52 protein-coding genes and 1 tRNA gene (1 of these 53 only partly in view) are annotated in these 56,526 nt (G+C 72.9%); 24 read left to right on the top strand and 29 right to left on the bottom strand.

Translation table 11 applies throughout. The features are described from left to right. The 6 genes from ACFQ8T_RS03310 to ACFQ8T_RS03285 form a co-directional block, all read left to right on the top strand. Positions 1-159 carry the 3' end of a serine/threonine-protein kinase gene (locus ACFQ8T_RS03310; protein ID WP_430545141.1) on the top strand. 1,584 nt of this gene lie to the left of the window's left edge, so the window shows 159 of its 1,743 coding nt (coding positions 1,585-1,743); the start codon falls outside the window, past its left edge; it ends in the stop codon at positions 157-159. Positions 160-338: 179 nt separating this feature from the next. Then, positions 339-1,697, top strand: coding sequence for an efflux RND transporter periplasmic adaptor subunit (locus tag ACFQ8T_RS03305; protein ID WP_430545140.1), 1,359 nt, complete (start codon positions 339-341; stop codon positions 1,695-1,697). Continuing rightward, positions 1,694-2,440 carry an ABC transporter ATP-binding protein gene (locus tag ACFQ8T_RS03300; RefSeq protein WP_430545139.1) on the top strand — a complete coding sequence of 249 codons (747 nt, stop codon included), beginning with the start codon at positions 1,694-1,696 and terminating at the stop codon, positions 2,438-2,440. The genes ACFQ8T_RS03305 and ACFQ8T_RS03300 overlap by 4 nt, the downstream gene beginning before the upstream one ends. Further along, positions 2,437-3,654 (top strand): ABC transporter permease, encoded by a 1,218-nt coding sequence (locus ACFQ8T_RS03295; RefSeq protein WP_430545138.1) that lies wholly within the window; start codon positions 2,437-2,439, stop codon positions 3,652-3,654. The genes ACFQ8T_RS03300 and ACFQ8T_RS03295 overlap by 4 nt, the downstream gene beginning before the upstream one ends. A 50-nt stretch (positions 3,655-3,704) precedes the next feature. Further along, entirely contained in the window at positions 3,705-4,727 is a 1,023-nt protein-coding gene (locus tag ACFQ8T_RS03290; RefSeq protein ID WP_430545137.1) for a hypothetical protein, read from the top strand. Next, on the top strand, positions 4,720-6,888 hold the full coding sequence (locus ACFQ8T_RS03285; RefSeq protein WP_430545136.1) for an HlyD family efflux transporter periplasmic adaptor subunit: 2,169 nt from the start codon (positions 4,720-4,722) through the stop codon (positions 6,886-6,888). The genes ACFQ8T_RS03290 and ACFQ8T_RS03285 overlap by 8 nt, the downstream gene beginning before the upstream one ends. Here the strand turns inward: ACFQ8T_RS03285 and ACFQ8T_RS03280 are convergent. Further along, entirely contained in the window at positions 6,871-8,502 is a 1,632-nt protein-coding gene (locus ACFQ8T_RS03280; RefSeq protein ID WP_430545135.1) for a sensor histidine kinase, read from the bottom strand. The genes ACFQ8T_RS03285 and ACFQ8T_RS03280 overlap by 18 nt on opposite strands. Beyond that, positions 8,495-9,283, bottom strand: coding sequence for a response regulator transcription factor (locus ACFQ8T_RS03275; protein WP_430545134.1), 789 nt, complete (start codon positions 9,281-9,283; stop codon positions 8,495-8,497). The genes ACFQ8T_RS03280 and ACFQ8T_RS03275 overlap by 8 nt, the downstream gene beginning before the upstream one ends. A gap of 196 nt (positions 9,284-9,479) precedes the next feature. On the opposite strand from ACFQ8T_RS03275, the gene ACFQ8T_RS03270 reads away from it, so the two are divergent. The 4 genes from ACFQ8T_RS03270 (at position 9,480) to ACFQ8T_RS03255 (ending at position 13,555) form a co-directional block, all read left to right on the top strand. Beyond that, entirely contained in the window at positions 9,480-10,436 is a 957-nt protein-coding gene (locus ACFQ8T_RS03270) for a polyphosphate polymerase domain-containing protein (RefSeq protein ID WP_430545133.1), read from the top strand. Further along, the gene (locus ACFQ8T_RS03265; RefSeq protein ID WP_430545132.1) at positions 10,433-11,104 is read left to right on the top strand and encodes a DUF4956 domain-containing protein; all 672 of its coding nucleotides are present in this window, start codon (positions 10,433-10,435) and stop codon (positions 11,102-11,104) included. The genes ACFQ8T_RS03270 and ACFQ8T_RS03265 overlap by 4 nt, the downstream gene beginning before the upstream one ends. Before the next feature lie 22 nt (positions 11,105-11,126). After that, positions 11,127-12,770 (top strand): CotH kinase family protein, encoded by a 1,644-nt coding sequence (locus ACFQ8T_RS03260; RefSeq protein WP_430545131.1) that lies wholly within the window; start codon positions 11,127-11,129, stop codon positions 12,768-12,770. A 143-nt stretch (positions 12,771-12,913) separates the two neighbouring features. After that, positions 12,914-13,555, top strand: a complete 642-nt coding sequence (locus tag ACFQ8T_RS03255; protein ID WP_430545130.1) for a PAS and ANTAR domain-containing protein — start codon at positions 12,914-12,916, stop codon at positions 13,553-13,555. Between the two features lie 43 nt (positions 13,556-13,598). Here the strand turns inward: ACFQ8T_RS03255 and ACFQ8T_RS03250 are convergent, their stop codons facing one another. The 10 genes from ACFQ8T_RS03250 to ACFQ8T_RS03205 all read right to left on the bottom strand — a co-directional run bounded on the left by ACFQ8T_RS03250 (position 13,599) and on the right by ACFQ8T_RS03205 (position 20,238). Next, a complete protein-coding gene (locus ACFQ8T_RS03250) occupies positions 13,599-14,402 on the bottom strand; it encodes a GvpL/GvpF family gas vesicle protein (protein ID WP_430545129.1) in 804 nt (267 codons plus the stop codon). Further along, positions 14,399-14,728 (bottom strand): gas vesicle protein GvpK, encoded by a 330-nt coding sequence (gvpK, locus tag ACFQ8T_RS03245; RefSeq protein WP_430545128.1) that lies wholly within the window; start codon positions 14,726-14,728, stop codon positions 14,399-14,401. Before gvpK ends, ACFQ8T_RS03250 begins: the two co-directional genes overlap by 4 nt. Next, complete coding sequence (locus tag ACFQ8T_RS03240; RefSeq protein WP_430545127.1) at positions 14,725-15,651, bottom strand: gas vesicle protein; 927 nt, start codon at positions 15,649-15,651, stop codon at positions 14,725-14,727. Before ACFQ8T_RS03240 ends, gvpK begins: the two co-directional genes overlap by 4 nt. Then, positions 15,648-16,064, bottom strand: a complete 417-nt coding sequence (locus ACFQ8T_RS03235; RefSeq protein WP_430545126.1) for a gas vesicle protein — start codon at positions 16,062-16,064, stop codon at positions 15,648-15,650. Before ACFQ8T_RS03235 ends, ACFQ8T_RS03240 begins: the two co-directional genes overlap by 4 nt. Before the next feature lie 115 nt (positions 16,065-16,179). Then, on the bottom strand, positions 16,180-16,815 hold the full coding sequence (gene gvpO / locus ACFQ8T_RS03230; protein WP_430545125.1) for a gas vesicle protein GvpO: 636 nt from the start codon (positions 16,813-16,815) through the stop codon (positions 16,180-16,182). After that, on the bottom strand, positions 16,812-17,063 hold the full coding sequence (locus ACFQ8T_RS03225; RefSeq protein WP_430545124.1) for a gas vesicle protein GvpG: 252 nt from the start codon (positions 17,061-17,063) through the stop codon (positions 16,812-16,814). The genes gvpO and ACFQ8T_RS03225 overlap by 4 nt, the downstream gene beginning before the upstream one ends. 3 nt (positions 17,064-17,066) lie before the next feature. Beyond that, complete coding sequence (locus tag ACFQ8T_RS03220) at positions 17,067-17,831, bottom strand: GvpL/GvpF family gas vesicle protein (RefSeq protein ID WP_430545123.1); 765 nt, start codon at positions 17,829-17,831, stop codon at positions 17,067-17,069. Next, positions 17,828-18,238 carry a gas vesicle protein GvpJ gene (gene gvpJ, locus ACFQ8T_RS03215; RefSeq protein ID WP_430545122.1) on the bottom strand — a complete coding sequence of 137 codons (411 nt, stop codon included), beginning with the start codon at positions 18,236-18,238 and terminating at the stop codon, positions 17,828-17,830. The genes ACFQ8T_RS03220 and gvpJ overlap by 4 nt, the downstream gene beginning before the upstream one ends. A 39-nt stretch (positions 18,239-18,277) precedes the next feature. Continuing rightward, the gene (locus ACFQ8T_RS03210; RefSeq protein WP_430545121.1) at positions 18,278-19,288 is read right to left on the bottom strand and encodes an SRPBCC family protein; all 1,011 of its coding nucleotides are present in this window, start codon (positions 19,286-19,288) and stop codon (positions 18,278-18,280) included. 23 nt (positions 19,289-19,311) lie between these two features. Further along, a complete protein-coding gene (locus ACFQ8T_RS03205) occupies positions 19,312-20,238 on the bottom strand; it encodes a hypothetical protein (RefSeq protein WP_430545120.1) in 927 nt (308 codons plus the stop codon). A gap of 393 nt (positions 20,239-20,631) precedes the next feature. On the opposite strand from ACFQ8T_RS03205, the gene ACFQ8T_RS03200 reads away from it, so the two are divergent. Then, positions 20,632-21,312: a PAS and ANTAR domain-containing protein gene (locus ACFQ8T_RS03200; RefSeq protein WP_430545119.1), complete on the top strand. Its 681-nt coding sequence runs from the start codon at positions 20,632-20,634 to the stop codon at positions 21,310-21,312. Between the two features lie 35 nt (positions 21,313-21,347). Here ACFQ8T_RS03200 and ACFQ8T_RS03195 read toward each other — a convergent pair whose 3' ends face one another. The 3 genes from ACFQ8T_RS03195 to ACFQ8T_RS03185 all read right to left on the bottom strand — a co-directional run bounded on the left by ACFQ8T_RS03195 (position 21,348) and on the right by ACFQ8T_RS03185 (position 24,868). After that, a complete protein-coding gene (locus ACFQ8T_RS03195; protein ID WP_430545118.1) occupies positions 21,348-23,132 on the bottom strand; it encodes a thiamine pyrophosphate-requiring protein in 1,785 nt (594 codons plus the stop codon). Continuing rightward, on the bottom strand, positions 23,129-23,383 hold the full coding sequence (locus tag ACFQ8T_RS03190) for an acyl carrier protein (RefSeq protein WP_430545117.1): 255 nt from the start codon (positions 23,381-23,383) through the stop codon (positions 23,129-23,131). Before ACFQ8T_RS03190 ends, ACFQ8T_RS03195 begins: the two co-directional genes overlap by 4 nt. Positions 23,384-23,518: 135 nt before the next feature. Beyond that, the gene (locus ACFQ8T_RS03185) at positions 23,519-24,868 is read right to left on the bottom strand and encodes an APC family permease (protein WP_430545116.1); all 1,350 of its coding nucleotides are present in this window, start codon (positions 24,866-24,868) and stop codon (positions 23,519-23,521) included. A 220-nt stretch (positions 24,869-25,088) separates the two neighbouring features. Between ACFQ8T_RS03185 and ACFQ8T_RS03180 the strand changes: the two genes are divergently transcribed. Genes ACFQ8T_RS03180 through ACFQ8T_RS03170 form a run of 3 tightly spaced genes read left to right on the top strand, consistent with a single transcriptional unit; the run spans position 25,089 to position 28,275 of the window. Next, positions 25,089-26,171: an acyl-CoA dehydrogenase gene (locus ACFQ8T_RS03180; protein WP_430545115.1), complete on the top strand. Its 1,083-nt coding sequence runs from the start codon at positions 25,089-25,091 to the stop codon at positions 26,169-26,171. Further along, on the top strand, positions 26,165-27,538 hold the full coding sequence (locus tag ACFQ8T_RS03175; RefSeq protein WP_430545114.1) for a PIG-L family deacetylase: 1,374 nt from the start codon (positions 26,165-26,167) through the stop codon (positions 27,536-27,538). The genes ACFQ8T_RS03180 and ACFQ8T_RS03175 overlap by 7 nt, the downstream gene beginning before the upstream one ends. Beyond that, complete coding sequence (locus ACFQ8T_RS03170; protein WP_430545113.1) at positions 27,535-28,275, top strand: glycosyltransferase; 741 nt, start codon at positions 27,535-27,537, stop codon at positions 28,273-28,275. The genes ACFQ8T_RS03175 and ACFQ8T_RS03170 overlap by 4 nt, the downstream gene beginning before the upstream one ends. 248 nt (positions 28,276-28,523) lie before the next feature. Here the strand turns inward: ACFQ8T_RS03170 and ACFQ8T_RS03165 are convergent, their stop codons facing one another. From ACFQ8T_RS03165 to ACFQ8T_RS03150, 4 genes are all read right to left on the bottom strand, one after another. Next, the gene (locus ACFQ8T_RS03165; RefSeq protein ID WP_430545112.1) at positions 28,524-29,246 is read right to left on the bottom strand and encodes a PAS and ANTAR domain-containing protein; all 723 of its coding nucleotides are present in this window, start codon (positions 29,244-29,246) and stop codon (positions 28,524-28,526) included. Positions 29,247-30,239: 993 nt separating this feature from the next. Further along, a complete protein-coding gene (locus ACFQ8T_RS03160) occupies positions 30,240-31,196 on the bottom strand; it encodes an HIRAN domain-containing protein (protein ID WP_430545111.1) in 957 nt (318 codons plus the stop codon). Positions 31,197-31,407: 211 nt separating this feature from the next. Continuing rightward, complete coding sequence (mobF, locus tag ACFQ8T_RS03155; protein WP_430545110.1) at positions 31,408-34,968, bottom strand: MobF family relaxase; 3,561 nt, start codon at positions 34,966-34,968, stop codon at positions 31,408-31,410. A 253-nt stretch (positions 34,969-35,221) separates the two neighbouring features. Further along, positions 35,222-36,448: an FAD-dependent monooxygenase gene (locus tag ACFQ8T_RS03150; protein WP_430545109.1), complete on the bottom strand. Its 1,227-nt coding sequence runs from the start codon at positions 36,446-36,448 to the stop codon at positions 35,222-35,224. Positions 36,449-36,549: 101 nt separating this feature from the next. Between ACFQ8T_RS03150 and ACFQ8T_RS03145 the strand changes: the two genes are divergently transcribed. Continuing rightward, positions 36,550-37,200 carry a TetR/AcrR family transcriptional regulator gene (locus tag ACFQ8T_RS03145; protein WP_430545108.1) on the top strand — a complete coding sequence of 217 codons (651 nt, stop codon included), beginning with the start codon at positions 36,550-36,552 and terminating at the stop codon, positions 37,198-37,200. Positions 37,201-37,299: 99 nt separating this feature from the next. On the opposite strand, the gene ACFQ8T_RS03140 is transcribed toward ACFQ8T_RS03145, so the two are convergent. Next, positions 37,300-37,878, bottom strand: a complete 579-nt coding sequence (locus ACFQ8T_RS03140; RefSeq protein WP_430545107.1) for a TetR/AcrR family transcriptional regulator — start codon at positions 37,876-37,878, stop codon at positions 37,300-37,302. After that, positions 37,875-39,110, bottom strand: coding sequence for an MFS transporter (locus tag ACFQ8T_RS03135; protein WP_430545106.1), 1,236 nt, complete (start codon positions 39,108-39,110; stop codon positions 37,875-37,877). The genes ACFQ8T_RS03140 and ACFQ8T_RS03135 overlap by 4 nt, the downstream gene beginning before the upstream one ends. Positions 39,111-39,276: 166 nt before the next feature. On the opposite strand from ACFQ8T_RS03135, the gene ACFQ8T_RS03130 reads away from it, so the two are divergent. After that, positions 39,277-40,263, top strand: a complete 987-nt coding sequence (locus tag ACFQ8T_RS03130) for a phosphotransferase family protein (RefSeq protein WP_430545105.1) — start codon at positions 39,277-39,279, stop codon at positions 40,261-40,263. A gap of 4 nt (positions 40,264-40,267) precedes the next feature. Next, positions 40,268-41,701, top strand: a complete 1,434-nt coding sequence (locus ACFQ8T_RS03125; RefSeq protein ID WP_430545104.1) for an MATE family efflux transporter — start codon at positions 40,268-40,270, stop codon at positions 41,699-41,701. Here ACFQ8T_RS03125 and merB read toward each other — a convergent pair. After that, positions 41,673-42,353 (bottom strand): organomercurial lyase, encoded by a 681-nt coding sequence (gene merB / locus ACFQ8T_RS03120; protein WP_430545103.1) that lies wholly within the window; start codon positions 42,351-42,353, stop codon positions 41,673-41,675. The genes ACFQ8T_RS03125 and merB overlap by 29 nt on opposite strands. A 31-nt stretch (positions 42,354-42,384) precedes the next feature. After that, entirely contained in the window at positions 42,385-42,888 is a 504-nt protein-coding gene (locus tag ACFQ8T_RS03115) for a DUF2000 family protein (protein ID WP_430545102.1), read from the bottom strand. On the opposite strand from ACFQ8T_RS03115, the gene ACFQ8T_RS03110 reads away from it, so the two are divergent. Next, positions 42,887-43,696, top strand: a complete 810-nt coding sequence (locus ACFQ8T_RS03110; protein ID WP_430545101.1) for an AraC family transcriptional regulator — start codon at positions 42,887-42,889, stop codon at positions 43,694-43,696. The genes ACFQ8T_RS03115 and ACFQ8T_RS03110 overlap by 2 nt on opposite strands. Before the next feature lie 644 nt (positions 43,697-44,340). On the opposite strand, the gene ACFQ8T_RS03105 is transcribed toward ACFQ8T_RS03110, so the two are convergent. The 5 genes from ACFQ8T_RS03105 to ACFQ8T_RS03085 form a co-directional block, all read right to left on the bottom strand. After that, entirely contained in the window at positions 44,341-44,568 is a 228-nt protein-coding gene (locus ACFQ8T_RS03105; RefSeq protein ID WP_380323339.1) for a helix-turn-helix domain-containing protein, read from the bottom strand. Positions 44,569-44,686: 118 nt separating this feature from the next. Then, positions 44,687-45,904: a tyrosine-type recombinase/integrase gene (locus ACFQ8T_RS03100; protein ID WP_430545100.1), complete on the bottom strand. Its 1,218-nt coding sequence runs from the start codon at positions 45,902-45,904 to the stop codon at positions 44,687-44,689. Between the two features lie 147 nt (positions 45,905-46,051). Then, positions 46,052-46,128: transfer RNA gene (locus ACFQ8T_RS03095), tRNA-Val, on the bottom strand. Between the two features lie 67 nt (positions 46,129-46,195). After that, positions 46,196-46,672, bottom strand: coding sequence for a peroxiredoxin (locus ACFQ8T_RS03090; protein ID WP_430545099.1), 477 nt, complete (start codon positions 46,670-46,672; stop codon positions 46,196-46,198). A gap of 4 nt (positions 46,673-46,676) precedes the next feature. Then, a complete protein-coding gene (locus ACFQ8T_RS03085; protein WP_430545098.1) occupies positions 46,677-47,087 on the bottom strand; it encodes a DUF3052 domain-containing protein in 411 nt (136 codons plus the stop codon). Between the two features lie 377 nt (positions 47,088-47,464). Between ACFQ8T_RS03085 and aceE the strand changes: the two genes are divergently transcribed. Beyond that, entirely contained in the window at positions 47,465-50,212 is a 2,748-nt protein-coding gene (gene aceE / locus ACFQ8T_RS03080; RefSeq protein ID WP_430545097.1) for a pyruvate dehydrogenase (acetyl-transferring), homodimeric type, read from the top strand. Positions 50,213-50,300: 88 nt separating this feature from the next. Here the strand turns inward: aceE and ACFQ8T_RS03075 are convergent, their stop codons facing one another. Continuing rightward, complete coding sequence (locus tag ACFQ8T_RS03075; RefSeq protein ID WP_430545096.1) at positions 50,301-50,975, bottom strand: hypothetical protein; 675 nt, start codon at positions 50,973-50,975, stop codon at positions 50,301-50,303. Positions 50,976-51,074: 99 nt separating this feature from the next. On the opposite strand from ACFQ8T_RS03075, the gene ACFQ8T_RS03070 reads away from it, so the two are divergent. The 5 genes from ACFQ8T_RS03070 to ACFQ8T_RS03050 all read left to right on the top strand — a co-directional run bounded on the left by ACFQ8T_RS03070 (position 51,075) and on the right by ACFQ8T_RS03050 (position 56,165). After that, the gene (locus tag ACFQ8T_RS03070; protein WP_430545095.1) at positions 51,075-52,304 is read left to right on the top strand and encodes a PucR family transcriptional regulator; all 1,230 of its coding nucleotides are present in this window, start codon (positions 51,075-51,077) and stop codon (positions 52,302-52,304) included. A 98-nt stretch (positions 52,305-52,402) separates the two neighbouring features. After that, positions 52,403-53,383: an ACP S-malonyltransferase gene (locus ACFQ8T_RS03065; RefSeq protein WP_430545094.1), complete on the top strand. Its 981-nt coding sequence runs from the start codon at positions 52,403-52,405 to the stop codon at positions 53,381-53,383. Continuing rightward, positions 53,380-54,405 (top strand): beta-ketoacyl-ACP synthase III, encoded by a 1,026-nt coding sequence (locus tag ACFQ8T_RS03060; protein WP_430545093.1) that lies wholly within the window; start codon positions 53,380-53,382, stop codon positions 54,403-54,405. The genes ACFQ8T_RS03065 and ACFQ8T_RS03060 overlap by 4 nt, the downstream gene beginning before the upstream one ends. 150 nt (positions 54,406-54,555) lie before the next feature. Beyond that, positions 54,556-54,807, top strand: coding sequence for an acyl carrier protein (locus ACFQ8T_RS03055; protein WP_079574895.1), 252 nt, complete (start codon positions 54,556-54,558; stop codon positions 54,805-54,807). 104 nt (positions 54,808-54,911) lie between these two features. After that, the gene (locus ACFQ8T_RS03050) at positions 54,912-56,165 is read left to right on the top strand and encodes a beta-ketoacyl-[acyl-carrier-protein] synthase family protein (protein WP_430545092.1); all 1,254 of its coding nucleotides are present in this window, start codon (positions 54,912-54,914) and stop codon (positions 56,163-56,165) included. The last annotated feature ends 361 nt before the right edge of the window (positions 56,166-56,526 follow it).

Below are 56,526 nucleotides of genomic sequence, written 5' to 3'. Positions count from 1 at the left end.
CCCACGCCGACGGACGAGCCGACGGACGACCCCACGCCCACCGAGCAGCCGACCGAGCCGGAGCCGGACCCCACCGACGAGGAGACCACGCCGCCGGAGGAGCCCACCGACGGTCCCGTCGACAACGCCGGCGGGTCGACGTCGAAACCGACGCCCTGACCTGCCGGCTCCCGGACGCCATGACTCCCGGACGCAGGGACTCCCGGACTCCCAGGAACCGCATAGGCCCGCGATCGTCGCGTCCCAGGTGCGCTCCCTAGCCTCCGGATCACGCGCTGCCTGCCTGGCGGCACCGATCCAGGGAGTCGAGGGTGTTGCTCCAGCGCTCACGGTCGTCCGTGACCTCACCGTCGTCGGGGGTCCCCGACGACCCGCCGGCCCGCCGCGGTCGCGTGGCCCTGCGGCTGCGCGGGCGCCGCCCCGGGCGCCGCGCGATCCTGCTCGGCGCGGTCGCCGTCGTCGTGGTGGCCGCGCTCGTCGTCTGGCTCGCGGTGCTGCGGCCCCGCGCCGCCGCCCCCGACGCGGCGGCCGCCACCCGGACCACCACCGCGCGGGCGAGCACCGCGACGTTCGAGGACTCCGTCACCACCACCGGCACGCTGACGCCGGCCGTACAGGAGGACGTCTCCTTCGCGGCGTCGGGCACGGTGCAGCACGTCGAGGTCGCCGAGGGCGACACCGTGGCGAAGGGCCAGACGCTCGCGACGATCGACACGCTGCAGCTCGGCGCCGCGCTCGCGCAGGCCGAGGCCGACCTGGCCCAGGCCGAGGCGGACCTCGCTGACGCGCAGGACGCCGACGACGGGTCGGACGCCGCCGAGGCCACGGTCGAGGCGCGCGAGAGCGCGGTCGCCGTCGCGCAGCAGTCGGCCGACGACGCCGAGGACGCGATGTCGGACGCCACGCTCCGGGCCCCTGCGGCGGGCCTCGTCACGTCCGTCGGGGTCGCGGTGGGCGACACGGTCGGCTCCACCTCCAGCAGCGGCTCGGCCTCCGGCGAGGGCGGGAGCGGCGCGATGCCGGGCGCCTCCGGCTCCTCGGGCGGGTCCGGGAGCTCGGGCTCCTCGGACACCGCGGACAGCGCCGCGTTCACGATCGTCGGCACCGACGCGTGGACGGTCGACGTCAGCGTGGGCGAGGCGGACGTCGCGTCGATCGCGACGGGCGACCAGGTCGAGATGACCTCCGACGACCTGCCGGACACCGTCTTCGGCACCGTGAGCCAGATCGGCAGGCTCCCGTCGACGTCGCAGGGCGCCGTGGCGTACCCCGTCACGGTGACCGTGACCGGCGACCCCGAGGGACTGCACGACGGCGTGAGCGTGGATGTCTCCGTCGTCACCGAGCGCCGCAGCGACGTGCTGTCCGTCCCTGCGGCCGCCGTGACGACGGGCGACGACGGGTCGTCGACCGTGACGCTGGTCGCCGACGACGGCTCCACCACCGAGCAGGCGGTGGAGACGGGCGAGACGTCCGGCCAGCTGGTCGAGATCACCTCGGGACTGTCCGAGGGCGACGCCGTGCAGTACACGACGTTCACCCCCGGCGCCGGGCGCGGTCAGGGCACCGGGCAGGGCGGCGGGCAGGGCGACCTGCCGGAGGGCTTCGACCCGTCCCGGATGGGCGGCGGCCAAGGAGGTCCCCCCGACGGCTTCGACCCGTCCCAGCTGCGCGGCGGCCAGGGCGGGAACTCGTGACCGCGCCGACCGCCGTCGGCGCCGAGGTCCTGAGCCCGACGTCCGACGCGGTGATCGACCTCCGGGACGCGCGCAAGACGTACCGCACGGGCGACCTGGAGTTCGAGGCGCTGCGCGGCGTCGACCTGCGCATCGAGCGCGGCGAGTACGTGGCGATCGTCGGGCCGTCGGGCTCCGGCAAGTCCACGCTCATGAACGTGCTGGGCTGCCTCGACCCGCTCACGTCCGGCAGCTACCGGATCGCGGGCGACGACGTGGACGACATGGACGAGACCGACCTCGCGAGCGTGCGCAACGAGCAGATCGGCTTCGTGTTCCAGCAGTTCAACCTGCTGCCCTCCCTGTCGGCGCTGCGGAACGTCGAGCTGCCGCTCGTCTACCGCGGAGTCGCCCCGGCGGATCGGCGCGCACGGGCCGTGCAGGCGCTGGAGCGCGTCGGCCTCGGCGACCGCACCGCGAACCGCCCCGGCCAGCTCTCGGGCGGCCAGCAGCAGCGCGTCGCGGTCGCACGGGCGCTGGTCGGCGAGCCCGCGCTGGTCCTCGCGGACGAGCCGACGGGCAACCTCGACTCGCGCTCCACGGCCGACGTGCTCGACCTGTTCGACGCCCTGCACGCCCACGGCCGCACCATCGTGCTCATCACGCACGAGCACGAGGTGGCCGAGCGGTCCCGCCGCGTGGTGCGGGTGCTCGACGGGCTGATCACGTCCGACGCCCCGAGCGGCCGGGCGGTGGCGTCATGAGCTGGGCGGAGACCCTCTCCACCGCGTGGCACGCGATCCGCGCGCACACGATGCGGTCGCTCCTGACGGTGCTCGGCATCCTCATCGGCATCGCCGCGGTCATCCTCACGGTCGGCCTCGGCCTGGGCACCCAGAAGGACGTGTCCGAGGACATCAGCTCGCTCGGGTCGAACCTGCTCATCGTCACGCCCGGGTCGTCCACGGACTCGTCCGGGGTGCGCGGCGGTTTCGGCTCCGCGTCCACGCTGACGACGGCGGACGCGGAGGCCCTCGGCTCCGACGTCGCCGTGCCGGACGTCGCCGCGGTCACCGCGGAGAAGGAGTCGTCGCAGTCCCTCGAGGCGGGCGACGCCAACTGGACCACGACCGTCACCGGCGTCACCGGCGACTGGCTGGACGTGCGCTCACGCGAGCTCGCGTCGGGCGAGTTCGTCGACGACGGCTCGACGGACGAGGTCGTCCTCGGCCCCGAGACGGCGACCGAGCTGTTCGGCTCCACCCGCGTCGTCGGGCGCACGGTGAGCATCGCCGGGACGACGTTCGACGTCGTCGGCGTGCTCGAGGCGGCCGGGTCGAGCGCGTCGACCGACCTCGACGACACCGCCGTCGTGTCGATGACGGCGATGACGTCCGGCATCACGGGCGGCGCCGACTCGTCGGTCAGCACCATCTACCTCAAGGCGACCGACACCGACGCGATCTCCGCCGCGTACCAGGAGGCGCAGTCGCTGCTCCTCGCGCTGCACGGCGCGACCGGCGCGGACGCCGCCGACTTCACGATCGACTCGCAGGACTCGCTCGTGTCCACGGCGACGTCGGTCTACCGCACCCTCACCGTGCTGCTGGCCGGCGTGGCGGGGCTGTCCCTGCTGGTCGGAGGCATCGGCGTCATGAACATCATGCTCGTGTCCGTCACCGAGCGGACGCGGGAGATCGGGTTGCGCAAGGCGCTCGGCGCGCCTCCCGGCGCGATCCGGCGGCAGTTCCTCACCGAGGCGTCGATCCTCGGCGTCACCGGCGGGCTCGTCGGCGCCGGCCTGGGCGTCCTCGCCGCCCTCACCCTGCCCGCGGTGCTCGGTTCGTCGATCGTCGTGTCGCCCGTCGCGGTGGCGGGCTCGCTCGCCGTCGCGCTCGCCATCGGGCTGGTGTTCGGCGTCTACCCCGCCGTCCGCGCCGCCCGCCTCGCCCCGATCGACGCGCTGCGCAGCGAATGACCGCGCCCGCACCCCACCACAGATCCGTCCCCCACGTCCCGGAGAGCTCCATGACCCCCCGCACCACACGTCCCCGTCCCGGTCTTCCCCCCACCACGGGCTCCGGACGCCGCCCGCGGGCCGTGCTCCTCGGCGTCGCCGCCGTCGGCCTCGCGCTCGCGCTCGCCGGGTGCTCGTCCTCGGACGCCGCCACCTCCGACGGCACGGCCGCGGCTGGCGACCAGGCGCGGGGCCAGGCCGCACCCGACGGCGGAGACACCCGCGGCGGCGACCGCGCCCCGGGCGTCTCGGGCGAGGTCGCAGCGGTCGACGGCACGACGGCGCAGGTCCAGGGTTCCGACTCCCAGACCGCCGTCACCTGGACCGACGACACCACGATCACGGTCACCGTCGACGGCACGCTCGACGACGTCGCGGTGGGCTCGTGCGTGGTCGCGACGACGGGCGGCACCGGCGACGACGCCGCGTCCGCCGACGAGGACGCGGCTGCGGCGACGGTCGCGGTGAGCGAGCCGACCGACGACGAGTGCGCCGGCGGGTTCGGCGGCGGCTTCCCCGGCGGCGGGGACGGGCAGCGACCGGAGGGCGCACCCTCGGCCATGCCCTCCGGCATGCCGACCGACATGCCGTCAGGTATACCCACCGACATGCCGTCCGGCGGCCCCGGCGGGGGCAGGGGCGGCTTCGGCGGCCTCACCTCCGGGAAGGTCACGGCGGTCGACGGGTCCACCGTCACGGTGAGCGCCACGTCGTCCGACGGCGAGTCGGCCGAGGAGACCGTCACGGTCGACGACGCCACCAGCTACACCGTGCAGCAGGACGGCGCCGCCGACGACATCGTCGTCGGGCAGTGCGTCACGGCGCAGGGCGGGGAGGACGACGGCGGCGCGGTGACCGCGACGAGCCTCGCCGTCTCGTCCCCCGGCGACGACGGCTGCTCCACCGGGTTCGGCGGCCGCGGCGGTTTCCCCGGTGGCGCGGGCCCCGGGCAGGACGGCGGTCAGGGCGACGGGCAGGGCGACGGGCAGGACGACGTCCAGGGTGACGCGCAGGACGGTGGCAGCGATGCGTGACGCCGCCCTCCGCCGGCGGCGGGCCCGTCGCCGCCGGATCGTCGCGGCGGGCGTCGCGGTGGTCGTGCTGGGCGCCGGGGGCACCACGTTCGCGCTGCGCCCGGCCGACGCCCGCTACCGCACCGTCGCCGCGACCACGGGCGACGTCGCGCAGCACGTCGCGGTCAGTGCGACCGTCGCGTCCGCGAGCCGCGCCGACACGACGTTCGGCACGTCCGGAACCGTCGCCGCGGTGAAGGTGTCAGCCGGCGACGAGGTCGAGGCGGGCGACACGCTCGTCACGCTCGACGCGGACGAGCTGCAGGACGCCGTCGACGACGCCAGCGAGACGCTGGCCGACGCGAAGCAGACTCTCGCCGACGACCTCGAGGCCCAGGCCGACGGGACGGGCGTCGCCTCCGGCGGCACCACGTCGACGGGCACCACCTCGACGGGCAGCGCCTCGACCGGCAGCGCGTCCGGAGCCGGTGACGTCCAGGCCAGCTCCGCGGCGTCCGGCACGACGTCGAGCACGTCGTCGGGGACGGCCTCGGTACGCCTCGTCAGTGCGGCGGCCACGACCACGCCGACCGGGGCGGCAGCCACCGCTGGTCCCACCGACCTCGGGGAGGCCGTCGCGGACGCACGCGCCGCGCTCGCCACGGCCGAGACGTCCGTGCAGCGGGCGCAGGACGCGCTGCTCGCCGGGTACGAGTCCGTGGAGGACGCGCTGCTCGACGGCACGACGGCTCTGGGCGCCTCGGGCGACGCCGTGACCGCCGCGACCGGCGACGACGGCGCGTGCGCCGACGTCCTCGCCGCGGACGACACGTCGGACGGGAAGGTCACGGAGGACGACCTCACCGCCTGCGTGGACGCGATCGTCGCCGCGCAGGACGCCCTCGTCCAGACCGACACCGCCCAGCAGGCGACCGGGAATGCAGAGGGCGCCCTCACCGACCTCGTGGCCGACCTGGACGACGCCGTGACGACGCTCGGCGCGAAGGCCGACGCGCTCGACGACGCCGTCCGGGCGCTCCAGGACGCCGACGCCTCCGACGGAGGCACGCGGGACGGCTCCGGCTCCGGCGACACTTCCTCCGGGCGGTCGCCCGAGGCGGGCTCGGGCGGTTCGGGATCGGGCGACGCACCGAGCGGCACCGGCGCGGGGGACGCGCCGTCGGGGTCCGCACCCTCCGGCACCGCGGGCTCGGGGGCCGGCGACCTGCCGAGCGGCGTCGACGGCTCGGGCACAGGCGGCTCGGGCACAGCCGGCTCCGGTCCCTCCGACCTCGACGGAGCGTCGGGCACGGGTTCGGGCGCGCGCACCGGGTCCGGGGCCACGCCGGGCACGGTGACTGCCGAGCGCATCCTCGCGGACCGCGCCGCGGTCACGGTCGCGCAGAGCGGCGTCGACATCGCGACGGCGGCCGCCGCGGCGGGCACCCTGACGGCGCCCGTCTCCGGGACGGTCGCGCAGGTCGACGCCACGAAGGGCGCGAGCGTCAGCGCGGGCGACGCGGCCGTGACGATCCTCGGCGCCGGCGGCTACGTCCTGTCCACGACGCTCGACCTCGCCGAGGTCGGGTCGGTCGAGGTCGGCCAGTCCGTCACCGCGACGGTGCCCGCGACCGGCGGCGACTACACCGGCACGGTGAGCAGCGTGGGCGTCCTCGACTCCTCCGACACCTCGACCCCGGCGTACGCGGCGACGATCGCGCTCGACTCGTCCGACCACGACTCGTCCGACCACGACGCGCCCGACCACGACGCGCCCGGCGACGACGCGTCGGCCGCGGCCGACCTGCCCGAGGGCGCGTCCGCGTCGGCGACGATCGAGGTCGCGACCGTGGACGACGTGCTCGTGGTCCCGACGTCGGCGGTGAGCGCCGACGGGTCCGCGCGGACCGTGCGCGTGCTCGACGGCGACACCGTCCGCACGGTCGACGTCACGACGGGAGCCGTCGGCCCGGAGCGCACCGAGATCACCGACGGTCTGGCCGCCGGCGACGAGGTCGTGCTCGCGGACCTGGACCAGCAGCTCGTGCAGGACGACGAGGAGGAGGGGTCGGGCGGGCTCAGCGGGCTCGGCGGCTCCGGCGAGCAGTCCGGTCCGCAGGGCGGGTTCCCGGCCGGCGGGTTCCCCGAGGGCTTCCAGCCGCCGTCAGGGGGCTCGCGCTGAGCGCGGGGCGGCGTCCGCCGTACGCCCGCGCGGCAGGCGCACGGTGAACGTCGTCCCCGTCGGCCCCGTCGGCCTCTCGCCCGCCGTGGCGGACCGGACGTCGATCGTGCCGCCGTGCGCGGTCACGATCGCGTCGGCGATCGCGAGGCCCAGGCCGGTCGACCCGCCGGCCCGGTGCCGCGACGCGTCGCCGCGCGTGAAGCGGCGGAACAGCGCCGGGCGCAGGTCGGGGGCGATGCCGGGCCCGTCGTCGGTCACCTCGATCTCGACCGCGCCCGGGCGCTCGCGGAGCCGCACCGCCACGCGGCTGCCCGTCGGCGTGTGCGTGCGCGCGTTCGCCAGCAGGTTCGCCAGCACCTGGCGCAGGCTCGCCTCGTCACCGGTCACGACGAGCTCCTCGGCGCCTCCCCCACCGCCGTCGCCGTCGCCGTCGTCGTCACCGCACGGCAGCGCGAGCGCCCAGTTGTGCCCGGGGCTCGCGGCGTGCGCGTCCATCACGGCGTCGACGGCGAGCGCCGCCAGGTCGACGGGCGCACGGTCGAGCGGCCGGCCGGCGTCGAGCCGGGCCAGCAGCAGCAGGTCCTCGACGAGGCCGGACATGCGCACCGCCTCGGACTCGATCCGGTCGAGCGAGCGCGCGGTCCCGCCGCCGGGCTCGTCCGGGGCGCGGCGCACGAGCTCGGCGTAGCCGCGGATGGTCGCGAGCGGCGTACGCAGCTCGTGGCTCGCGTCGGCGACGAACCGGCGCACCTGCTGCTCCGAGTCGTGCCGCGCCCGGAGGGACGTCTCGACGTTCTCCAGCATCCGGTTGAGCGCCGCGCCGACCTGACCCACCTCGATCCGCTCGTCGGTCAGCGGTGCCGGCACCCTCGGGATGCCGGCGACGGCGCCCTGGCCGAGCTCGAGCTCCGACACCCGGACCGCGGCCGCGGCGACGTCGTCCAGCGGGCGCAGCGAGCGGCGCACGAGCCACGCGCCGACACCGACCGCTGCCAGCAGGCCCGCGACGCCGAGCGCGGCCTGCACGAGGACGTACCCGCGCACGGTCGAGTCCACGGTCGCGGTGCTGGCGGCGACGACCGCGTCCTCGCCGTCGTCGCCGGTCCGGTGCACCGCCCGGAACACGCCGAGGTCCGGCACGTCGACGTCGTGCGCCCGGCCGTCCGCGGGCACCGCCCGGAGGGCGGCGACCTGGGCGTCGTCCAGGGTCGTGCGCTCCAGCGCGTCCGACACGTGGTCGGCGAGCTCCGGCTCGCCGTCCACGGAGCGCACGACGGCGCTGCCCGGGCCGAAGCCCGCGGGGAAGTCCGACGGGTCGTCGGCGGGGGCGGGCGGCAGGGCGGCGTCCTGGCCGTTCGGGGCGTCCGAGCCGTCCGAGCCGTCGACGCCGGGAGGCCGTGGCCCGGGCCCCTCGACGAGCCGCCGGCTCGCCTGCTCCAGCCGCTGATCGGCCTGGGCCACGAGCTGGGAGCGCAGCACCGCCGTCGAGGCCGTCGCGAGGCCGACCGTCACGACGACGACCACCGCGGCGAGCACGAGCACGAGGCGACGGCGCAGGGTGGTCGGCCTCGGTGCGAGGGCCCGCCGTCCCGCTCCCGCGCGACGGTCACGCACCGGCGCCACCCTCCGTCGTGGAGGCGGCCGGCTTGAGGACGTAGCCCACCCCGCGCAGCGTGTGGATCATCGGCTCGCGGCCCTTGTCGATCTTGCGCCGCAGGTAGGAGACGTACAGCTCGACGATGCTCGACTGGCCGCCGAAGTCGTAGTTCCACACGCGGTCGAGGATCTGGGCCTTCGACAGCACGCGGCGCGGGTTGCGCATGAAGAACCGCAGCAGCTCGAACTCCGTCACCGTCAGATGGATGTCCTCCCCCGCCCGGCGGACCTCGTGCGCGTCCTCGTCGAGCTCCAGGTCTCCGACGACGAGCACGCCGTCCTCGGACCGCGTCACCGCGCCCGCGCGCCGCAGCAGTCCGCGCGCGCGGGCGACGACCTCCTCGAGGCTGAACGGCTTCGTCACGTAGTCGTCGCCCCCGACGGTGAGGCCGGCGACCCGGTCCTCGACGGCGTCGCGCGCGGTGAGGAACAGCACCGGCATCCGCGCGCCCTGGGCCCGAAGCCGCCGCAGCACGGTGAACCCGTCCATGTCCGGGAGCATCACGTCGAGCACGACCAGGTCCGGGACCATCTCGCGCGCCAGCCGGAGCGCCGACCCCCCGTCGGGCGCGGCGGCGACCTCCATCCCCTCGAGGCGGAGGGCGGACGTGAGGAGCTCGGCGAGGTTGAGCTCGTCGTCCACCACGAGGGCGCGGACGGACGACCCGTCCGGCCGGGTGAGGGGCGGCAGGTCCGCACGCCCGGCGGGCGCGGCCGGGGACACGAAGGGCGACGACATGGGCGCCAGCCTGCGGCACCCACCCCCGCGCTCCCTGTGCCGAACCTGTGAGACCGCTATGTCTTCGCCCGCGACCCCGCCGATCTCAGCGGCTGCATAAGTTGCCCCGACAGTCTGCAGGCTCCCGGTTGTTCACCTGCCGGACGGCTCGTGTTCACCCATGACGCCGGCCCGGCACCGACGAGAGGAGCGTCCCGTGCGACGTCGGTCCCGACGTACCGAACCCCGTGCGACACCGAGCGACACCGAGCCGGACCGCCCGGGCCTCCCGGCGGGGTCCGCGAGCTCGGCGCGCACCGCCACCGCGAGCCGGCTGCACGCGTTCAACCGGTTCGAGATCAAGTACCTTGTCCCGCAGGACCAGGCCGACGAGCTCCGCGCCGAGCTGCGCCGGCACATGGACGACGACGCGTACTCCGGCGACCGGGGCTACCCGATCACCAGCGTCTACTACGACACCGCCCGGCTGAAGTTCTACTGGGAGAAGCTCGAGGGCCTGAAGTTCCGGCGCAAGCTGCGCGTGCGGCACTACGGCACGGCCGACGACCTGACCCCGGAGTCGACGGTCTTCGTCGAGATCAAGCAGCGCGTCAACCGGGTCACGCAGAAGCGCCGCGTCGTGCTGCCCTACCGGGACGCGCTGCGGCTCTGCTCGCCCGAGGGCTACGAGCCGGCCGGCGAGGTCGGCGCCCGCGAGCGCGCGTTCCTCGACGAGGTGTCGACCCTGGTCGGCGAGCTCGACCTGCGCCCGACGGTGACCACCGGGTACCACCGCGAGGCGTGGGTGGGTCGCGAGGCCGACCTCGGCCTGCGCGTCACGCTCGACCACCGCCTGCGCGGGCGGGACCGCGACTTCCACCTCGCGTCCGAGGCCCCCAACCGCCTCGTGCTCCCTGCCCGCCTCTCCGTCCTCGAGGTCAAGGCCGACGAGCGCGTGCCCGCCTGGGTCACCGACCTCACCGCGCGGATGAGCCTCGACGTCGTGCGGATCTCCAAGTACTGCCAGAGCGTGCAGGCCTTCGGCCTCGCGCCGCGCTCGACCATGCACGCCCCGGACGAGCTCGGGGCCGTCCTCGGCGACCCCGCCACCGAACCCACCACCCCGCCCGGCGTCGCCGACGCCCCGAACCGAAAGAGTGTCCTCGTCCGATGAACCTGCAAGATCTGAGCGGAACCTTCTCCGTCTTCGACGTCGCGATGACGCTGGTGCTGTCCTTCGTCCTGTCCTCGGCCATCGGCTGGGTGTACAAGCGGACGCACCGGAACATCTCCTACAGCCAGTCCTACGTCCAGACCCTGGTCATCATCGGCATGGTCGTGGCCGTGATCATGCTGGTCGTCGGGTCGAACATCGCCCGCGCCTTCGCGCTCGTCGGCGCCCTGTCCGTGATCCGGTTCCGCAACGCGATCAAGGAGACCCGCGACGTCGGGTTCATCTTCCTCGTGATGGCGATCGGCATGGCCGTCGGCACGCGCTTCTACCTTCTGGCCGCCGCGGCGACCGCGATCATCCTGCTCGTCGTCTTCCTCATGCAGCGCTTCGACTGGTTCAAGCTCGACATCCAGCGACAGGTGGTCAAGGTCCAGGTGCCGCCTGAGCCGCGGTACCAGCAGGACGTCGCCGACGTGCTGGTCCGGCTGACCCAGGAGTTCGAGCTGGTGAGCGTGGAGACCGTGCGCGGCGGCGCGCTGACGGAGCTGTTCTACTCCGTGCGCCTCAAGGGCGGCGTCACGACCGCCGAGGTCATCGAGGCGCTCGGCGCGATCAACTCCGGGCAGAAGGTCACCGTCCTGACCGGGTACGACCAGTCCGACATGTGAGCGGGTGACGGACCAGATGAACGTGAGCCTCGCAGGCGTTCGCAAGCGCCTCCCCGTCCGGCTGCGCCAGCACTGGAAGCCCCTCACGGCAGGGGTGGCCGGGGTGGCCGTCGCCCTGACGTTCTTCGGGGACCTGACGATCCGGCCGTACTCGACGAGCTCGGCAGCGGTCACCGACGAAGAACGCATCACGCAGGACATCACGGGGACGGTGGACCTCTTCGACGACTCCGTGGACCACGAGATCTCGCTGTCGTACACGCAGCAGCGCTACGACGAGATGCTCGACGCCTACTTCGCCGACGGCGAGAAGGAGTGGATGTCCGCCGACATCACCATCGACGGCACCACCATCGAGGACGTCGCCGTGCGTCTCAAGGGCAACTCCACGCTGTCGTCGCTCGTCGACGACCGCGAGGGGTCCGACACCGAGGGAGAGCGCGCCCCGGGTGGCATCGGCGGCATGGGCGGTGAAGGCGGCGGCATGCCGCAGCTGCCCGAGGGCATGGGGCCACCCGAAGGCATGGAACCGCCCGAAGGCATGGAGATGCCCGAGGGTGGCGAGATGCCGCAGGGCGGGATCCCCGACGGCGCAGAGGGTGGCGGTGGCTTCGGTGGCACGGGCGTGGCCCTGACCACCGACGAGCCGGAGAACCTGCCCCTGCTGGTGAGCTTCGACGAGAACGAACCCGGCCGTGCGTACCAGGGACGGACCGAGCTCTCGATCCGGCCGGCGAGCGCGTCGAGCACCTCGTCGCTCAACGAGGCGGTCGCGCTCGAGCTCACGGCGCGGTCCGGGCAACCCACGCAGGACTCCACGTTCACCACCTACGCCGTGAACGACCGCCCGTCCACGACCCGTCTCGTCGTCGAGAACCCCGACCCGCAGTACGCGGACGAGCTCGAGGGCGAGGGGGTGCTCTACAAGCTGCTGTCGACGAGCTCGTTCGAGTACCAGGGGGACGACCAGACCGAGTACACGGACGACTTCAAACAGGTCAACCTCGTCGGGAACCAGGACCTGCAGCCGATCGTGTCGTTCCTGAAGTGGCTCGACGGCGCGTCGGACGAAGAGTTCGCCGACGAGCTCGACCAGTGGGTCGACGTCGACTCCTTCGCCCGGTACCTGGGCACCCAGGAGGTGCTCGACAACTTCGACACCATCAGCGGCCCCGGCAAGAACGCCTACCTGTACTACGACCTCGACACGGGCCTCCTCAGCGTCGTGTCGTGGGACCTCAACCTGGCCCTGGGCGGCATGTCCGGCCCCGGTGGCATGGGTGGCGGCATGGGTGGTGGCACGACGCCCGACGGCGAGACCGCTGGAGCGCCTGACGGTGCCGCACCCGGCGGCGACGCCCAGGGCCCGCCCGGGGGCATGGAGGGCGGCCCCGGCGGGGGCGGCGGCATGGGCGGGATGATGAGCCAGAACGCGCTCGTCACCCGGTTCGAGGGCGACGCCGACTTCTCCGCGATGATCGACGCCGCCGTCGACGACCTGACCACCGAGTGGATCGAGAGCGGAAGGGCCGCGGCGCTGGTCGACGAGGTGGCGGCGCGCGTGCCCGTCACCGACGGCGTCGACCAGGCGACGATCGACGCCGACGCGGAGACCGTCCGCGGGGCGCTCGACGGTGACGACGGAGGCTCCGACGTCACCAGGTGAGTGGGCTGGGCCCCTCGGCGGCTCGCGCGCCCGACGTGGTGAGGATGTGCAGATCCCCGGCTCACCCGGCAGGCCGGGGCAGCCGTCCGTACCGTCGAAGAGACGCCCCGGGGCCATCCCCCCACTCCGAAAGGAGCCCCACGATGACGCTTGCCACCCTGCCGAGCAGCGAGCTCGGGACATCTGACCATCGCCACGACGTCGGCCGGTTCCGGTACGACGTCGCGGAGGGCGCCTGGTGGTGGTCGGACGAGACGTACCGCATCCTCGGCTTCGAGCCGCACGAGGTCGTGCCGACGTGGTCGCTCCTGCTCTCCCACCAGCACACGGAGGACCGCGACGAGGTGCAGGAGGTCCTCGAGACGGCGGCGCGTACCGGCGAGGCGTTCAGCAACGTCCACCGCATCACGGACGCTCGTGGACGCGAGCGCACGCTGTCGGACGTCGGCGAGGGCCGCTGCGACCCCACCACCCGGGCGGTGACGCACGTGGTCGGCTTTCACGCCGACGTGACGTCCGCCGTCGAACGCCTCGGCGACGCGCGGGCCACGGCCAGTATCCACGCGGCCGCGGAGAACCGGGCCGGCATCGAACAGGCCAAGGGCATCGTCGGCTACGCGCTGGGCGTCGACATGGACGAGGCCTTCGCGACCATGCGCACGGCGTCCAACCACACGAACGTTCCGGTGCGACAGCTCGCCGCGTGGGTCGTGGACGCCGCGACCGGGCCCCAGCGCGACGCCGAGCGCGTCGCGGACATCGTCACCGACCTGGCCGGGCTGTAGGCGACCTGCGTCCGGTCGCGGTCTCGGCGCCGACGTGGGTCCCTCAGGTCGTCGGGGCGAGATCGGCGAAGGAGTACGGCGGCCAGGGCCCGACGAAACGGATGCGGGCGGCGGGCTCCTCGTCACGAACCCGCGCGAGCTCACCTCCCACGCGCTCCACGCCGTCCGACGGCACCAGGAGGGCCACCGACAGCACGGGCACGACGCCGGCGGGCGGGTGCGCGCGACGGGTCTCCGTCACCTCCTCGGCCGTCGCGGAGAGGCGGCGCCGCAGGGCGGGGTAGAGGTCGTCGGCGAGGGCGTCCGTCGCCTCGCGCTCGAGCTGCTCCAGCCGCTTCGTCAGCAGGCGGCGGACGCCGGGCGGTCGCGACTCGAGCTCGGCCCGCAGCGCGTCGGCGCGGGGGTCACCCGCCGCCGCCTCGTGCTGGTCGATCCCGATCTCCACCTGGAGCTCCCCGCGCCCGGCGAGCTGCGCCAGGCGCGCGTCCAGCCGCTCGGCGTGCTCGCCCAGCCAGCTCGTCAGCCGCTGCCGCGCGGGCTGGTCCGAGGTCCCCGCGACGATCACGTTGAAGCTCATCGGCAGCACCGCGTCCGCGGCCTGCCACAGCCGGTCCACGACGTCGCTGTGCTCCACCACCCAGCGGCGCACGTCGTCGTCCGGACCGGAGTACGGCGCCGCGCCGTGCCGGTGCACGACGGCCGTCAGCCCCCGGGCCGTGACCTGCTCCACCGCAGCCCCGTCGATCCCCGTGCCGAGGTCGTCCGGGGCTCCGCGGGCCACCGCGTACACGTACAGGCCGTCGGTGGCCCCCTGGTCCGTGGTCGCGCCGTCCGTCCCGGCGGTCATGCGCGTCCCCGCGTCCCGGCCTCGTCGTCGACCCAGCGCGAAGGGTTCACGAGCCTGTCCACGACGTCGTCCACCACGTCGTCGAGGCCCTGGCGCAGGTCGGCGACGGAGGCCGTCAGGCCGTGGTCGGCCTTGATGGACTCGAGTGCGTCGTCGAGGTCGAGCAGCGCCTGTCCGAGCCGCTCCTGCTCCTCCTCGGTGAGCTCGCCGCCCTCGAGGCGGCGGAGCGCCTGGCTCTCCAGGGCCTCCTGGATCACCTCGACCAGCGTCACCACCAGGGTGAGGACGCCGTTCTTCAGGCTGTGTTCGTCGATCGTCAACGTCATGAGTCGCCTCCCCGGGGAGCATGGGCGGATGCGGCGAGGGCCCGTGCCCACGCGGCGTCGCGGGTGGCCAGCCGTACGGTGCCCGAGTCGCCCGTGACGACCAGCACCTGCCGGCCCACGGGGGCGCGGCCGGTCCGCGCCTGCACCTCTCGGACCTCGCGAAGGCGGACGGCGGGCCGTGCGTCGCCGACCCCCTGCCAGGTCAGGCCGTCCGGGCCGAGGGTGCCGGTGCCGCCCCGCCAGACGGACGGGCCCGCGCGCTCCTCGCGGTACCAGACCGGGGCCTGGTGGCCCGCCGAGGGCCGCGCGGGGCCGCTCGTGCCGCCGCTGCGCAGCAGCGCCGCCAGCCGGTCCGGCGCGGCGGCGGACAGCAGCGTGGTGCCGGCGGGCGTCGTGACGGCCAGCCGCTCGCGCTCCTCGCCGCCGATCGCGAGCTCGGTGCGCACCTCGACGTGGGTCACGTCGTCCAGCGCGGCCTGCCACAGCAGCTCGCGCGGGTCCGCGCGCCAGACGAGGAGGCGTCGCGTGGTGAGGTACACCGTGCCCGGGCGCCAGACGGTCGCCGGTTCGTCCTGGCGGTGGCCGCCCGCCATGCGGGCCACGACCTCCTCGTCCGGCTCCAGCGGCACGTGGCGAGCGAGGGACTGCCGCACCCAGGCACGGGTCTGCTCGTCCCAGTTCCGCATCATCCCGTGCTCGAGCATGGTCTCGATGCCCGCGATCGCCGCGCGGAGGTTCACCCCGATCAGCGGGATGTCCGCCACCGTGATGATGAGGTCGAGGTCCAGGTACACGCCCTTGTTCAGCAGGGAGTCCAGCAGGTCGGGCAGCGTGGCGTGCAGGTCGCGGGTCGGCTGCAGCGCGGCGCCGTCCTCCGCGGGCGCGCGGAGCGACGGCGTCGCGCGGGCGAGCGTGTCCGTCATCGTCCGCTCCCGCCCGTGGCCTTCCCGTCGGGCTCGTCGTCGTCGGACGTCGTGCCCTCGACCTCGGCCCGCGGGACGTCGCCGCGCTCCGCCAGGGCGCTCTGCCACCCGCACCACGGGCAGTACTCCTCGAGCAGCTGCTTCGTCGGTGCGGTCTTGCCGCAGCTCGGGCACGTCTCCTTCGGTTCGATCGCCTGCTGCCAGGCCACGGTGTCCCTGTCCGTGCCCGCCGGGAACTCGAGCCCGTACCGGGCGGCGGTGTCGAACGACGCGAGCGCCGCACGGATCCGGATGCCCAGCAGCTCGACGCCGGCGACCGACACCATGATGTCGGCGTTGACCACCAGGCCCTTGTCGAGCAGCGTCTCGACCACCTGCATGAGGGTGCCCTCACGCGCGCGCTGGGGTTCCATCGGGCCTTGTGAGCCGGGGACCACCGTCATGCTGCGCCGCTCCCTCCTGGTTCTGTTCGGGACGTCACTGATCGGGACGTCGGGTTCGCCTCGGCGCGTCTCGCCACGGCGGCGGTCACCGTTCCGTACGCCCTCGGACGTACCGGCGCCCGCGCGTCACGCCGCGCAGCCCGCCGTCCGCGTCGAGGCGCACCTCGTACTCCGCGAGGACGTCGGACGTGCTGGGCACGTGCGCGTCCTCCAGCACCTCCACCGTCACCGTCCAGCCCTCGTCGTCGTGGTCGATGCCCACCACCCCTTCCGGACGGTGGTGCGAGAGCTCCTTCAGGTGCTGGACGGCGCGTCGGGCCGCGCCCTGCGCGTCCAGCCCTCCGGACGGCGACGGCTCGGGGTCCGACGGCTCGTCGGCCCCGGCCGGCTCCTCCGGCGCCTCGCCCTCGCCCGAGTCCTCGTCCTCGTCGAGGCCGTCGTCCTCAGGCTCGTCGTCCGAGGCCTCGTCGTCGGGTGGCTCGTCACCTTCGGGCTCGTCGTCCGCTGCCTCGTCGTCCGGGGCCCCGTCCTCCGGGGCGGGGTCGTCGGGTGGCTCGTCACCTTCGGGCTCGTCGTCCGCTGCCTCGTCGTCCGCTGCCTCGTCGTCCGCTGCCTCGTCCGCGGACTGCTCCTGCGCGGCGTCGTCCGCGTCGTGCGTCGCGGGCGGTCGGCGGCGTCGTGCCGGGGCGTCGTGCGCCTGCGTCTTGCGTGCCGGGCTCATGCTCCACCTCCTCGGCGTCGTCGGCTCGACTCCATGAGCCGGGCGACGAGCTCACGCTCGGTCGCGTCGGCCTCGGCGTCGTCGATCGTGCCCTCCTCCCGGGCGCGGGCGACCTCGTCGAGCTTCCGCCGGATCGTGCCGGGGTCGTACAGCTCGCGCTCGGCCTCGGAGCGGACCTGCTCCGCCACCCACACGACGCCACGCACCGGAGCGAGCGGCAGGGTGACGAGGGCGGTCAGGAGTCCCACGGCTCACACCTCCTCGGCGAAGTCGTAGGCCGCCTGCGGTCCTACGAGGCGCACGGTCATGCGGTCGGCGACCTGGGCGGCGAGCGCCTCCAGGGCCTCCTCCAGCGCTGGGACGTCCTCACGCCGCACGAGGAGCGCGAGCTCCGCCACGTCGCCCGTCCGCGTCACCTCGTGGCCGCTGGTCGCGCGCGCGAAGGGGGCGACGGTGCGGGAGAGCCGCTCCGCGTCGGCGGGTCGCCGCGCGTCGAACCCTGCGACGACCAGCTCGCCGAGCCGGATCCGCTCGTCGTACGTGGCCATCTCGTCCCGCCCCCGCGTCCGCTCGCGCAGGTGGCGGATCTCGGGATCGTCGGCGACGAGCTCCGCCAGCACGGCCCCCTCGCGGTACCGCGCCGAGACGGTCAGCTGCACCGCGCCGTCCAGGGCGCGGAGGTCCGCCGCGTGCCGGTCCTGCCGGTCTGCAGGCACCGCCTCCTCGAGCGCGCCGGACGTCGCCAGCGTGCCGAACTGCACGGGGAGCACCGGGACGGCGTCCGCGACCGCGTCGAGCACGCGGGCGTGGTCGCGGACGTCGTCCGGCAGCCCCACCTCGCGGTCGGACGGGGCGTCCGACACGACCGCCCGGAGGCTGCCCAGCGGCTCGGCGCGCACGGCTTCGCCGGCGATCCCGGTGAGGCCCGAGGGCAGACGGGCGTCAGCCAGGACCAGCCCGTACAGGTACAGGTCGTGCGTGCCCACCACGGGGACTTCCTCGGTGCGGACCGTCACGAGGCCTCCTGGCGGCTGCTGCTGCGGCGGCGGGAGCGCTGCGGCTTCTCGTCGTCCTCGTCGTCCTTGCCCCCGGTCAGCGCTTCCTTGGCGCCGGAGACCATGCCCTTGGTCTTGCCCTTGGACCCGCTCTCCGAGATGTCGTCGATCAGCTCGGGCAGCTCGCGGCCCCCGGTCTGCTCCAGGTCGAGACGGTTCGTGGCCTCGGCGAAGCGCAGGTAGGTGTCGACGCTCGCGATGACGATGCGCGCGTCGATCGTGATCAGCTCGATCCCGACGACGGAGACCCGGACGAACGCGTCGATCACCAGCCCCTTGTCGAGGATGATGTTGACGACGTCGGCCAGCGACGACGACTGCGGGCGGTCCAGATAGCCGCCCGAACGGCGGGTAGCGACCTCACTCATGCTTCCTCCTCGCTGCGTGCTCGGTCAGACTCGTCTGTCTCAGCGGGACCGGCGACGCCTCGGCTTGGGCTCTTCCTCGGACTCTTCCTCGGGCTCTTCCTCGGGCTCCTCGTCGGACTCCTCGGGCTCCTCGGCGCCCTCTTCACCTCCCTCGGCGCCCTCCTCACCCTCCTCGGCGCCTTCCTCGTCCTCCTCGGCGCCTTCCTCGTCGCCCTGGTCCTGCTGTTCCTCGGCGACCACGTCCTCGTGCGAGCGGACGATCTCCTCGTCCTGGATCTCCGCCCGGTAGCCCTCGAGGTCGTCCGGGTGGAGCACGACGTCGGTCATGACGTGGTGCACGAAGAACTTGAGCTCGAGCCGCAGCCGGCGCCCGACGGGCCGCCACACGTTGGCGACCTTCTCCATGAAGCCGCGCGGGCGGTACTCGACGACCACGACGATGCGGGTCAGGTCGTCCGCCAGCGGGTGGAAGGTGACCGCGCCGCTGAGCGTCCCCTTGTCGCCGGTCGAGTCCCACACGACCCGCCGGGTCGCGATCTGGTCGACGATCGTCGCCTCCCAGCGCCGGTTCGACCAGAAGACCTTGCCCTCGAACGAGACCGTGCCCTCGTCCTCGTCGAGCTGCGCCTTCTCGACCTTCTTCATGAAGTCGGGCCAGGTGTCGTACTCCGTCCAGGCGTTGTAGACGACGTCGATCGGCGCGCCGACGTCGATCGCCTCGACGATGTTGATGAACCGGTGGCCGCCGCCGCTGCCTCCGTCGTCGCCCCCGCCGCCGAAGATGCCGGACACCTTGTCCTTCACCGCCGCCACGGCGGACTTCGCGCCCGCCTTGAGCGGCGAACCTCCCTCCGCGAGTGTCTTGGCGCCCTCGGCGACCGCGGAGCCGCCGGGGTTCTGGGCGTAGTCGGTCAGCTTGTCCGTGACCGAGCCGACCTTGTCGCTGACGGTGCTGACGGCGCGGTCGCCGAACGCCCGCGCGAGGCCGCCGATGGACTCCTTCAGGCCGCCGAGGCCGTCGGACGTGGGGGACTTGGCACTCTCGCTCATGACTCTCTCCACTCCGCTCGAGTTCAGGACGACGTGCGCGAGGATCGGGAGCCGGTCGACTTCGAGCCGGTCGACTTCGAGCCCGACGACTTCGAGCCGGACGAGCGCGAGCCGGACGACTTCGAGCCCGACGAGCCGGACCTCGACGACGAGCGGGACGCGCCGGACGACGACCGGCCCCCCGACGACGCCGAGCGCGTCCGCGTGGAACCGGAGGAGCTAGCCGCCGACGTCCCGCTCTGGGCGGACGCAGAGGTCTTGCGTCGGCGCGACGGCGCCTTCTTCTCCTCAGGCTTCTCCTCGGGCTCCTCCGCGGGCTCGTCAGCCTCGTCGTCAGCGCCCTCGGCGCTCTCGTCGCCCTGATCCTCGGACTCGTCGGCCTTGCCCTCCTCGGGCGCCTCCTCGTCCTCAGCGGCCTCCTCGTCCTCAGGTGCCTCGTCCTCGGGAGCGGCCTCGTCCTCCGGAGCCTCGTCCTCGGGAGCGGCCTCGCCCTCCGGCGCCTCGTCGTCGACGTCGTCGGTCGTCTCCTCGTCCTTCCCACGCCGACCGCCGGCCTCGAGCCGTGAGGTGAGGTCGTCGACCCGGCTGGTCACGGCAGCGAGCGCGGCGACCTTCCCGGCATCGACGAGCCGCCCGGTCACGTCGCCCGTCAGGCGCTTGATCTCAGGCGAGGAGGCGAAGTCGCGCAACCCGCCCAGGCCGTCGAGCAGCGCTCCGCGCGCCGACTCGTCCCGCAGGCGGTTGCCCGCCACGGCCGCGCTGAGCAACACGGCCGTCTTCAACTTCTTGGTCCTACCGAGGAGATACCCGCCGAGGAGTATCCCTGCGAGCTTCAGCTTGTCGTCCATCGCAACCCCAGGGGTGGTTGGTCGGAGGCCAGCGCTCTGCTTGACTGGTTTGAACAAGGTGGCACAAACGCGACCTGCTCGCCCGACCGTTGCTGTCCGCACGGAAACTGAGGGTGAGCGGTGGCGGCCCTCCCACTGGGGCCGACCCCGCCCGCCGGGTGGGCAGAAGCGCAGGTCACGGCGCTGCCCACTCCCGCGGGACGCGGGGTCCGACCCGTCCTCGACACATGCTCTCGCCGCCGGTCGACCCGCCGCGACGCACGATCATGAGGGTGGCTCGGAGCGCCGGCGGGCGCCGGTGCCCGGGGGCTTGCGAGCAGCGCCGGCGGACCTCATGCTGGGTGCGCGGTACCGGACAGCACTGTGCGGTACCGCGCCAGAGTCTCAGCGTCGAACTCCCCCCGACCGCGTCTTTCGACACCGGATACCCGCAGCCACCGGCAGTCCAGGGTTCACACGAAGACCCGTGGCGGCGCGTCGACGGGAGGCAGGATCGTGGGCGACGACCAGCAGCACGAGGAGGACCTCGAAGCAGCCCTCGCACCGGGGAGCCGGCCTCCGCTCGGCCGCTACCGGCTCGACCTCGCCACCGGCGAGTGGGCATGGTCGGACGAGATCTTCGAGATGCACGGCTTCCAGCCCGGAGAGATCGTGCCGACCACCGATCTGATGCTCGCGCACAAGCATCCCGACGACCGTGAGCGGGTCGACAGCGTCCTCAAGAAGGCTGCTGCGACGGGCGAACCGTTCAGCTCGGTCCATCGGATCCTCGACGCACAGGGCGGGACCAGGACACTGGCGGTGACCGGCCAGGGCCGAGCCGATCCCGTGACCGGGCGGGTCGCCGAGCTCTTCGGCTACTTCATCGACGTCACCGAGGCGAGCCGAGGGCTGGCCCAACGCGAGGCGACCGCGTCGATCCGGGCCGCCGCACAGAGCCGGTCCACGATCGACCAGGCCAAGGGAGTGCTGGTCGTCGGACTGTCGCTGGACGAGGACGAGGCGTTCAACCGTCTGCGTACCGCCTCGAACCACAGCAACATCCCCCTGCGGCAGCTGGCCGACAGGCTTCTGGCAACCTTCTCCCGACCAGGGACCACGTCGTTCCCCACCCGGGAAGACCTGACGGCGTTCCTCGCCGATCCGCGTACCCCGTCCGGCTCGCCGGGCGCGTGAGCTGCCCCGCCGGCCGGCCCGGGCTGCGGTCAGGCTCAGCCCCGCGACTCGTGGCGGTACTGCTCCGTCAGCAGGCGTGCGGCACGGTCGGCGCCCGCCGGCTCCTGTCTCAGTCCCTGCAGCATCGTGTCGACCTTCTCCTGGGTTGACCTGGGCGGCAGCAGCGGTGTGTCCGGGTCGACCACGGCGTGGATCACCACGGGCCGGTCGGCATCGAGGGCACGACGCCACGCCGCCTCGACATCCTGGGCGCTCTCGACCCGGGTGCCCGCGAGGCCCAGCATCTCGGCGTACTCCGCGTAGGGGAACGCGGGCACGCGCTGCGAGTCTCCGAAGCGCGGGTCCCCCTCCATCTCGCGTTGCTCCCACGACACCTCGGCCAGGTCCCCGTTGTCGAGAACGAGCACCACGAAGCGTGGATCGTCCCAGTCGCGCCAACGGTCGGCGACGGTGATGAGCTCGGACAGCCCGTTCATCTGCATCGCGCCGTCGCCCGCGAGCGCCACCACCGGCCTGTCGGGGTGCAGCAGCTTGGCTGCGATCCCGTACGGCATGGCGGAACCCATCGAGGCCAGCGTGCTGGACAGGTGGGCGGGCACCCCCGGTGGCAGCCGGAGGAACCTCGCGTACCAGTACGTGACCGAGCCGACGTCGACCGCGACCTGCGCGTCGCGAGGCAGGTGCGCGGACAGCTCGTGGATCACGCGCTGCGGGTTGAGCAGCCGGGTCTCCTGGGCGACGCGCTGCTGGGCCACGCCCCGCCAGGCGGCGACGGTGCGTTCGACCTCCGGTCGCCAGCCTGCCCTCTCGGGCAGGAGCGGGAGCAGGGCGTCCAGCGTCTGCCGCGCGTCGCCCACGAGCGCGACGTCGACGGGGTGCTTGGTCCCGATGTGGCGGGCCGTGATGTCGACCTGGACGGCCCGGGCCTGGCCGGGCGGCGGGTAGTACTCCGTCCAGGGGTCGTTGGACCCGACGATCAGAAGGGCGTCGCACCCGGCCATCAGGTCGGCCGAGGCGGTGGTCCCGAGGTGTCCCATGACGCCGCAGTGGTAGGCCAGCGTCTCGTCCAGGAGCGGCTTGCCCAGCAGCGACGTCGTGAGGCCGGCGCCGAGCCGCTCGACGACCCGTCGTACCTGGTCCTCGGCCCCGGCGGCGCCCTGGCCGACGAGGACGGCGGCCCGCTCGCCCTCGGAGAGCACGTCAGCGGCTGCCGCCAGCGCGTCCTCGTGGGGGATCGTTCTCGGCGTCGCGAACGCCGTCGAGCTCGGCACGAGGCCGTGCGCGTGCCGGCCCGGCTCGGGTGCGTCCGCCTTCTGCACGTCGTGCGGGACGATGATCCCCACCGGGCGGGAGGTGGCCAGGGCCGTGCGGAAGGCGTCGTCGAGGACGTGCGGCACCTGCTCCGCGGTCGTCACGCTCTGCAGGTAGGGCGCGCAGGCGTCCTTGAGCACCGAGTGCAGGTCCAGCTCCTGCTGGTAGCCGGACCCGAGCGCGGTGCTCACGACCTGCCCGACGATCGCGAGGACGGGCCGCCCGTCGAGCTTCGCGTCGTACAGGCCGTTGAGCAGGTGCACCGCTCCCGGTCCCTGGGTCGCGAGGCAGACGCCCACCCCGCCGCCGTACTTGGCGTGCCCCGACGCCATGAAGGCCGCCATCTCCTCGTGCCGCGCGGTGACGAGCTCGATGTCCGCCCGCCGCCGGCGCAGGGCGCCGAGCAGGGGGTCGACGCCGTCGCCGGCGTACCCGAAGACCCGCTCGACGCCCCAGTCGAGGAGCCGGCCCACGAGCGCGTCGGCGACGGTCCCCGCGTCGGTGCTCACCCCTGGCCGCCTCCCGGCGACGTCGCGGAGGTGCCGTGCTGGGTGAGCTGCCCGAGGAACTCGTGGCACCGGTGCGCCCGCTGCGAGTCCTCGGCCATCACCTGCTCGAAGAAGGCCGCGATCTCCTCCTGGCCGGCGTTGCGCGCGTCGCGCACGTACTGCCCGTAGTCGTGGCCCGCCTTGAGCGAGTGGTACTGCACCGACACCAGGTCGTAGGTGACGTCGTCGAAGCCGGTCTCTCCGGTGGCCATGGTCGTCCTCCGATGGCGAGAGGGGACGGCCCGCTGCTGGACCTCTCACCACCGTCGCAGTCCTGCCCGTGCTCGCAAACCGACACCGGCGCCGCTCTCGTCACCGACGTCGCACGGGCTTCCGGTCAGGCGAGGTCACGCCACCTCGTCGCGCGCGCGGGTCGTGCGTGTGGCCACCCAGCGTGTCAGGAGGTAGACGACGAGACCCACCGCGACGAGCACACTGGCCAGTGCCCAGTGCTGCGCCTCCTGCTGGGTGAGCAGGACGAGGCAGGTGGCGATGGCGAGCACCGGCAGCGCCGTCGGCGACCGGAAGTGGTCGTGATCGACGTCGTCGCGGCGCAGCACGAGCACGGCGACGTTCGTCGAGAGGAACACGAACAGCAGCAGGAGGACGACGGTCGAGGCCAGGTCGACCAGCTCCCCCGTCGCGGCGAGCACGATGGCGACGGCGGTGGTCACCAGGATGGCCACGCCCGGCGTGCGTCGGCGCGGCAGCACCCGCGCGAGCGGGGCGGGCAGCAGTCCTTGCTTCGCCATGCCGTACGAGAGCCGGCTCGTCATGATCATGGTCAGCAGCGCGCCGTTGGCGACAGCGACGAGCGCGATGACGGCGAACAGCTCCGGCGGGACGGCGCCGGCCACGCGGACGACCTCGAGCAGCGGCCCGGAGGACGCGGCGAGCTCGGCCGGCGGCACGACCGCCGGCGCGACGAAGCCGAGGAGCACGTACACCGCACCCGCGGTGGCGAGCGCGCCGAACAGGGCCCGCGGATAGACCCGCGAGACGTCGCGGACCTCCTCGGCGAGGTTCGCCGACGTCTCGAAGCCGACGAACGAGTAGAACGCCACCAACGCGCTCCCCAGGACGGCGAGACCCACCGACGTGTCCTCCGGAGGGGTGAACGCCCCGCCGAGATCGGCGTCACCACGGCCGATCACCCATGCCCCCAGGACGATGACCAGCACCAGGCCGGCGGCTTCGATCACCGTCATCACGACGTTGGCGCGCAGCGACTCCTTGATGCCCCAGGCGTTGACGAGCGCCACGACGAGCAGGAAGAAGATCGCCGCGGGGACCCGCGGGACGTCGAGGAACGCGGTGAGGTACTCCCCCGTGAACGCCAACGACAGTCCGGCAGCGCTCACGACTCCCGCGGCCAGCATGCAGAAACCCACGAGGAACGCGACCAGCGGGCTGCGGAACGCCTTCTCGGCGAACACCGCCGACCCGCCCGCCCGCGGGTACTTGGTCACGAGCTCGGCGTAGGAGAACGCCGTCAGCATGGCCATGGCGAGCGCGATCGCGAAGGACAGCCACACCAGGCCTCCTGCTTCGCCGGCCATCTCACCGATGAGCGCGTACACGCCGGCACCCAGCACGTCCCCGAGGATGAACAGGAACAACAGCGGCCCCGTCACCGCTCGTCGCAGGCTGGCGGGGCCGGCAGCTCCACCGGATCCGGACGTCTCAGTGCTGGTCATCCGGAGAGTCTGGATGGCGCGGGCCGTCCACGCCCGCCGGGGGTGCGGCACGGTCCCGCCGTCCGCGGCCGCAGTGAGGCGAGGAGGGCGATGACGTCCCGCAGGTGACTCGCGCTTCCACCGGGGTTTCCGCGGTTGCGGACTCCTGTCACCACCCCGACGCTAGGGGTTCGGTCCAGAGGGGGCCGCACCACCCGCGCCACCGGAGGACGACCAGGCCATGCCCCTGCACACCCACCAGCCCGCTCTCGGATCGGACGGACTTCCTGCACCGGGCGACACGCGGCCGGGTTGCCTGCTCGACGGCGAGGATCTCGCCGCCGTCGGTGGGCTCGGGACGGACGTCCCGTCGACGCTCGCCTGGGTCAGCGGAGCCGCACGGCGCCTGCCGGGCCCGGGCGAGGGGCAGACCGCCGAGCTGTGGGCGTCGCTCGCCGCGGTCGCGGCCGTCGACGTCGGCGTCGCGCGGGCGCTGGAGCCGCACCTCGACGCGCTGGCGATCCTGGACCAGGTCCCGGAGCCCGTGGCGCTCGACGCGCTCGGTGCCGGGCCGGGCAGCACCTGGGGAGTGTTCGCCGCCGAGGCGCCCCCGGCCCGTCTCGAGGCGAGCCGCTCCGACGAGGGCGCCTGGACCCTCGACGGGACCAAGCCGTGGTGCTCGCTCGCGAACCAGCTCAGTCACGCGCTCGTCACCGCGTGGACGGACGACGGACGGCGGCTGTTCGCCGTCGACCTGCGCGAGCCCTCGGTCGCCCCCGCCGAGGGGCCGTGGGTGGCTCGCGGCCTGGCGCAGGTGGTCAGCGCACCTGTGCGGTTCACCGACGCTCGCGCCCTACCCGTGGGCGCGGCCGGCTGGTACCTCGAGCGGCCTGGCTTCGCCTGGGGCGGGATCGGGGTCGCGGCCTGCTGGTGGGGCGGCGCGGTGGGCCTCGCGAGGACGCTGTGGGAGTCGCTGGGCCGTCGCGAGCCCGACCAGCTCGCGCTCGCCCACCTCGGCGCCGTGGACGTGGCCCTCGGCGCGGCGCGCGCGACGATCGCCGAGGCGGCCGCCGCGGTGGACGACGGCCTGGACGGTGCGGCCGCCGCCGTGCTCGCGCGCCGCGTACGGACCACGGTCGCCGACGCCGTCGACGAGGTCCAGCGCCGGTGCGCCCACGCCCTGGGCCCCGGCCCGCTCACGACGGACGAGGAGTTCGCCCGCCGGGTCGCGGACCTCGGCCTGTACGTGCGTCAGCACCATGCCGAACGCGACCAGGCCGCGCTGGGCCGCGACCTGCTCGCCGCCGGGGTCCGCCCGTGGTGAGCTTCGACCACCGCGAGCCCGGCACGCCGGAGGACGCGTGGGCGCGAGCCGGCATCCTCGACCGGCCTCGCGGGCTCGACCTCGACGACGTCGGCGGTCTCGTCGTGGTCGCCGCCCATCCCGACGACGAGACGCTCGGTGCGGGAGGGCTCCTGCGCCACCTCTCGTCGCGCGGAGTCCCCGTCACGCTCCTGGTGGCGACGGACGGCGAAGGCTCGCATCCCGGATCCGCGACGTCCCCGAAGGAGCTGCGGGCCGTCCGCCGCCGGGAGCTTCTCGACGCCGTCGACACGGTCGCCGAGGGCGCGCGCGTCGTGCTGCTCGGCCTGCCCGACGGGGGCCTGCGCGAGCACAGGGACGACCTGCTCGCCGCCGTCACGTCCGTCGTCGACCTCGCCGCCTCCGACGGCGCCCCGCTCCTCCTCTGCGCCCCGTGGCGCGGAGACGGGCACCGCGACCACCGCATCGCCGGGCAGGTCTCTGCCGAGGTCGCGCAGATGCGCGGCGTACGGCTCCTCGAGTACCCCATCTGGCTCTGGCACTGGGGCGACCCGGCGGGTGACGACGCGCCGTGGGACGCGATGCGCGGGCTGCGGCTCACGGACGACGAGTCCGGCGCGAAGGCGAAGGCCCTCGCGGCGCACACCTCGCAGACCCGGGCCCTGACGGGGCGACCGGAGGACGCTCCGGTCGTCGGGCACGAGATGGTCCGGCACGCGACGCGGCCCGTCGAGGTGTTCGTCGAGACCGGCCCCGGTGCCGCGCCCTCACGCTCTCTCGACCGCGGCTTCTTCGACCGCTTCTACGACGGCCGCACCGACCCGTGGGGCTTCGAGTCCCGCTGGTACGAGGAGCGCAAGCGCGCCGTGCTCCTCGCGTCGCTGCCCCGCCGCCGGTTCCGGAACGCCCTCGAGCTCGGCTGCTCGACGGGCGTGCTCACCGCGGAGCTCGCCCGGCGTGCCGACGACACGGTCGGGGTCGACATCGCGGACGCGCCGCTCGCCGCCGCCCGGCGTCGTCTCGGCCAGGGACCACGGCTGCTCCGCCTCGACACCCCCGCTGAGTGGCCGGACGGCACGTTCGACCTCGTCGTGCTGTCGGAGGTCCTGTACTACTACGGCCGCGACGACCTGGACCGCGCCCTCGACCTCGCCGTCGGCTCGCTCGCCGAGGACGGGGTCCTGGTGGCGTGCCACTGGCGGCACCCCGTCCCCGAGTACCCGCTCGGCGGCGACGAGGTGCAGGCGCGCGTGACGAGCCGACAGGACCTGAGCGTCGTCGCGCACCACGAGGAGGAGGACTTCCTCCTCGACGTGCTGGTCCCCGGCCCGGCACGGTCCGTCGCGCGCGAGGCGGGCCTCGCGTGAGCGGCACGGATCAGACCGGCGGGGAGGCGCCGATCGAGGCGGTCCTGGTCGTCGTGCCCGTGCACGACGAGGAGGACCTCCTCCCGGCCTGCCTGGCAGCGGTCCGTGGTGCGGTCGAGCAGCTCGCGTGCGAACGGCCAGGTCTCGGGGTCGCGACCCTCGTCGTGCTCGACGGGTGCACCGACGCGAGCGCCGACGTCGTGCGCGGTGCCGGGGTCTCGTCGCTCGTCACGGAGCGGGCGGGTGTCGGGCGTGCTCGGGCCCTGGGCGTGACGGCCGGCCTCGCCCGGCTCGGCACGGTCTCCCCCGCGCGGACCTGGGTCGCGTGCACCGACGCCGACTCGGTCGTGCCGCCCCGGTGGCTGGTGCGTCAGGTCGAGCTCGCCGACTCGGGCGCCGACGTGGTGGTCGGCACGGTTCGCCCCCGCCTCCACGACCTCTCCCCCGACCGAGCGGCCGCCTGGCGGGCACGGCACGTGCCGGGGCGCGCCAACGGCCACGTGCACGGCGCCAACCTCGGGATCCGCGCGGCGACGTACGACGCAGCGGGCGGCTTTCCGGCGGTCGACGTGCACGAGGACGTCGACCTCGTCCGCGCTGCCCGCCAGGTCGGCGCGCGGGTCGTCGCCGATGCCGGCGCCGAGGTCCTCACCTCCGCCCGGCTCGTCGGACGTGCGCCGGGCGGCTACGCCCGGCACCTGCGCGAGGATCTCGTGGCGACCGACCGCCTGGCGTGACTCAGGGAGCCCCGGACACGCACCGAGTCGTCGGCGTTGGGCGTGATCAGGAGCGACGCGGTCGCCGATGTTGAGGATCCGCGCAGCATCCACGCGAGCGCACGCCCCAACGACCTCCGCCGTCTCCCCACGGCGGGGATCCACGGCGTCCAGCGAGACGGCGAGCGACCACATGCCCAGAGATGCCACCGCCAGTGCGCCGCTGAGGCCCCGGAGGGACTCCTCGCGCGGGGCCCGACTGGGCCCCGCTACTCGACCCGGAGACGCTTGAGCAGCACGCCCAGGTCGGCGACGCGGTCCGGCCCGACGGCGGCAGACGCGATGTCGTGCGCGATCTCGCGCAGGGGCCGGTTGGTGTGGTTCGACGCCTCCCGCAGCCGCGCGAACGCCTCCTCGTCATCGACGCCGAGCGCCCATCCGACCAGCGCCTTCGCCTGCTCGATCGTGGCACGGTTCGCTGCCGACGCTCGGATGCTGGCAGTGGCCCGGGCAGCCGCGACACGCTCCACCGCCTCCGTGACGTCGATGAAGTAGCCGACGAGCTCGCAGACCGCACCCGTCTCGTCGCGGTGCCCTTCACCGACCACGGAGAGGGTCCGCTCCTTGCCGTGCGCGTCCATGATGCGGTGCACGCTGCTGAACGGCGCCCCCGTGGCGCACGCCTGGCGGAGCACCTGACTGACACGGTCCCGGTCTTCGGGGTGCTTGTGCGCGAGGATCAGCTCCGTCGTCGGGACGACGTCGCCGGGCTGGAACCCGTGGATGACGAATGTCTCGTCAGACCACCACCAACGCTCACTGCCCAGGTCGAACCGGTACCGGCCGACGGGAAAGCTGGCACCGAGAGCCAGCGTTCCCTCGACGTCCCACGGAGTCACAAAATCTGTCACGGTGGTCCTCTCTCCAGCCCCCTGGCTTTCGATCAGGCCGTCGCAAGACCCGACTCCGACCGTAGCCCGCTTCCGTGCCATTCGTCAGGTCCGGGTGAAAACTGCCTGGAATGGTGCGCGCACGCTCCGACGTCGGCAGTGTGGGAAGCGCCCGGCCGCCTCTCGCGGTGGGTACGGGCCGGGTGTCCAGCAGCGTGGCACCTGGTTCCCCGCCACACGTGAAGGACAGGGGACCACGTAGGGCGAGAGCGCCCTCACCTGCGGTCCGACAGGTGAGGGCGTTCTTCCCCGGAATCTGCGGCACACCCTTGGCGCAGGGCCCCGCCGGGGGCGACGTCTCCGAAACCTCGTTCCGGGTGCCCAGATCCGGTCGGGATCTGCCCGTCGAGCTCAGGCGTGAGCACCCAGAACGCATCGTGGTCGCCATCACGTGCGGCCACGGCTCCCCCGACCGACGATCGAGGTGGGGCGCAGCCCGCGCCCCACGACAGAAGGAGACACGCCGTGAGCGGCAAAGAGCACTCCGATCCCACCGAGCCGACGAGCCCTGGCGCTCCCGCCGGTCCCCGAGGAGCACGTCGCGCTACCGACGCCCCCGACGAGCCCAAGAGCCCCGGCCCGCCGGCGCCTGAAGAGGCGTCCTCTCCCTCGGCTGACTCCCTTGACGAGCCCAAGAGCCCCGGCCCGCCTCCGGGCTCGGTCCCCGGACAATCGGCCTAGACGGAGGGAGACGCGGCAGAGAGCGCACGATCCGCGCCCGGCTCGAGGCCGCCGGCGGCGAACGCGTGCCGTTCGTCGTGACCTACCGAGCGAGGGCGTGGAGCGAGTGGTTGCGGCGCGCCGCAAGAATGGCGGGGGATGGTGGGCCCGGAGGGACTCGAACCCCCGACATCCACGGTGTAAGGCTCGGAACGGGCGCTGACCTGCAGCTTTGCTCCCCAAGAGGTGTCCGCGGGGGTCCAGCGGGGGTACGACGGTGCGCAATGCTGCATCCCTCTACCGTGCCACGCCATGGAGTGGGAAACGCAGTGTGCAGCGAAAGCGACGGACTGCCGGACTCGGGAGAACGGCGCGTCAGTTCAGGTTGTCCGCGATCCAGTCCTCGGTGAGATCTCCGGCCTTCATCACGTCGAGGCAGACGTCGGCCTTCAGGGAGTTACCCCTCACCGAGGCATGCGCGACCGCGAGCTTCCCCGATGCCTCGAGTCGGTCGATCACCGGCAGAAGGTCGCTCGACGTGACAGGTGAAAGGGCGCCGCAGCGTTGGCCGTCGATGCGGACCTCGACGACGCGCTGGCCACTCCTCGATCCCGGCTTGTCGATGCCGTGCAGCGACACCCACACGCTCGTGCGTTCACCCCGCGCGTAGGGGGCGAGCACGTCCGCATGCTGCTCCTCCCCAGTCACCTGCACGGTGCGGGAGTTGGGCGGGATCTCGACGACATCTCCGCCGGGCGGCTCGTTCACCGGGACGATCTCACCCGGATCACCCAGGGCGATCGTCACCCGTGCGCGCCACGTCCCGTCAGCGTTGGTCGCCCAGACCCGGACGGGGGTCACCGCGACACGGGCTCGCTCAAACAGGTCGTCGAGGATCGGGCGATATCGCGCGGCGTCCTCCCGAGGCAGGTAGCCAACCGCCACGTCGTCGACGTCGACACGCACTGCGTTGGCGTCATGTACGTTGCCCCGCTCCGGGATCAACACCGCCTCACCGTAGAACTCCTGGCCTGGAGCGAGTGACCGCTTCTTGTAGATCTTCCGGAACGCGTCGCGGCGGTAGGCCTCTCCGACAACCTCGAAGTCGGGACGGCGAGAACCCCACAGCTCGAACGTCCGGAGCGTGACGGTCCCCTGTGCGGTGACAGGCGTCGGCGCCGACTGCGGGGCGTCGGGGGCCGCAGGCGCAGGTGCCGGTCCGGGCGCAGGTCCCGACGACTTGTTCTGCTCCTGCTTGCGGCGCCGTGACGACCGGTTGGCAAGCCAGAACAGAACGATCGCGACGATGATCAGTCCGACAACGATCTCCATGTCGACCGAGGCTATCGGCGCCGGAGAGTGCCGCAACGGGTGGTCTGGGTGAACTCAGAAGCCATGGCGCAGCGGCGCCGTCGACTCCCGATCTACGTTCTCCTCCGCGCGCTCGCGCTTTCCCGTTCATCGATGAGGACTCAGGTCTCCCGTGGTCCGCAACGACGACGTCCCGTTCCGCCGCCCAGCGCCACCGCGTCGACGGTCACGCCTACGGTCCGGCACGCTCTACCGGGGCACCTTCGCCTCGGGCGCCCCGGGTCCGAGGCGACGGTGCCCAGGCCGGGCCTGACTGACGCGTAAGCGACGCGGCGCGACGCCAGGCGTCATGAGCCATACGCAGGTCGCCCGGCGCCGCGATCGTGTCGCTCGGGTGCACTAGCGGCCGCGGCCCACGGACGCCGTAGACCTCTCGGCATGCGGCGACCACCGTCAGGTCTCCCAGCCATCGTTCTCGATCGCTCGCATCGGTGGGACATTCACCTATCCCCCTCACCCATCTCGCTCCCTGGTCTACTGCGACCTCAGCGAGAGCGCGAGCGCGTTGCTCGATGAGGTGACGCCTCTCCTCGAGCGCGCGGGCGACCTCGGCCGACATCGGTCCTCGGGCCGCCGGGAGGAGGCCCGCGATGAGATCTGGTGTGGTGCCACGAACGGGACGGCCCGAGCTTCGCGCCAGGCGGGCGCACAACACGGCCGCGACGTCTTCGGCGTCGTGCAGGCCACGCTGAGAGACGAGGCGGGGGAGCAATGTGTCGACGTCGTGGCCGAACGCCTCGGCTCGGCGCAGCCCTGCGGTCAGGACGTCGAACGCTTCAGAGCGGATCACCTGGTCGGCCTCTTCCCGAGTGAGTCCGCCGGCTTGCCGCAGCGCGTCCCCCAGAAGGCGGGTCCAGCGCCCTCGCTGTGCGTTGGTGGCGATGGCCTCGTACTCGGCGACGAGCTCGCGGATGCCGGCCCACCGGGTCTGCTCGGACTCGACCTCCTGATGTGCCGAGTTCTCGACGCCGGAGTGGTTCAGCACGCCCAACAGCACGCTGCGCGCGGTCACGTCCGGGTCGGCCGGCGTGGCGTGGAGCGGGTCGGGCTTGTCCAAGGCGACGTAGGCGGTGTTGGCATCTCGGCCGCGGGTCATGGACACGTAGAGGTTCTCTCGCGTGCTCGACGGCGCGACGACCACATGCGCCGTGTCCACCGTCAGGCCCTGCGCGCGGTGGGCCGTGACCGCGTAGCCGAGGTCGACGTGCACTGCTACGTAACCCGCGGGCAGGATCACGCTCCCTCGGCGTCGGCCCTCGGGGCGGACTTCGAGGCCGCCGTCCAGGCGCACGTGGGTCACCGTCCAGCGGTCGCCGTTGCGGACCCAGCCCGTTGCGCCGGTGCGTAGGCGGCGGTCGTTGCGGCGCGTGATGATCACGTCGCCTGCTGACACGCGGGTGTCGTCCTTTAGCGCGACGTCGCGTCCGGTGGAGGTCAGCCCGAGGCCGATGCGTTCGGCGCGGGCGCGGTCGTTGAGCTGCCGGACGGTTGCGGCGGCCTCCGTGACCAGGATGCTCGCCCGTCCGGCATCGACGTCGTGTCGCCAGGCGGTGTAGGCGGCGTCGACCATCTCGTCGGTGCTGCCTTCGCGGAGTCGGCCGTGCGCCTCGTACTCGTCGATGACGGTGGGGTCGCCGTCGCGCAACCCCAGCGAGGCGGTCTTCTCCCAGTCATGGATGAACCGGTGCACCTCGGTCAGCCACGGCGCGTCCTCGCCTCGTGCCGCGACCAGCATGGCGAAGGCGCCGCCGGCATCGACGGACTGCAGCTGAGCGGGGTCGCCGACGAGGACGACCTTGGCTCCGACCTGAGCGGCGCGGGCTGTGATCGTGTCCAGGGCTCGAGTGGAGGCGAGGGTCGCTTCGTCGAGGATCACCAGCCGGCCCGGCGCAAAGTCTGTGCGGACGCGGCGGTGGTCGTAGATCCACTTCGCGGTGTTGTCGCACGGGATCTGGAGGTCGTGGGCGAGCACCTGAGCGGCTGCAGCCGATGGCGCCATCCCTACGACGCTCCCCTGCCCGTGCGTGGCGATCCATCCGGCGGCCAGGGCGCGCATCGCCGTGGTCTTGCCCGTGCCGGCCGGGCCCACGAGCGTGTCCAGCCGCCTTCCTGAGGTGAGCAGTTGCGCCACGGCGCGAGCCTGCTCGGGGTCGAGCTGGACGCCGTCGGGCGTGCGTCCCGCGACCACGCGCGCCGCCGTCGTCCGATCGACAACCGACCCGCCGTTGTCTTCGGCGAGGTACAGGAGCCTGTCTTCCATCGCGAGCAGCTCGTGGCTGGTGAACTGCTCGCTGTGCCGCGGACGCAGGGTGCTCGTCCCGTCGGGCCGACACATCGCCGCCGGAGTGCTGGCCAGCTCGCCGGGTGTGAGCTGGACGGATCGGCGAGTGGCGGCGTCGGTGATCATCGCGACGACCTGCTCGCGATCGCCCGCCGTGGCGAACCGCAGGTGCATCGTGCGGCGCGAGGCCTCGGCCCACAGGTTCCAGTGCTGCCACGTCGACCTCTTCTGCGAGACGTTCGCCACCACCTCGGCCGCGACCTGCTCGACGACGTCGAGAGGCACGGCGTCGGCAGTCAGGGACCGGACGGTTCCTCCGACGGTCCGGTCGCGCGCCCACTCGGTCGGACCACACCGCATCAGGCGTGCTGCCCGACGTCGCCAGCCGGCGGTGAGGTCCGCCAGGGAGTGGATCGACTTCTCCGGCCGCGTGGCGAGGGTCGCCTGGGCGCGCAGCCTCACGATCGCCCGCGGCGAGGGTCGGCGGCCATGCGCTGCCTCGTAGTCGGCGATCAGGCGATCGGTGGCGACGTCGATGTGCCGAGACCGGGAGGAGAACTCCGCCAACAGCTCGTCCGGGACGCCGGCGATCTCCCACTGCGTCGACCTGTCGGGCCCGCGGTCGCGCCGCTCCCATCCGATGCCGAACGTGTTGGTGAGCCGGTCGGCCAGGACGGCGTTGTAGTGCTCGGACAGTGCGACCACGGCATGGTGCAGGGCGCGCGAGTCCAGGGTGCGCCACTTGCCGTCGTGGGCGGCTTTGACCTTGTTCGAGATCACCAGGTGGGTGTGCAGCTGTGGGTCGTTCGCGCGCGAGTCCCAGTGGTCGTACGCCGTCGCCGCCACCCCGACCACAGGGACCTGCGCCACTCCCCCATGCCCCGTCCGGGTGGCGGCGACCTCCCGCTCGAGGAAGTCCAGCACCTGGCCGACGGCGTCATGGTGCGCCGCGACGATCAGCTCCTGCGTCGTCGCGTCCGCCAACCCCCACAGCACCGACACCGACTTCGGCACCGAGAACGTCAGATCGAACCCCGCCGTCGCCGTCTGGCTCCCGCGCGCCGCCTCCTGAGCCTGGATCCGTGCCACCTCGGCGTCGAACGCCGCCGCAGGCAGCGAACGATCCACGTCTCGAACCCGGACGGCCGCACGCTCCTTCGCCGTCGGATACTCCCGGAACGGGCGCCCCAGCGGCTCGCCGGTGACCGGGTCCACCCCGTGACCGAGCAGCGCCTGCAGCTGCGACGGCGTGACCGTCATCCCGGGCACCAGGACGCCGTCGCCGAGGTGCTCGACGCCGCGGCCCATCCACACCCCGGGCGGTGTACCCGCCTCCGTGAAGTACCGCGTGAACGCCGACGTCTGCAGCTCGTTCCCGTCACTGGTCACGACCGACCGCAGCAGGTAGGCATAGCCCTGCCCAGCCGAGATCACTCGCAGCGAAACCGTCACACCTGACAGGTGTGGAGCTCTACCCGCCTCGGGTGCCAGAGGTGTGAACGCCCTCGCCCGTAATCGCGGACCGACAAGCCGTGGACACCTGCCGCCGCCCTCGTCACACGGCAGGAGCTACGGGATCCACCCAGCTCAGGCTCGGCCCCGAGCTCCGCACGGTCGGTGGACTTGCCGGCGACGACCGCACACCTGGGCGTTCGAAGCAGGTTCTGGGCACGCTGGCACGCTGGTAGGCGATTCGGCGGTCGAGTCACGGTGCGGCGATGTCGAGGGACTTCTCCTTGAACTTGGTGGCGATCGCGGCCCGCATGAGTCGGTTGGTGAGCTTGTTGCTGGTGACCTTGGACATGACGTTGCGGGTGGCGAGGTCGCGTCGGGTCTGCGGCACGAACATGGACAGTCCGTCGGTGCGGCCGGAGCGCTGCTGGATGTCGACGAAGGGGCGCAGGCGCTGCTCCCACTCGCGCAGGGCACGGGTGATATTGCCGGGGTTCCGGGCGAGCGTGGTGCCGAGCAGGTCGGCGCCGGCGAGGCCCAGGGAGGCGCCCATGCCGGAGTAGAGGGTGAGGCACCAGGCGGAGTCGCCGACGAGGACGACGCGGTCGGTGTGCCAAGTGGGCATGTCGACCTGGTGGACGGAGTCGAACAGGCTGTCGTCGGCGGCTTCGAACTGCTCGAAGAGGTTCTCGAGGATCGGGCCGGCTGGTTCAGGGCCGTAGGCGGCTCGCAGGGACTCGATGGGAGTCCGGCGGAACTGGGCGTCTTCGTCGTCGGTGCGGTAGGAGAACAGCACGCCGGGTGCGTGGTCGGCGAAGGGGAACACCCAGGCCGAGCGCCCTTCTTCGGCGAGGGTCAGCCCGTCGGTGGGCCGGAATCCGGGCACCTGTTCCTTGAGGAGGGTCGCGCCGATGATGTGGTTGAGCGGGCGCAGCAGCTCGGAGTCGGGCCCGAACGCCAGTCGGCGGACGGTCGAGCGCAGTCCGTCGGCGCCGACCACGAGGTCGAACCGTTCGGTGGTCTCGGTCGTGGCCCAGCCTGGTCCGGTCCCGGAGGTGGTGCGGAGCGTGACGTCGACGCCGTCGTCGTGCTCGTCGATCGCGACCGGGGTGGTGCCGTACCGGATCTCTGTGGTGGCGGCGATCTGGGGGTAGAGGGCGGCCTCGATGTCGCCGCGCATGATGAGGCGCGGCTCGCCGGGCAGGTCTCCGTACCCCATGCTCGGGCGGCGTCGGGTGCCGGTCCGGTCGACGTCGTAGGAGTTGCCGTCCGGATCGGCGCGGTTGCCGATGGCGTCCAGCACGCCCATCCGCTGCGCCGTCGCGCGGCCGGTCTCGAACAGGCCGACGAAGTAGCCGGCCGGGCGGCGCTCGGGCGCGCGCTCCACGAGCACCGGTTCCCAGCCGACTTCTCGCAGCCGCATGGCCGTGGCCAGTCCAGCGATACCCATCCCGACGACCAGTGCTCGCGGTGCAGTCATTTCCCATCACTCCCAATAAACGGAGACCTGTTCTCCGGTTCTGCAACGGAGCGTATCACGATCCGGAGGTATGACCTCCGGTTCGTTGGTAGGATGGATGCATGAGCACGTCATCAGCCCCCGACGCCAGGCCGCTGCGCGCCGACGCCGAGCGCAACCGTCAGCGCCTGATCGCCGCCGCCCGCGACCTGTTCGCGAGCCGCGGGCTCGACGTCACGCTCGACGACGTGGCCCGGCACGCGGGCGTGGGTGTGGGCACGGCCTACCGGCGGTTCGCGAACCGCAGCGAGCTCGTCGCGGCCGTCCTGGACACCGCGGTGCAGCGCGTGGTCGAGCGCGCGGAACAGGCCCTCGTGCTCGACGACCCGTGGGAGGCGTTCGAGCAGTTCTTCCTCGCGGCGACCGCCGACTTCGCCGAGAACCGCGGCCTGCGGCAGATCCTCCTCGAGGGCGGCCATGGCACCGGCGTCGCCTTCGACATCGCGAGCGAGCGGCTCTCCCCCGCGGTCGAGGGGCTCATCGTTCGCGCCCAGGAGGCAGGGCAGCTGCGCACGGACATCGAGCCGTCGGACTTTCCGCTGATCCAGCTCATGCTCGGCGCGGTCACCGAGCGCAGCCGCGACGTCGCGCCCGACCTGTGGCGGCGCTATGTCAGCCTCTTCCTGGACGGCCTGCGAACACGGCGCGACTTCCCCAGCCCGCTCGCCGCCCCCGCACTCACCAACGACGAGTTCGACCGCAGCCTGACCTAACCGGGCCGGCGTTGTGCCGCCCAGCGAGATGCCGTGGGCGCTCGTCGCCCGTGCGGGCTCGGCGTCGCGCGGTGCTGACGCGGCGGGTCGGCTGACGGTTCAGTTCTGGCCTGTCAGTCGGCGGACGGCGTCGAGGACGTCGATCTCGTCGTCGGTCTCGGTCTCCAGTGCTCGATGGATGGTCATGCCTTCGATGAAGGCGTCGAGGATGCGGCAGGTGCGGGGGTCGAAGTGTCGCCCGAGCGCTTCGCGGCTGCGCCGCATCCAGTCGTTCGTGAGGGTGCGGAACGCAGGGTTGCGGGCGGCGAGGGTGTAGAGCTCGTGGGAGATGATGAGGTCGCGCTGGGTGGCGAAGACGTCGATGTCGATGATCTGGACGACGGCGCGCAGCGCGGCGTCACGATCGGGCGCCTCGATCATGCGTCGTTCGAATCCGGCCGCTGCCTGTTGCGCGAAGCGCCCGAACGCCTCACGGAGCAGCTCGTCCATCCCGCTGAAGTGATAGGTCATCGAGCCGAGCGGCACGTCGGCGGCCACCGCGACGCGGCGGTGGGTGGTCCCGGCCACGCCGCGTTCGGCGATGACCTCGAGGCACGCATCGATGATGCGGTCACGGCGGTCCGGGTCGTGTCGACGACGCCTGGGTGAGGGCGCACGGAGCGCTGGCGCGTAGGTCATGCGTTCATGATCGCGCTCTCCGGCTGGGGCGTGCGCACTGCCGCGGGGCGTCCGGAAAGCACCCCTGCGACGAGGACGACGACAAGCCCCGCGATCGGTACGACGAGCAGGCCGGCGCGCAGGCTGCTGGCGTCGGCGACGAGGCCGACGACGGGTGGCGAGAGGAGGAAGCCGAGGCGCATCAGCCACGACACCGCGGTCAGGCCGGTTCCGGCCCGCAGGCCAGGAAGTCGATCTGCCGCGTCCATGGCGGCGGGTACGAGGGTGGCTACCCCGAAACCAGCGCAGGCAAATCCTGCGATGGTTCCCGGGATCGAGGGGAACGCGAGGGCGAGCCCCATGCCGCCGGCCACGAGCGCTCCTCCGGCGCGCGCGACGGCGCGCTGGCCGAACCGGTCGACGAATCGATCGCCCAGGAGGCGGCCGATGAACTGCGCCCCGGTCAAGGCGATGTAGCCCGTCGCCGCGATCGCGGCCACTGCGCCGAGGTTCCCCGACAGGTACACAGCGGCCCAGGAGTTCCCTGCGTCCTCCACGAGGGTGCCGGCCACGGCCACCAGGACCAGCGCGGCGAGCACGAATGCCGTCCGGCCACGACCGACGGTGCTGACCACCCCCTGGGACACCGCCCCGGCCTCGTCGTCGGCGCCGTCCAGGCCCGGCAGGCAGTAGCGCAGGGCCACGAGAGCGACCACGGAGAACAGCGCGGCCGAGATGCCCAGGTGCATACCCCTGGGCATGTCGAGGGCGATCGCCGCAGCGGCCATCGAGCCGCCCAGCACCGCACCGACGGACCAGACCGCGTGGAACGAGTTGAGGATCGACCGGCCGTATCGCCGCTGGACCCGCAGGCCATGAGCGTTCTGGGCCACGTCCGTGATCGCGTCCATCGCGCCCCCGGCGAACAACGCGAGAACGAGGAGGACGAGGGAGGGTGCAAGACCGGCTGTCAGCACCCCGATGCTCGTCAGCACGGTGCCCGCTACCGCGACGCGTGCGGAACCGAAGCGACGGATGAGCACGCCGGCAGCCAGGCCGGCCGCGATCGCGCCGGCCGGGAACGCGGCGACAGCCAGCCCATAGGTGGCATTGCTGATCTGCAGGTCGGCCTTGATCTCGGGGTAGCGCGGGATGAGATTGGCGAACAGGGCGCCGTTCGTCAGGAACAGCGCCGCCACGGCTGCGCGGGCGCGTCGGTCGGCCGGCGTGGGGCCGAGGTCTGCACGGGTCATATGTACGATCGTACGCACCGAACGGACGATTGCCTACCGGGTGGTAGAAAATCCGACGGCGGCGCACTACTCTCATCGAGTTGCGTACATCGGTACGCAGCACGGGTGGGAGCGGTCCCACACCGGACGGACCTGGGCACAGTCCCCACATCAAGGAGTGAGCTGCGTGGAGAGCATCACCAAGAACCGGCAGTCGACGGCGACCCTGCGGGCGATGATCGAGCGCGCCTACGGCCCGCAGCAGGTGCCGGACGGGGACGACTTCGCGACTGAGCTGTCGTACGGGTTCTTCAACGCCCTGTACCGCATCCGGTTGCGCGACGGGGCGCAGGTGGTGCTCAAGATCGCGCCCCCGGCGGACGTCGCGCTCATGGCGCGCGAGCACGGGATGATGCGCAACGAGCTCGCCGCGATGGAGCTCGTGCGGCGAGAGTCGGACGTCCCGATCCCGCGCCTCGACTTCGTCGACCTGACGGGCGAGCTGATCGACGCGGACTACTTCTTCATGGAGTACGTCGACGCGCCCTGCTTCGGCATCGCGGCCGAGGCCGGCGAGTTCTCGCCTGAGGAGGTCGAGAACGGGTTCGAAGACCTGGGCGCGGTCAACCGGCGCCTGACCGAGATCGTCGGGCCGCACTTCGGCCCGCTCGAGGGCGAGGGGTTCGCGACCTGGCGCGAGGCCGCGTCCGCGTGGTTCGAGGACGTCCTGACCGACGGCGAGAAGGCGGCTGTCGACCTCGGGTGGAAGTACGACGCCGTGCGCGAGGCCTGGGACGCGCACGCCGACGTGCTCGACGACGTCACCGAGCCCCGGTTCATCGAGGTGGACCTGTGGGCGAAGAACTCGATGATCCGTGACGGGCGGATCGTGGCCGTCATCGACCACGAGCGCGCGATGTTCGGCGACCCGCTCATGGAGGCCGGCCTCACCGGGCTGGACCTCACCGTCTTCCCCGACCCCACGCCCTTCATGCGCGGCTTCGGGCTGGACGAGCTCACCGGCTCCCAGCGCCTGCGCCGCCACCTCTACACGCTGTGGCTGGGCGTCACCATGCTCGTGGAGACCACCTACCGCGGGCAGACCCCCGAGCAGTACCGGTGGGCCTGCGACCAGCTCGACATCGCCATGGGCCTGCTCGGCCGCGTGAAGTAGTCCCGTGTCACGACCCGCGCCCTCGCCGGACCTGCTGGGCAGCCGCCCGATCGGGCGGCTGCTGTGGCACACCTGCTCGCAGACCACCCTCTCGGTCGGCGTGTACGGGATCTACGCCCTGACCAACGCCTGGTTCGTCGCGCGCGGCGTGGGCCCGACGGCCATGGCCGCCGTCAACCTCGTCGCGCCGATCCTGCTCGGCCTGGGCGCGGTGTCGACCACGGTCGGCGTCGGCGGCGCGTCCCTCGTCTCGCGCAGCCTCGGCGCGGGCGACCCCGCACGGGCCGCCCGCGCCGCCGGGAACGCCTTCGTCGTGTTCTGGGCTGCCGCCATCCTGACCACCGTGGCCGGCCTGACGTTCCTCGGGCCGCTCCTCACGGCCCTCGGCGCCACTGGCGCCACGCTGGGGTACGCCCGCGACTACGCCGTGATCATCCTGGCCGGCGCCATCGTCTCCACCGGCTTCTCCGCCCTCGTCCGCGCAGAGGGCCGGATGCTGTACTCCACGATGCTGTGGCTCGTGCCCGTGCTGGTGCAGATCACCCTCGACCCGCTGCTGATCTTCGGGTTCGACATGGGCGTACGAGGCGCAGCGCTCGGCACCGTCGGTGGACAGGCCGTCTCCGCCGCGATGAGCATCTGGTTCTTCTTCATCCAGCGACGTCGCCCCTATCGGATCGGGTGGACAGGCCTACGACCCCACGGACCGACCATCGGCGCCGTCCTCAGCATCGGTGCGCCATCCTTCCTCGCCGGCGCCGGCACCACCCTCCTGACCGTGCTGGTCAACCTCTCCCTCTCCCGGGACGACGCCGCCACGGCCGGTGCGGCGGCCGGCGGCGCCGTCGCCCTCGCGGCCTACGCCATCTGCGCCCGCATCCAGACATTCGTCACCATGCCCCAGACCGGCATCAGCCAGGGCCTGCAACCGATCGTCGGATACAACGCCGGGGCTCGGCTCACCGACCGCGTCAACCGCGCACGCAGGCTTGCGCTGCGCGCCACCCTCCTCTACGGCGTCGCCGCCGCGGGCCTCGTCGCCCTGGCGGCCGAGCCGCTCGTCCGACTCTTCGTCGACGAACCGGGCGTCGTCGCCGCAGCGACCGACGCCATGCGCATCATCGCCATCGGCCTCGCCGTCGCCGGAGTCACCCCGCTCGTCTCCGCCTACTTCCAGGCCCTCGGCCAGGCCAGGCCCTCGTACCTCATCTCGATCGGCACCCTGCTCGCGATCAAGATCCCCCTCGTTCTGACCCTGGGAGGGCGAGGCCCGACCGGCACCTGGACAGCCCTGGCCGCAGGAGAGGTCCTCGCAGCGACCGTCTCCCTCATCGTGCTGAATCTGGTAGCCCGAGCGGATGCTAGGTCCGGAACCGCACGCAATGTCGGATTCCTGGGTCGAGCGACTGTCAGGGCAGGTGCCAGAAGGGGCCGGTGAGCCCGACTCCGTCGAGGAGCTGCTGGTTTTTCTCGCGGTCGTGGGGTTCGAACTGCGGGTCGAGGCGGTCGCCGTACCAGGGCGTGGCCAGTTCCCAGACGGTGGTCGCTGCGGCGATGTAGCCCTCGCCGGACGCGTGCTCAGCGGTCCACAGCTCGGCGTGGTCGCGCGAGCAGAAGGTGCGGATCATGGTGCAGGTCGCCACGACGTCGTCCCACCACCGGTCCGCGGGACGGGGGAAGCGGACGGCGAGGTCGCCGGGCGGTGGCGTCCCCGGACCGGCGCGGTAGCTGAGCTGCGTCGCGCAGTGAGGGCAGGCGGTGTCGATCCGGACGTCGAGGCGCAGTGCAGCGCTGATGCCGAAGGCGTCCCAGGCGCACCCGCCCCACCATCGTCGGTCGTCACGTCCGTCCTGGGGTGTGACGACGAACGCCATCGGTGCGGCGGAGAACGGGTGCGCCATGCGCACGGCGTCACCGTCATCGCTCAAGACGAGCGCATGGGCGTCTGCGAGGTCGTGCAGGGCGTGGTGAACGTCGGCCGGGGTCGTGCCTGTCCGGCGGGCGAGCTCGGCGACCGACGGGGCTCGTCCCTCGGCCGCGAGCGTCTGGTAGACGAGGTCTCGGACCTGTCGGCGGTCAGGGCTGGTCATGGGTCGTCTCCTCGTGGTTCCCGTCGCGGTGTCAGTGGTGTCGACGAGCGCCCTTGACGACGCGGTCGACGGCGTTGCGCGGACCGCGCACCGCCAGGCCGACCAGGTCCAGACGCGCCGCGTCGGCGGACGCAAAGGCCGCCCGGTTCGCCCCGTCATGACCGGTCGAAAACAGCTCGCGGGTATACGCCGCCATCGGGATACCGCGCCCGAGGGCACGTTCCCGGGCTGCGGCGAGGACGCCGCCGTCCCCCGTCAGGACGACGACGGGCTGGCGCAGCATCGGCAGGTAGGCGTTGCCTTCGCTGTCCCGGTAGGGCTCGCCGACCAGGCCAGGCTCGCTGGTGGCGATGCCGCTCATGAGGAAGGCGGTCGCGTTCAGCTCCTGCCAGGGCAGCAGGTCGTCGCGCAGGACGACCACGACCTTGGTGTCGAACCGGACGGCGTCGGGAACCACGGCGGTGGCCGTGTCGTGCATGGTCATGACCTCAGTCTTTGCCGTGAGGCAACCAGACGTCTTGTACGTTCCTTGCATGGGTGAATCGGTGCGGGCGTGGCACCCGTCGGTGCCCCAGGTGCGCGAGGTGCTGCACGCGACGTTCGAGCACCACGCCTACCCCGTGCACACCCACGACGCCTGGACCGTGCTCCTCGTCGACGACGGGTCCGTCGCGTACCAGCTCGATCGAGCACCTCACGACGCGGCACCGGCGTCGATCACCCTGTTGCCACCCGGCGTCCCCCACGACGGGCGCTCCGCCAGCGGGCTGACGTACCGCAAACGAGTCCTCTACCTCGAGGACGACTGGCTCCCTCGGTGGGCGCGGGACGCCGCTGTCGCCGCACCCACGCTGCGCGACCCGGCCGCGCTGGCCACGCTGAACCGCGCCCACGCCGCGCTGCGCTCCCCGGCCGACAGCCTGGACGCCGAGGTCGAGATCCTCGCGCTGCGCGAGTCCGTCAGCGCGCACCTCGGATCCCCGACGAGCACGACCGGGGACGTGCCGCTCGCCCGCCGACTGCGCGAGTTGCTCGACGACCGCGTCCTGGAGTCGTTCACGATCGAGGACGCCGCGCGAATCCTGGGCGCGCACCCCAGCCACCTCGTCCGGACGTTCTCCCGCGCGTACGGGATCGCCCCGCACCGCTACGTCGTCGGCCTGCGGGTGGATCGCGCCCGACGTCATCTCCTCGACGGCCTCACGCCCGCCGAGGCCGCCAGCGCGTCCGGATTCCATGACCAGGCACACCTCACCCGCCACTTCCGGCGGACGTTGGGCACCACGCCCGCCGCATTTCGAAGCGGCCGGGCTCAGGTGCGAGCCCAGGCGCAAACTGGGTAGCCGGAGCTCACTTGCGCCGTACGCGACCCGCAATGCTTCGGAATCTCCAGCGACGCGACGCGCATCTGCCACCTGGGGATCTGCCCCCCCGGAATCAGTGGAGCCGACGGTTCGAGATTCGCAGTGACTTCTCCCCGTACGTATGATGACCTGCGCCGATACTTCGACGAAGGGTGCGTACGGGGTGCGTACGGGGTGCGTACGGGGTCGCTACCCCGTAGGTTTTCGGTAACGCACTCGAGGGACGATCCACGGCATGGAACGAACCTCTGCGGCGCTCGAGCGGACCCAGGCACCCGTCGGGTCCTCGCCTGCCTGCCGGTTCGGGGACCCTGCACCGGCAGGGACGGTGGTGATGAGTCGTCGCGACCGTGGGGTCCCGCTCGTCTCGAGGAACGCCAAGGTGGTGGTGATTCACCACCACCGCCGTCGGCCGCGCACTTCTGCACCGGCTCGGGACCTCTCGCCAGCACGACCGGCGCCGCGGAGTCGCCGGGCCCGCGCATTTGGGGGGATCCCACGGTGGTGCGGACTCCACACCACCGTGGGACCTGCATGTTCACTGTTTTCGCGTCCCGAACGCGCGCTCCGTGTCCGCGAAGACCCGATCAGCGTCGAGAGACGCGGACGTTCACGGCCCGCTGTCACGCCCCGAGTCGCCCCCTCGTGGCCGGGATGGTCACGGCGAGTCGTTCGCGCAGTTCGTCGAGGTCGACGCGGATGAGCCTGCCGACGCGGTAGCCGGTGACGGTGCCGTCGGCGATGCGACGGCGGATCGTCTTCACCGAGACGCTGAACTCCTCTGCCGCGTCGGCGAGGGCGACGAGCTTCCCGTGGCTCCGCGTCCGCTTCTGGATGCCTGTCGATCGCATGGTTCCGCTCCTCCCCGGGCGACGCGCTCGCGCCGCCGTCACGACTCAGGTGTGCACACGTCGCCAGGGGTGGACCCCGGCTACGACAGCACGGCAGGGCTCTCGGCGCCGAGACTCATCACCCCGACGCCGCACCGCGCGCACGACGCGCGGCCAGCTCGTCCTCGCGAGCCATGGCCGCCATACGCTCGGCGATCATGCGGTCCCGGTCGGCGGCGGCGTGCTGGTAGATCATCGCCACCCGGGCCTCGGAGTGCCCGGCGCGGTGCATCAGCTCGGCGGTAGTCGCACCGGCCCGGGCCGCCATGGTCAGACTGGTATGCCGCAGGTCGTGCGTGCGCACATCCGGTAGCCCCGCCTTCTCGCGCGCGCGGATCCACGCGTACCGCCAGGTGCCCTCGGGCAAGACTCCCCCGGAACGCCCCGGGAACAGCAGCCCGTCGCGCCCCGGCTGGGCGAACCGCTCGATGTGGGCCTGCAGGACGAGCGCCAGCTCCTCCGGGATTGCCACCGTCCGGTAGCCCGCGTCCGTCTTCACCCGTCCGACGACGGCGTTGATGCCCTTGCCGCCCTGCGAGACGTTCTGCGCCACACTGACGGACGCCGACGCCGAGTCGCGCAGGTCCACGTCCCGACGCCGCAGCGCGCGGGCCTCGCCGATCCGCAGCCCCGTCCAGCTCAACAGGTCGGCCAGGGCCCGCAGATGCTCGGGCAGGGCTTGGGCGAGCGCCTGGACCTCTGCCGCGCTGAGCAGCACCGGCTGCCGCTGTCGCTGGTGCCGGCCGCCGGCGACAACGCGTGCGGGCGAGGCGTCGATGAGCCCGCGGGCGATAGCCGCCTTGAACACGGCCGACAGGAACTTGTAGGTCTGTGCGGCCTCTCCCGAGCCGTCGGTCGCCCGGTTCGCCTTCCGGGCTCGCGCCCGAAGGTCTTTCTTCAACCGCGCGTGCCAGGCCGCGACCTCGGCCACGGTGACCTCGTCCAGGTACTTGGTACCGATCGTGGGGTCGATGTGCACCCGCAGGATCCGCGAATAGTCCCGCAGCGTCCCGGGCGCCAGCGTGCGGCCCTCGATGTACTCGGTGGCCCACTCGCTCAGCGTGAGTCGCTCGACGGCGGCGTCGCGCCGGTCGGGCGGGAGCCACTCGTCGCGGTCGATGAGCCGGCGTTCGTCGACGAGCCAGGACTCGGCGGCCATCCGGTCGCCGAAGACCCGCGAGTGCCGGGCACCGTCCGGGCCGATGTACCGCGCGCGCCAGCTGATGACCTTGTGGGTGGTCTTGCTCCGACGAGCCTCGAGCTCGCCGAAGGAACGCTTACCGGCCACCGTTGCCACCCCCTCCCGCGAGGAAGGTGGGGGCGCTCCGCCATTCCCCCGCGGGGGTGTGGCGGGGGAATGAACGGCCATTCGGGGGCTCTGGTGTCCATCCGTGTCCACGGACGGTGGGAGCAAAGCTGCAGGTCAGCGCAAGAAATGAGGGGGTGGTGGGCCCGGAGGGACTCGAACCCCCGACATCCACGGTGTAAGCGTGGCGCTCTGACCAGCTGAGCTACAGGCCCTGGACAGCCAGCAAAGAATACCCGGCGAGGGGCGTCCCGCCGGACACCTGCGCGCCCGTGCTCCGAGTCAGATCTCGGCGAGCGCCTCGCGGTATGCCTCGAGGTCGCGCCGCTGACCGCGCGGGTTGACGACCGACCACCGCACGATCCCGTCGGCGTCGACGAGGAAGGTGCCGCGCAGCGCGTGGCCGCTCGTGGGGTCGAAGACGCCGTAGGCGTCGGCGACGGCGCCGTGGGGCCAGAAGTCGCTGAGCAGGTCAAAGCCGAAGCCTTCCTGCTCGTGCCAGGCCTTGAGCGTGAAGACCGGGTCGGTGGAGACGGCCAGCAGGCGCACCCCGGCCGCCTCGAAGTCCTCGATGTTGTCGCGCAGCTCGCACAGCTCGCCGGTGCAGATGCCCGAGAACGCGAACGGGAAGAACACCAGCAGGACCGGCTCGCCGCGCAGGTCGGCGAGATGCACGGGCGTGCCGTGCGTGTCGGGCAGCGTGAAGTCGGGCGCGGGGTCGCCCGCGCGCCACCGCACCTCGGGGGTCGCGCCCGTCACCGGGTCAGCGTCCGCGGCCGCGGTTGGCCAGCTTCGTGGCCGACCAGTCGGGCGCGACGGCGAACGTGCTCGTGGCGTGCAGGCCGGCGGTGGTCGCCGCCTCCTGGATCTCGTCGTGGCCGACGTGGCCGTCGCGGCCCGGCTTCGGCGTCAGCAGCCAGATGAGGCCGCCGTCGTCGAGCACCGTCAGGACGTCGACGAGCATGTCCGTGAGGTCGCCGTCGTCGTCGCGCCACCACGCGATGACACCGTCGGTGACGTCGTCGTAGTCCTCGTCGACCAGCTCGCTGCCGACCGCGGCCTCGACCTCGGCCCGCAGCGCGTCGTCGACGTCGTCTCCCCACCCGAACTCCTGCACGACTTGCCCGGGCGTGAACCCGAATCGAGCTGCCGGGGATTCCGCCTGCTTACCCACTTTGGACCTTCGTTCCTCTCCGTCTGACCATCACCGACGCGTACGGACGCGCGCGGGGCGCACGTCTGTGTGTGCGCCAACGTAGTCCACCGGAAGCACGTCCGCCCGGCAACCCCCGTCCGCCCGTGGTTTGCTCGGAGCGGGGCTGCACAGTGACCTCGGCAACATCGCCGGCCCGCGGCATGACGTAGATCACGGATCCTTGACCGCTCGATGGTGTTCCCCCGGCCCGTCTGGGGACACAATGAGTGATGACCACCCGTTCGGGGGCCGCACCGCCGCGACCACGCGACGCGGTGACCCACGACGGGATGCCTGACACGGACCGGGGCGGCGACCATGTGCCGCACACCGTCCGAAGATGAGAGAGGTTGCTGGTGGCTTCGTACGACGAGACCGGACCGTTGATCAACGGCCTGCTCAGCGCCGTCCCGGACATCGACCCCGCCGAGACCGGCGAGTGGGTCGAGTCGTTCGACGGTCTGATCGACGACAAGGGCGGCCCGCGGGCGCGCTACGTCATGCTCAACCTGCTGCGTCGCGCGCGGGAGCGCAACGTGCACATCCCCGCGACCGTGGCGACGCCCTACGTCAACACGATCGCCGTGCACGACGAGCCGTACTTCCCGGGCGACGAGGCGATGGAGCGTCGCTACCGCTCCTGGATCCGCTGGAACGCGGCCGTCATGGTGACGCGCGCCCAGCGCCCCGAGATCTCCGTGGGCGGCCACATCTCCTCCTACGCATCGGTCGCGACGCTGTACGAGGTGGGTCTGAACCACTTCTTCCGCGGCAAGGACCACCCGGGCGGCGGCGACCAGGTGTACTTCCAGGGGCACTCCTCCCCCGGCCAGTACGCCCGCAGCTTCCTCGAGGGCCGCATGTCGGCCGAGACGCTCGACGGCTTCCGCCAGGAGAAGTCGCACGCCGGCGGCGGCCTCCCCTCGTACCCGCACCCGCGCATGCTGCCGGACTTCTGGGAGTTCCCGACCGTCTCGATGGGCCTCGGCCCGGCCTCGGCGATCTACCAGGCCTGGACCAACAAGTACCTGCACAACCGCGGCATCAAGGACACGAGCCAGCAGGACGTCTGGGCGTTCCTGGGCGACGGCGAGATGGACGAGCCCGAGTCGCGCGGCATGCTGCAGCAGGCGGCGCACCAGCAGCTCGACAACCTGACCTTCGTCGTGAACTGCAACCTGCAGCGCCTCGACGGGCCGGTCCGCGGAAACGGCAAGATCATGCAGGAGCTGGAGGCCCAGTTCAAGGGCGCCGGCTGGAACGTCATCAAGGTCGTCTGGGGCCGCGAGTGGGACGCCCTGCTCAACGCGGACAAGGACCGCGCCCTGGTCAACCTCATGAACGCCACGCCCGACGGCGACTACCAGACGTACCGCGCGGAGTCCGGCGCGTTCATCCGCGAGCACTTCTTCGGCCGCGACCCGCGGACCAAGGCGCTCGTCGAGAACATGACCGACGACGACATCTGGAACATGAAGCGCGGCGGTCACGACTACCGCAAGATCTACGCGGCGTACTCCGCGGCCCGCGCCCACACGGGCCAGCCGACGGTCATCCTCGCGCAGACGGTCAAGGGCTACGCCCTCGGCTCGAGCTTCGCCGGCCGGAACGCCACGCACCAGATGAAGAAGGTCAAGAACTCCGACCTCAAGGCGCTGCGCGACAACCTGCACATCCCGCTGACGGACGAGCAGATCGACGCCGACCCGTACCTGCCCCCGTACTACCACCCGGGCATGGACGACGAGGCGATCCAGTACATGCTGGAGCGACGCCGGCACCTGGGCGGCTTCCTGCCCGAGCGCCGCTCGACGCCGAAGCCGCTGACGCTGCCGGAGCCGAAGGCCTACGAGATCCTCAAGAAGGGCTCGGGCACGCAGCACGTCGCCAGCACGATGGCCTTCGTGCGCCTGCTCAAGGACCTCATCAAGGACAAGGAGTTCGGCAAGCGCGTCGTGCCGATCATCCCCGACGAGGCCCGCACGTTCGGTCTGGACGCGATCTTCCCCAGCGCCAAGATCTTCAATACGCAGGGGCAGAACTACCTCGCCGTGGACCGCGAGCTCATGCTGAGCTACAAGGAGTCCGAGTCCGGGCAGATCATGCACACGGGCATCAACGAGGCCGGCTCCGCCGCCGCCTTCCAGTCCGTCGGCACGTCGTACGCGACGCACGGCGAGGCCATGGTGCCGGTCTACATCTTCTACTCGATGTTCGGCTTCCAGCGGACCGGCGACCAGTTCTGGGCGGCCGGCGACCAGCTCGCCCGCGGCTTCATCATCGGCGCCACCGCCGGCCGCACCACCCTCACGGGTGAGGGCCTGCAGCACGCCGACGGCCACTCGCCGCTCATCGCCGGCACCAACACGGCGATGGTCCAGTACGACCCGGCGTACGGCTACGAGATCCGCCACATCATGCGCGACGGCATCGAGCGCATGTACGGCGACGGGTCCGACGGCCGCGACCAGAACGTCATGTACTACCTCACGGTGTACAACGAGCCGATGATCCAGCCGGCCGAGCCGGAGGAGGTGGACGTCGACGGCATCCTCCGCGGCATCCACCGGATCGCGACGTCCGACGTCGAGGGCCCCAAGGCGCAGCTCCTCGCCTCCGGCGTGGGCGTGCCGTGGGCGCTCGAGGCGCAGCAGCTCCTCGCGGAGGACTGGGGCGTGTCGGCCGACGTCTGGTCCGTGACCAGCTGGAACGAGCTGCGTCGTGACGCGCTCGCCGCGGAGAAGGACGCGCTGGTCGACCCGACGGCCGAGCCGCGCGTCCCGTACCTGACGCAGAAGCTGTCGGGCGCCCAGGGACCGTTCGTCGCGACCAGCGACTACGACCACCTGGTGCCGGACCAGATCCGCGCCTGGGTGCCGGGCGACTACGCGGTGCTCGGCGCGGACGGCTTCGGCTTCTCCGACACCCGCGCGGCCGCGCGCCGCTTCTTCCTCATCGACGGCCCGTCGATGGTCGTGAAGACGCTGCAGCAGCTCGCCCGTCGCGGCGAGGTCCCGGCCGACGTCGTCGCCAAGGCGGTGGAGAAGTACCGCCTGCTCGACGTCAACGCCGGCACGTCCGGCGTCGCGGGCGGCGACAGCTGACCCGCCCGCCGAGGTAGCGCAGAGGCCCCGAGCCGTCCGGCTCGGGGCCTCTGCGCGTCCGGCGGCGGTCGGGCCTCGCGCGGGGGCCCTATCTCGGCGAGGCCTGGTCGCGGGCGGCGACGACGCGGGCCAGCTCCGCCCGCAGCTCTTCGGTGCCGGGGTGCAGGGCGAGCGACTCCAGGTGCTGGCGCGCCTCCGCGACGCGGCCCGCCTCGAGGGCGGCCAGCACGAGCTGCCGCCCCACCTCGGGGGTGTGCTCGCGGGCCCGCCAGTGCCCGATGCCGAGACCGAGCGCCTCGGTCGGCATGCCGGCGTCCCGCAGGATCGCCAGGCCCTCGGCCAGCGCCTCGCCGCCCGGGTCGCGCTCGGCCGCGGTGGCGAGGCGGCGGGCCGCACCCTCCGGGTCGTCGGCGACGGACAGCCGGCCGAGCTCGAGCAGCGGCCGCCACCCCCGCGGATGGCCGGCGAGCTCCTCCGCGAGCGACCACACGGCGAGGTCGGCGGCGCGCTGCTGGGCGGCCTCGTCGGCCGGCGCCGTGAGCGGGTCCTCGGGGTTCGGCGACTCGGCCGCGCGCCGCCGCACGATCTCCGCGAGCGCACGGAAGGCGGGCGCGTCGTTCGGGTCGTCGGTGAGGATGGCCCGCAGCGCGTCCTCGGGCACCGTGTCCCCGTGCTCCTGCGCGGGCGACGGCCGGCGCGCCGCCACCGTCGAGGCGGAGAACGGCCGGCGCAGCAGCTGCCGGAGCCGGGGCATGAGGGCCATGGGACCGACACTATCCAATGACCCCCGTCGAAGCCGGGGGCCGCTCCGGACGCCCGGACGTTTGTGCACTCCCCACAACGACGCCCGTATCCTCGACCCATGACGAGCACCGGCACGCCGACCTCCACGAGCGACGGGACCGCCGTCCCCGAGGACGGCACGGACGGCGCACCCGTCTCCCGGGGCGAGAACGTGCAGCGCGTGCGCGAGGGCATGGGGCTGCTCACGTCGACCGCGATGCGCCGCCTCGAGGAGGTGCACTGGTACCGGCAGCTCCCGGCGGAGGACCGGTCGTACGTGGCCCTGGTCGCGCAGTCGGGCATCAACGCCTTCGTGAGCTGGTTCGCCGAGCCCACTCCCACCCCGCACGGCGTGGGCGAGATGTTCGCCGCCGCGCCGCCCGAGCTCACGCGTTCCATCTCGCTGCAGCACACGCTGCAGCTCGTCCGCCTCATGGTCGACGTCGTGGAGCAGCACTCGGACGAGATCGCCGCCCCCGGGTACGAGCGGGAGCTGCGCGAGGCGGTGCTGCGGTACTCCCGCGAGATCGCCTTCTCGGCCGCGGAGGTGTACGCCCGTGCCGCCGAGGTCCGCGGCGCCTGGGACGCCCGCCTCGAGGCCCTGGTCGTGGACGCGCTGGTGCGCGGCGACGGCGACGGCTCGCTCCGCTCGCGCGTGTCGGCGCTCGGGTGGAGCGGCCGCGGCCAGGCGCTCGTGATGGTGGGCGAGGCGACGACGCGGCTCGACGACGTCCGCACGGCCGAGCTCCGGCGGCTCGCCCGCCGCGCGGCCGGCGACGCCCTGGTCGGGATCCACGGCGACCGGCTGGTGCTCGTGCTGGGCGGCGAGGGCGACCTGGTCGCCGCCGCCACGTCCCTCCTGGACCGCTTCGGTCCCGGGCCCGTGGTGATCGGCGGCGTCGTGCCCGACGTCTCCGACGCGGCGGCGTCCGCGGCCGCCGCCCTCGCCGGGCTGGCCGCGGCACCCGCGTGGCCGCAGGCGCCGCGCCCGGTCCTCGCCGACGAGATCCTGCCGGAGCGCGTGCTGACCGGCGACGTCTCCGCACGTCGCACCCTGGTCGCCCAGGCCTACCGCCCGCTGCAGGAGGCGTCGGGCTCGGTGCTCGAGACCCTGTCCGCGTACCTGGGCACGGGCCGGTCGCTCGAGGCCGCCGCACGGCGCCTGTACGTGCACCCGAACACGGTCCGCTACCGGCTGCGGAAGGTCTCCGAGATCACCGGCTGGGACCCGCTCGACGCCCGCGAGTCGTTCGTCCTCCAGATCGCCCTCGCCCTCGGCCAGCTCGAGGGGGACCCGGGCGGCGTCTGAGCGCGTCCCACCTCTTGGAGGATTCCCACAATCGCTTTCCACGAGGTTCGTGCGCGTCGCGACGACGCACCCCCCGCGCGAGGTGACACCGTGGGCACGTGCTCGCCGTCGTCTGCCCTGGACAGGGCTCTCAGACCCCCGGGATGCTCAGCCCCTGGCTGGAGCTGCCCGGCACCGCCGACCTGCTCGACTCCTTCTCGGCCGCGGCCGGGACCGACCTCGCCCAGCACGGGACGACGTCGGACGCGGACACGATCCGCGACACCGCCGTGGCCCAGCCGCTGATCGTCTCGTCGTCGCTCCTCGCCCTGCGCGCCATCCTCGACGGACGTCCTACGACCGAGGTCGTGGACGTCACCGCGGGCCACTCGGTCGGCGAGCTCAGCGCCGCGGCCGTCGCGGGCGCGCTCGACGACGCCGGCGCCGTCGGCCTGGTCTCGCACCGCGCCCGCGCGATGGCGGAGGCCGCCGCGGCCGCGCCGTCCGGCATGAGCGCCGTCGTCGGCGGCGACCCCGAAGAGGTCCTGGCCGCGATCGAGGCGGCCGGCCTGTTCCCCGCGAACGTCAACGGCGGCGGCCAGGTCGTGGCCGCCGGCGACCCGGAGCGCCTCACCGCGCTGGCCGCCGACCCGCCGACCCGCGCACGCGTCATCCCGCTGCAGGTCGCGGGCGCGTTCCACACCCCGTTCATGGAGTCGGCCCGCGTCGCCTTCGAGCAGGTCGCGACCGGCTGGCTCGCCACGGACCCGCGCCTCCCGCTGCTGTCGGACGCCGACGGGGCCACCTACGACACCCTGGCGGCCGGCTCCCACGGGCACGGCACCGCCACGGACGTCCTCGCGCGCCTCGCCGCGCAGGTCACCGCCCCGGTGCGCTGGGACCTGTGCCAGGCGACTCTCGCGGAGCGCGGCGTCACCGGCATCCTCGAGCTCGCCCCGGGCGGCGTCCTCACGGGCCTGGCCAAGCGCGCGCTCAAGGGCGTCGAGTCCGTCGCCGTGAAGTCCCCCGACGACGTCGAGGCGGCGCGCGACCTCATCGCGCGCCACTCGGTCGTGGGCGGCGCGGAGGCGTCCGCGTGACCGACGGGACCAGCGGCGCGCGCCGCGCGCTCCGCCAGGCCGAGCCGGTCCGCTTCTCGCGGATCCTGGCTGTCGCCGGCGAGCGGGGCGAGCGCGTCGTGACGAACGACGACGTCGCCGGCCCGATCGACTCCTCCGACGAGTGGATCCGCCAGCGCACCGGCATCGTCACGCGGCGGTACGCCGCCCCGGACGTCGACGTGCTCGACCTGGCCGAGGCGGCCGCCCGCAAGGCGCTCGACGCCGCCGGCCTCACCGGCGCCGACGTCGACGTGGTGATCCTGTCCACGGTGACGTACTTCCACCAGACGCCGGCGGGCGCCGCCGTCCTGGCGGAGCGCCTCGGCGCCACCCCGGCCGCCGCCTACGACGTCTCGGCCGCCTGCGCCGGGTACGCCTACGGGATCGGCCAGGCGGACGCCCTCGTGCGGTCGGGCGCCGCCCGGCACGTGCTGGTGATCGGCGCCGAGAAGATGTCCGACTTCGTCGACCCGACCGACCGCTCCATCTCGTTCCTGCTGGGCGACGGCGCGGGCGCGGCCGTCGTCGGGCCGTCGGACACCCCCGGCATCGGCCCGACGGTGTGGGGCTCGGACGGCGCGAAGTCTCAGGCCATCTCGCAGACGCGCGGCTGGTCGGACCTGCGGGCGGAGCCGACGGCCGGCTGGCCCACGCTGCGCCAGGACGGCCCGACCGTCTTCAAGTGGGCCAGCTTCCAGATGGCCCCGATCGCGGCGAAGGCGCTGGCGGAAGCGGGCGTCGAGCCCGAGGACGTCCAGGTCTTCGTGCCGCACCAGGCGAACATGCGCATCATCGACCAGCTCGTCAAGCAGCTCCGGCTGCCGGACGGCGTCGTCGTCGCGCGTGACATCGCCGACACCGGCAACACGTCCGCCGCCTCGATCCCGCTCGCCACGGAACGGCTGCTCGCCGAGGGGCAGGCCCGCTCCGGCGACCTGGCCCTGCAGATCGGCTTCGGCGCCGGCCTCGTCTACGCGGCCCAGGTCGTGGTGCTGCCCTAGCCTCTGGTGCGACCCTGGCACTCGGACGCGCGACGGTCGCGCGATCGGCTGCCCGGGGTCGTGACCGACCCCCGTGGTGCGGGACAATCGCACCGCAACACCCCACGGTGCCGGACGGCCGGTACCCCGTTTCAAGGAGAGACGCACCCCATGGCTTACACCTCCCAGGAGATCCTCGAGGGCCTCGCCGAGATCGTCGCCGAGGAGACCGGTCTGCCCACGGACGCGGTCGTGTCGGAGAAGTCGTTCACGGACGACCTCGACATCGACTCGCTGTCGATGATGACGATCGTGACCCACGCCGAGGACAAGTTCGGCGTCCGCATCCCCGACGACGAGGTCAAGAACCTCACCACGGTCGGCGACGCCGTCTCGTACATCGAGGGTGCGCAGGCCGCGTGACGCCGCGGGGCGCTCGCCCCGCCGCGCGGGCGGGCCGGTGAACCCCGGCCCGCCCGGCAACCTGAACCACCCGTACCCGCTCTCACCTCAGGAGTGACCCACCCATGACTGCCGCACCCGCCTCGCGCGACGTCGTCGTCACCGGCCTCGGCGCCACCACCCCGCTCGGTGGCGACGCCCCCAGCACCTGGGCTGCCGCCCTCGCGGGAGAGTCGGGCGCGCGCACCCTCGACAACGACTGGGCGGAGAAGTACGGGATCCCCGTCACCTTCGCCGCCACCATCAAGGTCACCCCCGACCAGGTGCTGTCCCGGCCCGAGACCAAGCGCATGGACCCGTCCACGCAGTACGCGATGGTCGCCGCGCGCGAGGCCTGGCAGGACGCCGGCGCCCCCGAGGTCGACGGCGAGCGGCTCGGCGCCGTGGTCTCGTCCGGCATCGGCGGCATCTGGACCACGCTCGACGGCTGGGACACGCTCCAGGAGCGCGGCGCCCGCCGCATGCTCCCGATGACCGTCCCGATGCTCATGCCCAACTCCCCCGCGGCCTACGTGTCGCTCGAGTTCGGCGCGAAGGCCGGGGCCCACGCCCTCGTGTCAGCCTGCGCGTCGGGCGCCGAGGCGATCGGCTACGGCGTCGACATGATCCGCGCCGGCCGCGCCGACGTCGTCGTGTGCGGCGGCACCGAGGCGACGATCCACCCGATGCCGATCGCGGCCTTCGCCGCGTCCCGCACGCTGTCGCTGCGCAACGACGACCCGCAGGGCGCCTCCCGCCCGTACGACGTCGACCGGGACGGCTTCGTCATCGGCGAGGGCGCCGCGATCGTGGTGCTGGAGAGCGCCGAGCACGCGGCCGCCCGCGGGGCCCGCGTCTACGCGAAGATCGCCGGCGTCGGGCTCTCCGCCGACGCCTTCCACATCACCTCCCCGGACCCCGAGGGCACCGGGCAGGTCTCCGCGATGCGCCGTTCGCTCGAGGACGCCGGCGTCACCGCCCGCGACGTCGTGCACGTCAACGCGCACGCCACGTCGACCAAGGTCGGCGACCTCACGGAGACCGCGTCGATCCGCACCCTCATGGGCGGCGAGGCCGACCACGTGCGGCTCTCGGCCACCAAGTCCATGACGGGCCACCTGCTGGGCGGCGCCGGCGCGCTCGAGACGCTCTTCACCGTCAAGGCGGTGCACGAGCGCCTCGCCCCGCCCACGATCAACGTGGCCAACCCGGACCCCGAGCTCCAGGTGCCGCTGGTGCGGGCCACCCCGGAAAAGCTGCCCGACGGCGACATCGTCGCGCTCAACAACTCGTTCGGCTTCGGCGGCCACAACGTCGCCCTCACGGTGACGAGCGCCTGAGACGCCCGTTCCACCCCCGACGTTCGCGCCGTCATTCGCGCAGGGTCGTTCGTCAGCTGACGGTATCGGGGCGGCTCCCCCGCCCCGATACGGACGACGAGACCGTCACCACGCCCTGCGGCACGTCACCGCCGCGGTGACCCCGGCCGCCGTGCTCGGAGCCTGCCCCGCACGGGCCCGGGGATCTGCTCTCGCTGAGCCTGCTCGCGCTGCTGCTCCTCACCGCGGGTGCGACGACGCGACGACGCGGCGACGGGCGACGCCGAAGGGCTGACCGCCCGCGGGCACGACGACGCCCCCCCCCCCCGGCCGGGGCGGCGGGCGCGGCGTGGGGGGTGGTCAGCGGGGGGAGCGGGGGGGC

The organism is Isoptericola sp. NPDC056618, assembly GCF_042792715.1.
Taxonomy (GTDB): Bacteria; Actinomycetota; Actinomycetes; order Actinomycetales; family Cellulomonadaceae; genus Isoptericola; species Isoptericola nanjingensis.
The sequence above is the reverse complement of the archived record's forward strand: the minus strand, read 5'-3'. Positions and strand labels throughout refer to the sequence as shown.

What these genes read in the sequence shown, in the direction of transcription:
- ACFQ8T_RS03295 (WP_430545138.1), top strand. Translation starts at nt 2,437, where the DNA reads ATGAGCTGGGCGGAGACCCTCTCCACCGCGTGGCACGCGATCCGCGCG.
- ACFQ8T_RS03290 (WP_430545137.1), top strand. Translation starts at nt 3,705, where the DNA reads ATGACCCCCCGCACCACACGTCCCCGTCCCGGTCTTCCCCCCACCACG.
- ACFQ8T_RS03285 (WP_430545136.1), top strand. Translation starts at nt 4,720, where the DNA reads ATGCGTGACGCCGCCCTCCGCCGGCGGCGGGCCCGTCGCCGCCGGATC.
- ACFQ8T_RS03275 (WP_430545134.1), bottom strand. Translation starts at nt 9,283, where the DNA reads ATGTCGTCGCCCTTCGTGTCCCCGGCCGCGCCCGCCGGGCGTGCGGAC.
- ACFQ8T_RS03265 (WP_430545132.1), top strand. Translation starts at nt 10,433, where the DNA reads ATGAACCTGCAAGATCTGAGCGGAACCTTCTCCGTCTTCGACGTCGCG.
- ACFQ8T_RS03255 (WP_430545130.1), top strand. Translation starts at nt 12,914, where the DNA reads ATGACGCTTGCCACCCTGCCGAGCAGCGAGCTCGGGACATCTGACCAT.
- ACFQ8T_RS03250 (WP_430545129.1), bottom strand. Translation starts at nt 14,402, where the DNA reads ATGACCGCCGGGACGGACGGCGCGACCACGGACCAGGGGGCCACCGAC.
- gvpK (WP_430545128.1), bottom strand. Translation starts at nt 14,728, where the DNA reads ATGACGTTGACGATCGACGAACACAGCCTGAAGAACGGCGTCCTCACC.
- ACFQ8T_RS03240 (WP_430545127.1), bottom strand. Translation starts at nt 15,651, where the DNA reads ATGACGGACACGCTCGCCCGCGCGACGCCGTCGCTCCGCGCGCCCGCG.
- ACFQ8T_RS03235 (WP_430545126.1), bottom strand. Translation starts at nt 16,064, where the DNA reads ATGGAACCCCAGCGCGCGCGTGAGGGCACCCTCATGCAGGTGGTCGAG.
- gvpO (WP_430545125.1), bottom strand. Translation starts at nt 16,815, where the DNA reads ATGAGCCCGGCACGCAAGACGCAGGCGCACGACGCCCCGGCACGACGC.
- gvpJ (WP_430545122.1), bottom strand. Translation starts at nt 18,238, where the DNA reads ATGAGTGAGGTCGCTACCCGCCGTTCGGGCGGCTATCTGGACCGCCCG.
- ACFQ8T_RS03210 (WP_430545121.1), bottom strand. Translation starts at nt 19,288, where the DNA reads ATGAGCGAGAGTGCCAAGTCCCCCACGTCCGACGGCCTCGGCGGCCTG.
- ACFQ8T_RS03190 (WP_430545117.1), bottom strand. Translation starts at nt 23,383, where the DNA reads ATGGCCACCGGAGAGACCGGCTTCGACGACGTCACCTACGACCTGGTG.
- ACFQ8T_RS03185 (WP_430545116.1), bottom strand. Translation starts at nt 24,868, where the DNA reads ATGACCAGCACTGAGACGTCCGGATCCGGTGGAGCTGCCGGCCCCGCC.
- ACFQ8T_RS03180 (WP_430545115.1), top strand. Translation starts at nt 25,089, where the DNA reads ATGCCCCTGCACACCCACCAGCCCGCTCTCGGATCGGACGGACTTCCT.
- ACFQ8T_RS03165 (WP_430545112.1), bottom strand. Translation starts at nt 29,246, where the DNA reads ATGGCACGGAAGCGGGCTACGGTCGGAGTCGGGTCTTGCGACGGCCTG.
- ACFQ8T_RS03160 (WP_430545111.1), bottom strand. Translation starts at nt 31,196, where the DNA reads ATGGAGATCGTTGTCGGACTGATCATCGTCGCGATCGTTCTGTTCTGG.
- ACFQ8T_RS03150 (WP_430545109.1), bottom strand. Translation starts at nt 36,448, where the DNA reads ATGACTGCACCGCGAGCACTGGTCGTCGGGATGGGTATCGCTGGACTG.
- ACFQ8T_RS03145 (WP_430545108.1), top strand. Translation starts at nt 36,550, where the DNA reads ATGAGCACGTCATCAGCCCCCGACGCCAGGCCGCTGCGCGCCGACGCC.
- ACFQ8T_RS03140 (WP_430545107.1), bottom strand. Translation starts at nt 37,878, where the DNA reads ATGACCTACGCGCCAGCGCTCCGTGCGCCCTCACCCAGGCGTCGTCGA.
- ACFQ8T_RS03135 (WP_430545106.1), bottom strand. Translation starts at nt 39,110, where the DNA reads ATGACCCGTGCAGACCTCGGCCCCACGCCGGCCGACCGACGCGCCCGC.
- merB (WP_430545103.1), bottom strand. Translation starts at nt 42,353, where the DNA reads ATGACCAGCCCTGACCGCCGACAGGTCCGAGACCTCGTCTACCAGACG.
- ACFQ8T_RS03110 (WP_430545101.1), top strand. Translation starts at nt 42,887, where the DNA reads ATGGGTGAATCGGTGCGGGCGTGGCACCCGTCGGTGCCCCAGGTGCGC.
- ACFQ8T_RS03115 (WP_430545102.1), bottom strand. Translation starts at nt 42,888, where the DNA reads ATGCAAGGAACGTACAAGACGTCTGGTTGCCTCACGGCAAAGACTGAG.
- ACFQ8T_RS03105 (WP_380323339.1), bottom strand. Translation starts at nt 44,568, where the DNA reads ATGCGATCGACAGGCATCCAGAAGCGGACGCGGAGCCACGGGAAGCTC.
- ACFQ8T_RS03075 (WP_430545096.1), bottom strand. Translation starts at nt 50,975, where the DNA reads ATGGCCCTCATGCCCCGGCTCCGGCAGCTGCTGCGCCGGCCGTTCTCC.
- ACFQ8T_RS03070 (WP_430545095.1), top strand. Translation starts at nt 51,075, where the DNA reads ATGACGAGCACCGGCACGCCGACCTCCACGAGCGACGGGACCGCCGTC.
- ACFQ8T_RS03055 (WP_079574895.1), top strand. Translation starts at nt 54,556, where the DNA reads ATGGCTTACACCTCCCAGGAGATCCTCGAGGGCCTCGCCGAGATCGTC.
- ACFQ8T_RS03050 (WP_430545092.1), top strand. Translation starts at nt 54,912, where the DNA reads ATGACTGCCGCACCCGCCTCGCGCGACGTCGTCGTCACCGGCCTCGGC.